The 57,671-nt window shown below is 38.3% G+C and carries 42 protein-coding genes, 4 pseudogenes and 3 riboswitches (2 of these 49 cut by a window edge); of the genes and pseudogenes, 23 read left to right on the forward strand and 23 right to left on the reverse strand.

The features are described 5' to 3' along the window. On the forward strand, positions 1 to 616 hold the 3' portion of the coding sequence (locus BLR62_RS01855; RefSeq protein WP_090792409.1) for an AraC family transcriptional regulator. It extends 248 nt beyond the left edge of the window; only the last 616 of its 864 coding nucleotides appear in the window; its start codon lies beyond the left edge, outside the window; its stop codon occupies positions 614 to 616. 158 nt (positions 617 to 774) lie between these two features. Here BLR62_RS01855 and BLR62_RS01865 read toward each other — a convergent pair whose 3' ends face one another. Continuing rightward, positions 775 to 1,941, reverse strand: coding sequence for a glycoside hydrolase family 27 protein (locus BLR62_RS01865; protein ID WP_090792414.1), 1,167 nt, complete (start codon positions 1,939 to 1,941; stop codon positions 775 to 777). A gap of 194 nt (positions 1,942 to 2,135) precedes the next feature. Here BLR62_RS01865 and BLR62_RS01870 point away from each other — a divergent pair, with 194 nt between their 5' ends. Further along, the gene (locus BLR62_RS01870; protein ID WP_090792417.1) at positions 2,136 to 3,932 is read left to right on the forward strand and encodes a family 43 glycosylhydrolase; all 1,797 of its coding nucleotides are present in this window, start codon (positions 2,136 to 2,138) and stop codon (positions 3,930 to 3,932) included. A 127-nt stretch (positions 3,933 to 4,059) separates the two neighbouring features. On the opposite strand, the gene BLR62_RS01875 is transcribed toward BLR62_RS01870, so the two are convergent. The 3 genes from BLR62_RS01875 to BLR62_RS01885 form a co-directional block, all read right to left on the reverse strand. Beyond that, positions 4,060 to 5,442 (reverse strand): LLM class flavin-dependent oxidoreductase, encoded by a 1,383-nt coding sequence (locus BLR62_RS01875; RefSeq protein WP_090792419.1) that lies wholly within the window; start codon positions 5,440 to 5,442, stop codon positions 4,060 to 4,062. A 31-nt stretch (positions 5,443 to 5,473) separates the two neighbouring features. Further along, the gene (ssuE, locus tag BLR62_RS01880; RefSeq protein WP_090792422.1) at positions 5,474 to 6,019 is read right to left on the reverse strand and encodes an NADPH-dependent FMN reductase; all 546 of its coding nucleotides are present in this window, start codon (positions 6,017 to 6,019) and stop codon (positions 5,474 to 5,476) included. Between the two features lie 119 nt (positions 6,020 to 6,138). Next, a complete protein-coding gene (locus BLR62_RS01885; protein ID WP_090792425.1) occupies positions 6,139 to 6,318 on the reverse strand; it encodes a YezD family protein in 180 nt (59 codons plus the stop codon). 130 nt (positions 6,319 to 6,448) lie between these two features. Beyond that, positions 6,449 to 6,549: riboswitch (SAM riboswitch) on the reverse strand. A gap of 279 nt (positions 6,550 to 6,828) precedes the next feature. Between BLR62_RS01885 and BLR62_RS12420 the strand changes: the two genes are divergently transcribed. The 3 genes from BLR62_RS12420 (at position 6,829) to BLR62_RS01895 (ending at position 8,789) form a co-directional block, all read left to right on the forward strand. After that, a complete protein-coding gene (locus tag BLR62_RS12420) occupies positions 6,829 to 7,107 on the forward strand; it encodes a hypothetical protein (protein ID WP_090792428.1) in 279 nt (92 codons plus the stop codon). A gap of 48 nt (positions 7,108 to 7,155) precedes the next feature. Next, positions 7,156 to 7,332, forward strand: coding sequence for a hypothetical protein (locus BLR62_RS12425; RefSeq protein WP_176759187.1), 177 nt, complete (start codon positions 7,156 to 7,158; stop codon positions 7,330 to 7,332). Positions 7,333 to 8,111: 779 nt separating this feature from the next. Continuing rightward, the gene (locus tag BLR62_RS01895; protein ID WP_090792430.1) at positions 8,112 to 8,789 is read left to right on the forward strand and encodes a hypothetical protein; all 678 of its coding nucleotides are present in this window, start codon (positions 8,112 to 8,114) and stop codon (positions 8,787 to 8,789) included. A 578-nt stretch (positions 8,790 to 9,367) separates the two neighbouring features. On the opposite strand, the pseudogene BLR62_RS01900 reads toward BLR62_RS01895, so the two are convergent. After that, positions 9,368 to 9,631, reverse strand: a pseudogene (locus BLR62_RS01900) (transposase); the annotation flags it as partial. Positions 9,632 to 9,782: 151 nt separating this feature from the next. On the opposite strand from BLR62_RS01900, the gene BLR62_RS12695 reads away from it, so the two are divergent. Further along, positions 9,783 to 10,037: a transposase gene (locus BLR62_RS12695; protein WP_090792436.1), complete on the forward strand. Its 255-nt coding sequence runs from the start codon at positions 9,783 to 9,785 to the stop codon at positions 10,035 to 10,037. Positions 10,038 to 10,426: 389 nt separating this feature from the next. Next, a pseudogene (locus BLR62_RS12700) lies at positions 10,427 to 10,570 on the forward strand (IS3-like element IS655 family transposase); the annotation flags it as partial. A gap of 451 nt (positions 10,571 to 11,021) precedes the next feature. On the opposite strand, the gene BLR62_RS12510 reads toward BLR62_RS12700, so the two are convergent. Next, positions 11,022 to 11,438: a hypothetical protein gene (locus BLR62_RS12510; protein ID WP_218119744.1), complete on the reverse strand. Its 417-nt coding sequence runs from the start codon at positions 11,436 to 11,438 to the stop codon at positions 11,022 to 11,024. Positions 11,439 to 11,446: 8 nt separating this feature from the next. On the opposite strand from BLR62_RS12510, the pseudogene BLR62_RS01915 reads away from it, so the two are divergent. Together BLR62_RS01915 and BLR62_RS01920 are read left to right on the forward strand one after the other, a co-directional pair. After that, positions 11,447 to 12,472, forward strand: a pseudogene (locus tag BLR62_RS01915) (DUF2075 domain-containing protein). 82 nt (positions 12,473 to 12,554) lie between these two features. Continuing rightward, positions 12,555 to 12,893 carry a nucleotide pyrophosphohydrolase gene (locus BLR62_RS01920; RefSeq protein ID WP_090792442.1) on the forward strand — a complete coding sequence of 113 codons (339 nt, stop codon included), beginning with the start codon at positions 12,555 to 12,557 and terminating at the stop codon, positions 12,891 to 12,893. Between the two features lie 559 nt (positions 12,894 to 13,452). On the opposite strand, the gene BLR62_RS01925 is transcribed toward BLR62_RS01920, so the two are convergent. The 11 genes and pseudogenes from BLR62_RS01925 to BLR62_RS01975 all read right to left on the reverse strand — a co-directional run bounded on the left by BLR62_RS01925 (position 13,453) and on the right by BLR62_RS01975 (position 25,972). Then, positions 13,453 to 14,898, reverse strand: coding sequence for an amidase family protein (locus BLR62_RS01925; RefSeq protein WP_090792445.1), 1,446 nt, complete (start codon positions 14,896 to 14,898; stop codon positions 13,453 to 13,455). Between the two features lie 133 nt (positions 14,899 to 15,031). Continuing rightward, a complete protein-coding gene (locus BLR62_RS01930; RefSeq protein ID WP_090792447.1) occupies positions 15,032 to 16,435 on the reverse strand; it encodes an NAD(P)(+) transhydrogenase (Re/Si-specific) subunit beta in 1,404 nt (467 codons plus the stop codon). Continuing rightward, positions 16,432 to 16,728, reverse strand: coding sequence for an NAD(P) transhydrogenase subunit alpha part 2 (locus BLR62_RS01935; protein WP_218119745.1), 297 nt, complete (start codon positions 16,726 to 16,728; stop codon positions 16,432 to 16,434). The genes BLR62_RS01930 and BLR62_RS01935 overlap by 4 nt, the downstream gene beginning before the upstream one ends. After that, on the reverse strand, positions 16,728 to 17,858 hold the full coding sequence (locus BLR62_RS01940) for an NAD(P) transhydrogenase subunit alpha (RefSeq protein WP_090792452.1): 1,131 nt from the start codon (positions 17,856 to 17,858) through the stop codon (positions 16,728 to 16,730). The genes BLR62_RS01935 and BLR62_RS01940 overlap by 1 nt, the downstream gene beginning before the upstream one ends. Positions 17,859 to 18,461: 603 nt before the next feature. Beyond that, positions 18,462 to 19,238: pseudogene (bglS, locus tag BLR62_RS01945) on the reverse strand (beta-glucanase); the annotation flags it as partial. 280 nt (positions 19,239 to 19,518) lie between these two features. Then, the gene (locus tag BLR62_RS01950) at positions 19,519 to 20,538 is read right to left on the reverse strand and encodes a LacI family DNA-binding transcriptional regulator (RefSeq protein WP_090792456.1); all 1,020 of its coding nucleotides are present in this window, start codon (positions 20,536 to 20,538) and stop codon (positions 19,519 to 19,521) included. Between the two features lie 38 nt (positions 20,539 to 20,576). Continuing rightward, a complete protein-coding gene (locus BLR62_RS01955; RefSeq protein ID WP_245719377.1) occupies positions 20,577 to 21,173 on the reverse strand; it encodes a YesL family protein in 597 nt (198 codons plus the stop codon). Between the two features lie 106 nt (positions 21,174 to 21,279). Continuing rightward, complete coding sequence (locus BLR62_RS01960) at positions 21,280 to 22,125, reverse strand: carbohydrate ABC transporter permease (RefSeq protein WP_090792462.1); 846 nt, start codon at positions 22,123 to 22,125, stop codon at positions 21,280 to 21,282. Between the two features lie 11 nt (positions 22,126 to 22,136). Beyond that, on the reverse strand, positions 22,137 to 23,057 hold the full coding sequence (locus BLR62_RS01965; protein ID WP_090792465.1) for a carbohydrate ABC transporter permease: 921 nt from the start codon (positions 23,055 to 23,057) through the stop codon (positions 22,137 to 22,139). A gap of 95 nt (positions 23,058 to 23,152) precedes the next feature. Beyond that, a complete protein-coding gene (locus tag BLR62_RS01970) occupies positions 23,153 to 24,469 on the reverse strand; it encodes an ABC transporter substrate-binding protein (RefSeq protein WP_090792466.1) in 1,317 nt (438 codons plus the stop codon). 153 nt (positions 24,470 to 24,622) lie between these two features. Then, positions 24,623 to 25,972: a GH1 family beta-glucosidase gene (locus BLR62_RS01975; RefSeq protein WP_090792469.1), complete on the reverse strand. Its 1,350-nt coding sequence runs from the start codon at positions 25,970 to 25,972 to the stop codon at positions 24,623 to 24,625. A 601-nt stretch (positions 25,973 to 26,573) separates the two neighbouring features. Between BLR62_RS01975 and BLR62_RS01980 the strand changes: the two genes are divergently transcribed. Further along, on the forward strand, positions 26,574 to 34,625 hold the full coding sequence (locus BLR62_RS01980; RefSeq protein ID WP_176759189.1) for a Cna B-type domain-containing protein: 8,052 nt from the start codon (positions 26,574 to 26,576) through the stop codon (positions 34,623 to 34,625). A 40-nt stretch (positions 34,626 to 34,665) separates the two neighbouring features. Here BLR62_RS01980 and BLR62_RS01985 read toward each other — a convergent pair whose 3' ends face one another. After that, positions 34,666 to 35,799, reverse strand: coding sequence for a response regulator (locus BLR62_RS01985; RefSeq protein ID WP_176759190.1), 1,134 nt, complete (start codon positions 35,797 to 35,799; stop codon positions 34,666 to 34,668). A gap of 143 nt (positions 35,800 to 35,942) precedes the next feature. On the opposite strand from BLR62_RS01985, the gene BLR62_RS01990 reads away from it, so the two are divergent. Continuing rightward, positions 35,943 to 36,500 carry a GGDEF domain-containing protein gene (locus BLR62_RS01990; RefSeq protein ID WP_090792476.1) on the forward strand — a complete coding sequence of 186 codons (558 nt, stop codon included), beginning with the start codon at positions 35,943 to 35,945 and terminating at the stop codon, positions 36,498 to 36,500. Between the two features lie 23 nt (positions 36,501 to 36,523). Then, complete coding sequence (locus BLR62_RS01995; RefSeq protein ID WP_090792479.1) at positions 36,524 to 39,577, forward strand: hybrid sensor histidine kinase/response regulator; 3,054 nt, start codon at positions 36,524 to 36,526, stop codon at positions 39,575 to 39,577. A 351-nt stretch (positions 39,578 to 39,928) separates the two neighbouring features. On the opposite strand, the gene BLR62_RS02000 is transcribed toward BLR62_RS01995, so the two are convergent. Then, positions 39,929 to 40,948, reverse strand: coding sequence for an NAD(P)/FAD-dependent oxidoreductase (locus BLR62_RS02000; RefSeq protein ID WP_090792482.1), 1,020 nt, complete (start codon positions 40,946 to 40,948; stop codon positions 39,929 to 39,931). 189 nt (positions 40,949 to 41,137) lie between these two features. On the opposite strand from BLR62_RS02000, the gene BLR62_RS02005 reads away from it, so the two are divergent. From BLR62_RS02005 to BLR62_RS02035, 7 genes are all read left to right on the forward strand, one after another. Continuing rightward, entirely contained in the window at positions 41,138 to 41,938 is an 801-nt protein-coding gene (locus BLR62_RS02005) for an ABC transporter ATP-binding protein (RefSeq protein ID WP_090792485.1), read from the forward strand. Beyond that, entirely contained in the window at positions 41,935 to 42,843 is a 909-nt protein-coding gene (locus BLR62_RS02010) for an iron-hydroxamate ABC transporter substrate-binding protein (RefSeq protein ID WP_090792487.1), read from the forward strand. Before BLR62_RS02005 ends, BLR62_RS02010 begins: the two co-directional genes overlap by 4 nt. Before the next feature lie 81 nt (positions 42,844 to 42,924). Continuing rightward, positions 42,925 to 43,935 carry a FecCD family ABC transporter permease gene (locus tag BLR62_RS02015; RefSeq protein ID WP_090792490.1) on the forward strand — a complete coding sequence of 337 codons (1,011 nt, stop codon included), beginning with the start codon at positions 42,925 to 42,927 and terminating at the stop codon, positions 43,933 to 43,935. After that, positions 43,932 to 44,939 carry a FecCD family ABC transporter permease gene (locus BLR62_RS02020; protein ID WP_090792493.1) on the forward strand — a complete coding sequence of 336 codons (1,008 nt, stop codon included), beginning with the start codon at positions 43,932 to 43,934 and terminating at the stop codon, positions 44,937 to 44,939. The genes BLR62_RS02015 and BLR62_RS02020 overlap by 4 nt, the downstream gene beginning before the upstream one ends. 207 nt (positions 44,940 to 45,146) lie before the next feature. Further along, on the forward strand, positions 45,147 to 45,869 hold the full coding sequence (locus BLR62_RS02025) for a DUF421 domain-containing protein (RefSeq protein WP_090792495.1): 723 nt from the start codon (positions 45,147 to 45,149) through the stop codon (positions 45,867 to 45,869). A 71-nt stretch (positions 45,870 to 45,940) separates the two neighbouring features. Continuing rightward, on the forward strand, positions 45,941 to 46,504 hold the full coding sequence (locus BLR62_RS02030; protein WP_090792498.1) for a DNA-3-methyladenine glycosylase I: 564 nt from the start codon (positions 45,941 to 45,943) through the stop codon (positions 46,502 to 46,504). Between the two features lie 32 nt (positions 46,505 to 46,536). Then, positions 46,537 to 46,821, forward strand: a complete 285-nt coding sequence (locus BLR62_RS02035) for an MGMT family protein (protein ID WP_090792501.1) — start codon at positions 46,537 to 46,539, stop codon at positions 46,819 to 46,821. A gap of 59 nt (positions 46,822 to 46,880) precedes the next feature. On the opposite strand, the gene BLR62_RS02040 is transcribed toward BLR62_RS02035, so the two are convergent. From BLR62_RS02040 to BLR62_RS02055, 4 genes are all read right to left on the reverse strand, one after another. Further along, positions 46,881 to 47,627 carry an HIRAN domain-containing protein gene (locus tag BLR62_RS02040; protein ID WP_090792505.1) on the reverse strand — a complete coding sequence of 249 codons (747 nt, stop codon included), beginning with the start codon at positions 47,625 to 47,627 and terminating at the stop codon, positions 46,881 to 46,883. 220 nt (positions 47,628 to 47,847) lie between these two features. Continuing rightward, positions 47,848 to 49,542, reverse strand: a complete 1,695-nt coding sequence (locus BLR62_RS02045; protein WP_090792508.1) for a DUF2207 family protein — start codon at positions 49,540 to 49,542, stop codon at positions 47,848 to 47,850. 4 nt (positions 49,543 to 49,546) lie between these two features. Then, positions 49,547 to 50,113 (reverse strand): LemA family protein, encoded by a 567-nt coding sequence (locus tag BLR62_RS02050; protein ID WP_090792511.1) that lies wholly within the window; start codon positions 50,111 to 50,113, stop codon positions 49,547 to 49,549. Positions 50,114 to 50,623: 510 nt separating this feature from the next. After that, positions 50,624 to 53,113 carry a sugar-binding protein gene (locus tag BLR62_RS02055; RefSeq protein ID WP_176759191.1) on the reverse strand — a complete coding sequence of 830 codons (2,490 nt, stop codon included), beginning with the start codon at positions 53,111 to 53,113 and terminating at the stop codon, positions 50,624 to 50,626. 722 nt (positions 53,114 to 53,835) lie between these two features. After that, positions 53,836 to 53,938, forward strand: a riboswitch (TPP riboswitch). A gap of 107 nt (positions 53,939 to 54,045) precedes the next feature. Here BLR62_RS02055 and tenA point away from each other — a divergent pair. From tenA to BLR62_RS02075, 4 genes are all read left to right on the forward strand, one after another. Then, positions 54,046 to 54,723 (forward strand): thiaminase II, encoded by a 678-nt coding sequence (gene tenA / locus BLR62_RS02060; RefSeq protein WP_090792513.1) that lies wholly within the window; start codon positions 54,046 to 54,048, stop codon positions 54,721 to 54,723. 71 nt (positions 54,724 to 54,794) lie between these two features. After that, positions 54,795 to 54,900, forward strand: a riboswitch (TPP riboswitch). Between the two features lie 86 nt (positions 54,901 to 54,986). After that, the gene (locus tag BLR62_RS02065) at positions 54,987 to 55,598 is read left to right on the forward strand and encodes a YkoF family thiamine/hydroxymethylpyrimidine-binding protein (RefSeq protein ID WP_090792516.1); all 612 of its coding nucleotides are present in this window, start codon (positions 54,987 to 54,989) and stop codon (positions 55,596 to 55,598) included. Then, positions 55,591 to 56,172 (forward strand): ECF transporter S component, encoded by a 582-nt coding sequence (locus BLR62_RS02070; RefSeq protein ID WP_090792520.1) that lies wholly within the window; start codon positions 55,591 to 55,593, stop codon positions 56,170 to 56,172. The genes BLR62_RS02065 and BLR62_RS02070 overlap by 8 nt, the downstream gene beginning before the upstream one ends. After that, positions 56,169 to 57,671 carry the 5' portion of an ABC transporter ATP-binding protein gene (locus BLR62_RS02075; RefSeq protein WP_090792523.1) on the forward strand. Its footprint extends 162 nt past the window's final position, so 1,503 of the gene's 1,665 nt are visible here — the first part of the coding sequence; it begins with the start codon at positions 56,169 to 56,171; its stop codon lies off the right edge, out of view. Before BLR62_RS02070 ends, BLR62_RS02075 begins: the two co-directional genes overlap by 4 nt.

Below are 57,671 nucleotides of genomic sequence, written 5' to 3' on the forward strand. Positions count from 1 at the left end.
TGAGGATCCTTGGGAGTATGTTTGGGTTGAGTTTAATGGTGAAGAAGCGATGCGGTTATTAGAACAAACCACGTTGTCGATTGACAGACCAATTGCTTTAAAAAGCCCTAAATGCTTAAAATCCTTATTTGAAATTACGGAGAACGATCCGATGAAACCTTTTGTTAAAGCACGTTGTGATGCTAAACTACGCATGTTATTGTCCTATTATATGGAGTATTATCCTAGAAAAACACACGCTTCTCAGATCGATTATGTCGAACAAGCCAAACAGTTTATTCATCATCATTATTGGAAAAACACGTTAAGAGTATCGGATATAGTGGATGCTGTGAACATCGAACGAAGTTATTTGTTTCGTTTGTTTAAAGACGCAACAGGGTTATCCATCTCGAGCTATTTAACTAGCTATAGAGTGGAACAAGCCTGTGAATTGCTGAGTTCATCTGACTTGTCTATCAAATCCGTTGCTTATTCTGTCGGGTATAAAGATCCGCTATATTTCTCACGCGTCTTTAAAAAGACAGTGTCACAAACACCTTCAGCGTATGTGACACAAGTCAGTCATGTTAACGAAACAACACACACATCCCAGAATCTCGATAATATTGAATGAGCCTCTCTATCGGTTCACGACCACATTCTAACTGAACACCGAGACAGTCTATGCATAAAAAATCTTTCGCAGATCTTGAAACGAGCTTTAAATAGATCGCAACATCATCTGTTTGGAGCGGCACACGACAGTTTCGACACGTGCGGTCACTCGGCATGTTATTGTACAACCTTTGCTCTTACGACTAAACAATCCCTCGCAGGGACGACTGGATTATAGCGTTCCTTAAATTGACCGATATGTTCATGCGCCCAGCAATCATATAATTCGAGTGAATGACCCGATGCATAAGATAGCCCTAAATCCCAAAATTGCAAAGATAGTTCTCTTTGAGAGTCGCTTAAGTTAAAGAAGCCAATCGCAAGGTCACCGTCTGCTAATACTTTGACAAGCATAAAAACATCATCTGAATGGAACCATTGGGGTTCTGGTTTAATCCGAAAAGCACCGCGCCCTTCAACATCTTGATTAATGTTCAGCAATTCTTTATTAAGCAAAATATCTTTTGTCACTTGATTGGCATTACGAATATCACAGCCGATCATAAGAGGAGACCCCATCATAGCCCACAGTGAAAAATGCGTTTTATATTCATTATCACTGCAACCACCGATTGTACTTCCAATAAAACCATCGTTGCTATCCCCGTACATACCAACAACAAGCATATCCATATCATTATGACAGAATGACCCTGTATAACACGCTTTATCCAGCTGTGAAAGGGCTAAATTTTTAATCGATTCCCAACTATCTTGGATGTCTCCTGTCGAACGATACATATGAGCACCAGATTCACGAATCCACTGGTAGACATTGTCTTCTCCCCAATTACACGCAGAGAATAAAATATCTCTTCCACAATTTTTGAGCGCAAGACTCATGCGCTTATATAATAATTCACCCGACACCTGTCTTGGCTTAAAGCAGTAATCATACTTTAAAAAGTCAACGCCCCATTCTGCCAATAATTTCGCATCTTGGAATTCATGTTCGAAGCTTCCGGGAAAACCGGCACATGTATGAGTTCCGACACATGAATACATACCAAACTTCAAACCTTTATCATGAATATAGTCGGCAAGTGCGCGCATGCCACCTGGAAATTTTTCTGGGTCAGGTACAAGATTTCCATCTTCGTCTCGTTCTTTTAAACTCCAACAATCATCGATGACGATGTACTCATAACCAGCATCTTTATACCCTTCTGACACAAAACGATCGGCAACATCACGAATGAGTTGTTCGTTAATATCCCATGTGAACGTATTCCAAGAGTTCCAACCTAACGCAGGCTTCAGTCCTAATAATTGATTATCTGTCATGATCATATTCCACCCTTTTCCATAAGATTTAAGGCTTTAATAGATTCAGTAAAACATAGTGGTTTCAACCATTCTATGGCTTAATGTTGCATATACATGGATCCATGTTGTTTTTAGCGAAAATAATATCAACGCTTTGTGAAAACCGTGGTATGATGATGGCAACATTTACCCGAAGGAGTGAAAGCGTTTAAATGAAGGCGACTGATCGTTATCAATTATTATCGTATACACGCAAACCAGTAGGGATTTACGAAGACAAGCTAGCCAACAGTATGCACCTCGCTTACCGAGTCAATGATCAACCATTTCAAGCATTGAATCACAATACAGGCGTACTTTTTGCCAGAGCGACTGAAAACGAAAATCGAACGCTAAACGCAAAGTGTTTAACCAGTCCTTATATTTTTGAATTAGACAACCAAGCAGGCTATGGGGTTGTTGCGATCAGAACGGAACCAGATGGTAGCCCTGATCCAGAATGTAAAGGACAGGTGCTACTCTATACAACAACTGATTTTCTTCAGTACAAAGAACATGGATTAATTGACTTAAAAACAGATAACCATGTTCGCTATGTAACGTGCGACTATTTAAAGAACGAACAGAAGTACTGTATCAAATGGTGTGACAAAACGAATCAAACCTACCAATCTTTATTTTCTAATATTGATGACATAGACATTACACCGACTTCAGCAGCACCCATTAGCTCAAGTTTTATCACGACACCCATTGAAGGGGCACAGCCGATCAATCAGATTGATATCCCAAAAACAATCTTTGATAAATTGTTTGAACGTTTAACCGTGCCAGAAAACATTGGCGTTGACGTACCTGAAGAGGCTGTCGTCCGTTCCATAGATGAGTTAAAGCAAGTGAAAGCAAACTATTTTTATAGTGATGACACGTCAGTAACTCGGTCAGTAGACTGGGATACGTCTAACATTGATTGGTCAAAAGAAGGCACGGTCACGATTACAGGTGAGGTCAAGCAACCGACGTTTTATTTTCCACTCTCGCTCCACCGTGCTGACCCTTGTATCTTTAAAGACCAAGACGCCTACTACTTTATTGCGACCAACGACGCAGATGGCAACAATAGTTTATCTGTTAGACGTGCAAAGACATTAGCTGGTGTAGCGACAGCGCCCGAATATGAAATCATTAATACGAGTATGTACCCACACATGGTCCAGTTTCTTTGGGCACCAGAGTTTCATATGGTAGGTGATGACCTTTATATCTTCTTAGCAAGCAGTCCGAACGGCTTTAATGAAATTAGAGCACACGTGATGAAATTGAAAAAAGGTGGAGACATCTGCAACAAAAATGATTGGGAAGAACCGATCCCATTTTTGAATCAACATGGAGAAGTTTTAAGCGAAATCGGTTTGACCTTGGATATGACGTACTTGACGACAAACGGCCGACACTATGTTGTATGGGCGCAGCGCGACCTCATACCAAACGATTTAGGCTCTTGGATTTACATTGGAGAAATCGATCCCGATAAGCCTTGGCAACTCATCAGTGATCAAGTCCTTTTATCCAAGCCTGATTTCAGTTGGGCCAATAACCATGTCTACGTTGAAGAGGGGCCTTACCCATTGTTTATAGGTGATCAATTAATGATCACAACCTCTAGTGCATTGGTTGACTACACGTATTGTGTCGGTATGTTATCGATTGATAAGCATGCAGATCTATTAGACGTTAGCAATTGGGAGAGAAGCAATTATCCATTATTAACGACAGCATCTGTAGAAGGTGAGTGCGGACCTGGACATAATGCTTATGTTCAAGATGATGAAGGGTTAATTTGGAATACGTATCACGCACGCGTCGAAAAAGACGGACCGAGAAGCAGCGGCATTCGTCGCGTTCATTTTCATAAAGACGGCTTCCCAGTTCTCGATTTAACAGATGATAAAGATATTCAAGAGAAGTACCGTCGATTGAACTTATCAGTGACAATTAAACCACATTAGTCTTAAAACTTTGCAGTCAGCATACTGACAACGACAACCCAAAAACCTCTAGGAACTTCGTCATCATTTAAAATGGACGATCCACCTAGAGGTTTTGTTTATCACATAGACCTTTTCGTAACCTTACTTATTTCGATACGACAGCATTAGAAAACGCATATTGCTTACCTGGATGGTGATCGGCTAATTGACTCCCCTCTCCAAACAAATTATCACGTAACGTTGAGTCTTCGTAACCTTCTCTAACAAGCCCACGTTCTTGCAATATAGGAACTACTAACTCTACAAAATCTTCAAACGTGCCTGGGGTAATCGCATAGGCAATATTAAAGCCGTCGACACCCGCTTCGTTAACCCATTCTTCCATCTTATCTGCGATTTGAATAGGATCACCGACTGCTGCGACACCCATACCACCAATACCTACATAATCCTTGATATCAGAGGCTGTCCACTCTCGGTCAGGGTCTATTTTGGTAAAGTTTTCAACAACGGATTGAATGGAATCATTCTCCACATATTCTAATTTTTCATCTGGTTCAAATCCAGATAAATCGATACCGGACCACCCACCAAATAGAGCTAAGGCACCTTCATGACTGACGTACTGCTTATAATCGTTATACTTCTCAAGTGCTTCTTGCTCTGTTTTACCGACAATAGGCGTAAACATCGTCAAAATTTTCACTTCATCCGGTGCTCTTCCTGCCTGCACGGCTTCCTCTCTTAGTTTTGTAACCGACTGTTTGGCTGCATGAACCGTTGGTGCGCCAATAAAGATACATTCAGCATTTCTACCCGCAAATGCTCGACCCTTTTTAGATGCCCCAGCTTGATAAAGGACTGGCGTTCTTTGCGGAGATGGTTCACTAAGATGAGCACCAGGCACTTTATAATAATGGCCTTCATGTTGAATATCATGCACCTTAGCCGGGTCTGTATAGACATCATTTTCCGCATCTAATTCAACGGCGTCATCTTCCCAACTGCCTTCCCAAAGTTTATAACAAACGTCTAAATATTCTTGAGCGATATCATAACGTTCATCATGCTTGATTTGATCATCCATGCCAATATTCACAGCGGCACTTTTTAAGTACGATGTGACAATGTTCCAACCTACCCGTCCTTTTGTTAGATGGTCCAATGTCGACATTCTACGGGCAAATGTGTATGGATGTTCATGCGTGACTGATGATGTCACACCAAAACCTAAATGCTTCGTCACAGCAGACATCAATGGCACCACAAGAAGTGGATCGTTAACAGGTGACTGCGCACCGTGGCGAACGGCCGCATCTCTTGAGCCCTCGTATACATCATACGTGCCTAGTACGTCTGCTAGAAAGACCGCATCAAATTGTCCTTTTTCTAAAGTTTTCGCGAGATCAATCCAATATTCGCTATCTTTATAACGATGAGATTGATCTTCAGGATGTTTCCAAAGTCCTGGTGATTGATGTCCTGAACAGTTCATATCAAATGCATTTAAATAGATTCGTTTTGTCATTGTTTACGTCATCTCCTTATGATTTTTTAAATTATATCGTAACGCTATGTTTTGCATTGACCTTCTCTACAAACAGCGCAAGCTGATGTTTGATCCGTTTTATAATCAACTCATCTGTAATCGGCTGTTCAATCTGTTGCTTATCAACTTGATCGTCTGATAAATAAACCCCTTGAATACTCTCTCCCTTAAGCGTAGCTAAGACAGGTTTTAATGTGTATTCAATCGCTAATACGTGCGAATGACTCCCCCCTGTCATGACCGGAAAAACAGGTGTGTCTTTTAATACGTCTTGAGGCAATATATCAAGTAAAGCTTTTAATACACCGGTATATGCCGCTTTATAAACGGGAGACCCTACTACAACGCCTTTTGCAGTTTGTAATAAAGAAGCGATCGATTGAATATCATCATGTTGATAATCACCATTAAACAGCACTTCCACTTGAACATCTTTTATCGAAATATGCTTAATCGTAAAACCTTCTTTCCTCAGCCAACTCCCCATATACCTTAAAACAGCATCAGACCTAGACGTCTCTGAAGGACTACCAGATAAAATCACAATTTCGCCCATGTTACTCATCCTTTCTTATTTTTTTATATACAAAAAAGACACCTTCTCTTAAAGAGCGCACAAACTTCTACCGCTACAATAAGTTCAAGATGCCTTTAGTTGTCTAATCAGCATGTTATTTATTTTTGGGTGTTACGATTCGCTGTTGGCGAACCTTTTGTTAATGCAAACCGCTTCTTTTCCGTTGTATCCACTTGCGTAATGTTGCCATCATGTACAGTAATGACTACTGAACCAAACGTTATGTTCTCCAAGGCAGACAAAATATGATTCACTTTTAATTCATCTAATTTCTCCATTTTGTAAGACCCCTCCTTGTTTTATTCTCACTTGCACATTCAGTTGTCCGCTCCATATGCTAGACATTAAAAAACCCCTCTTCAGATAAGAAGAGGGGTTAGTATACTAGAAAAATAGTAAATGGCTCTCTTCTTATCTTTCAAGCAAATGCTTGCTGGATTTGGCACAGTACCATTTGGTCTGTTGCCGAGGCTTCATTGGGCCAGTCCCTTCACCTCTCTGGATAAGAAAAATCATTGTCATTAAGTTGTAGTTAACAGAATAAATGATGTTCACAAAATTGTCAATATTTTTTCAGAATAATGGAAATATTGTTTAAATTATTAGCGAAGTAACTGTTTAGTAGTTAAAATTAAATAAAACTTACTTTATTATTTCCTTGAAGGTAAAATAGTATCATTATCACAAAAGAGAAGGTTACTAAATAAGGAGGAGAGCGCTATGTTTATTGGTGAAAATTTAACAAATCTTCGAATCATGCATGGGTATTCACGAAACAGCTCTCTGAAATGTTACAAGTAACAGAACAGGCCTTATGGCAGTATGAAAATAACTATACCTCACCAAAGATGCAAATTGTTAATAATTTTAAATCTATATTTAAAGTTAAAAGTAAATATATTTATGAGAAAGATATCTTGAAACGATATTACACACCTGAAAATATAACGATGATGAATATTGCATACCGTTCTAAAGTAATGAATATTGCTTCAAAAACACAAGCTGAGGCAAAGCATGTAGCATATTTAGATAGTGTTGTTAATTATATTACAGAGAATGTGTAGCTACCTTCACCAAAAATCGTACACATAAGAGATGAGATCATTCATTATTTGAATCATTCCACTGATGATCGAACAATTCAAATATATGAGGCAGCTCGAATAGCACGAGAAAGACTAGGGATAGGTGATCGCAGTAATCAAGATCTTATATTCTTGATTGAAAAAAATGGTGTATTTATATTCGAGAAATCACTCGATACTGAGTTTGATGCTTATAGCTTATAAACCAATAACGATCAAACTTTAGTTATATCCCCTAATTAACAACGTTCTGTTGCGAATTGTTAACTAGATGTTTTTTATGAGCTTGGATATTTACTACTCTATTATAAAGTTGAATTTAAAAATTCAGACCCGCAAAAACAAAAATTATAAACAAGTGTATTGATTTGAGAAGTAATAGAAATGAATTTAACAAATGCGATAACTTTGATACGTTTGATAGAACTTTTTGGGGAATCGAGAGTGTATGTTAACACTGGCTTTGATTATCATATAAAATTATAAATAAGAAATCGAAAATCATATAACGGATTGATAAGATTAGATAACACTTCTCCACCTGTAAATGTAGCTTCACTTTCTTTCATGTTCTTTCATGGAAAGTGTCAGACTTAATATCTCAATATTATCAATTCAATCTTCATAGTAAGTGTTTGCGTGTGCATAATCGCCTTTGATGCCATGTACTTTAATAATTCATTTTTTAACCTCTTAGCTAAATTTTGTGCTGATTAATCTAAATCGTATTTTACTATCTTCCATGTACTACTAATCAGCATGAAATTACTGTAATTTATTGTTTTATACATAAAGCTCGATGTAATAACCCTATTTTGTTTTTAAATACATAGCGAGAACAGAAATGCTTAATCATATGAAAAAGTTAAAAATTAATAATAATATTTTCCCAAAACCTTGACTTTATTAATTTCATAATTTATCCTTTCATTTACATAATTAATCAATTATGTAACTTATTTACAAAATTTAGAGGAGGATTTATGTTATTAAGTATGTTTTTTAAAAAGTCATTTATCTCGTTTTTAGTTGTTATTCTATTTATTGGAGCAAGTTCACCATCGCATGTAAGTGCAGAAATTAATGAATCTAATCCAACAGAAAGCGAACTATCACAGGAAACCATTAGCTTAGCCGATAATTATATAACAGTGACAAATAATCAATTTGTAATAGATAATGGGGATAAATTGGAAAATGAAATTGGTGAAAAAGAGTTTAATATTGTAAAAAATCTAGTAAAAGAAAATAATCAATTACTAAAAGAAAATTGGAGTAACAATATAGAAAAAAAAGGAGATAAATTTACTGAATCGGTTCAAAATAAACAAAGTGGTCAATTTACTACTCAAGCTGTAGATACTTCTAAGTATATAGATATTGATTACACTTGGTGGGGAATGCAAATTTATTTTTCTTCATCAGCTGTTACTCATTTGAATGATTATCTTGCAATTCAAGGTTTTGTTGGTGGTTTAGGTGCTGCTAATGGAATACAAAGTTTTCTAGCTAGAAATGGACTAAGAGTAACTTCAAAAGCATTAGGACCTGTGGCACTTTACTCAGGCGCTATCAGTTGGGCTATGGGGAAAGTTGATAATGGCAATGGAGTTAAACTGAATTGCGTACTTTATGTGCCAGCTACTATTACAGCGGCATAGTTGATTTTTAAAATAAGTTGTAACTACCAATTAACCTTTGCTAAAATTATATAAATAATCAAAACAAACATTCAAAAAGATTGAATGTTTGTTTTGATCTGTATAGAGTTAGCGAAGCTTAATTTAAAGGGATCTATAGGACAAAGTGGGACCACAGGTATCGAAACCAGTCGATTCAAGAGACAAGACCCTCAGGGAAAAGTGACGATCCAGCTTCGCAAATGACGGTATTTATGCTCTGATTGTAGCAAGACGTTCTATGAACGTTTACAAACGATCAACCGTTACCAAATAGCGCTGGCCACTGTACAAAATGAGGCACTTATGTATGTGGTCAAAAGCTCATTTACGAGAGCAGCCCGCTGGACTGGTATAACAGTGACAAGACTCATACGCTCCTTTGATCGTTGATGTGGATACGATCAAAAATATCTGAACGCCTATGATACGAGTGGGGTCGATATCGTCATGATAGATCTTTCAAAGTGGTTTAAGAAAGCGGTGCGTGACGTAATGGGAGACATTAATAAAAGGCTCTAAGTCAAATGTTGAAGTGAGCTAACGCTCAGTCCTTATTTTTATACAATTCGGATATTCACATCTTTATATTGATGATGCAATAGAACTTTTAATCGAAACCGAGCAAACCGCCCAAAACCAAAGGCATTACGCTTAATAACTTTAGTTTGGTTGTTAATGTCGTCGACATAGCCATTATGTAGGTCAAAAGCGAAGCTATTTAAAATCTCTTTTTGCCAATTTTGAAAGGTTGAAATAGCTCTTTCAAATTCAACAACCCCTGACGCTTTGACAAGATCATAAAACCTATCAAGACGTGCCCGCGGCAAGCGAGTAGTCGATCACTCATCACTTTACTATAAAAGCAACATGTTGGATTGTATCTTTACCCCAACATATATTTTAGAGCCGGATAAAAAGAGCCGGAGCCAGGTGAAACGGAGTAACAAACTGTTGTGGTAGTCTCATTACGACCTGAACGAAGAACAGAGGGAGAAGGTCGAAAGGCTTCTTCAGATTGATCCAAGGTCAAGAGAGGGATACCAGCTAAAAAACTGGGTGAAACGTTGGTTCAGAGAAAGTGATCATAAAACCGCAACGAAACAGATCGACCAATGTCTGAAAGAATTGAGGGCTTCCAAAATAGAAGGATTTAACAGGGTTCACAGAACCTTTACGTATTGGCGCCAAGAGATTCTTCAAGCCTTGAGGTTTAATCAAGGATTTTAGAGCCTAATTAGTTCAACTTCACGCCACTGGGAAGCCGAGAGCAAACGTCATCAAGGTATATGAATTAACCTCGTTCACTTCTGATAAATGGTTAAAACAACACAGCGAAAGTGGTTCCTTTGAAGAGAAAGATAAATGAACACCTGAACAAGAAGAGTTAATCAAACTCAGAAAAGATAATCAAAATCTTGCGACTGAAAACGATACCTTAAAGCAAGTCACACTGATCATGGGACGAAAGTAGATGTGATTCGTCAAAAGCGTCACAAATATTAGGTATCAGCAATGTGCTATTGTCTCAAACCCCAAAGAATACATACTATTATGAAGCTAAGAATAACGATGATAAACTTAATGAGCTTATCTTTGATACCTAGCAGAAAAGTCGTAAGATTTTTGGCCTACCGAAAATTTATGTTAAGCTCACAAAGAAAAATTGGAACGTCTCGCGACGGCGTATTGAACATATCATGAAAGAACAAGTCTTAGTATCAAAATACATTGTTGATCGATTTAAACCTATGAAACCATAAGTCAACGAATCTGAGATTGGAAATCTATTACGCTATGAGTTTTATCAATCAGAAACACATAAAATAATGTTCAGTGACTTAGCCTGTATTCGTGTTGGGCATAGATGGCATTATATTTGAATTTAGGTCGATTTATATAACCGTGAAATCATCGGCCATAGGATTTGATCATATAAGAATGCAACATTAGTTCATCGTGCGTTTGCATATGTCCAAGAAAATTTATATGAATTTGAAATGTTCCAAACAAATAGTGAAAGTGAATTTAAAATCATATTAATTGATGTAGCTCTTCACACATTCAATATAAAATGCCCTATGAGCTATAAAGGATCCCCCCTCAATATCGCCGTAGCAGAAGATACATTCAACGTGACTAAGATTGAGTTTGTTGGGACTGTCCATTTTAATGATATGAAAAGTGTTTTGTTTTACAGTTTTAATAGAAACTTTATTTTTCATCAACACTTACTCCTATTGAAAGACCAGAACTTATTGCTAACACAAACATGTATCCTGAACTAACATTATAACTAAATTGTAAAACAACAAGTAAAAGGAATAAAATTAAACCAAAAATAAATAGAGGTCTTTTAATAATACCCAACACTATCACTCCTTTGTTCCAAAAAGCATTTGTATTTATTCTCATTTTACAGAATATAGTAGTTTTTTTCAAATGATTCTTTTTTAAAAAATGTCCTTGACAAAGGCTACAATTCACCCCAAACATATGAAGATTTTGTTTTAATATTAAAGAATTATGAAAAAAGTATAAGCACATTAAACTATGGTGTTTGGCTCGATGATGACAACGCCATCTCACTTCCTTCAAGTTCTTATAGTGACAAGGTTCTTGATTACGCAAGTAAACATATTAAAAAAGACAGTCAGCAAGTCTTTCTTATACAAGTCGAAGCCGGTACAGGGAAAAGTGTTGTCTTAAGTTCACTATTTAATACGCTACAAGACTATGATAAAGACAGAAGTTCAACGCTACATAACACGAATAACTATCTGTTAGTTAATTATGGTGAAATGATCAAAACTTATGAAAGTATTGCGAGTAGTTTACCTAACTTAAAGAAGAAAAACTTTTTAAAGCCTACATCATTTATAAACCAAATAGACAGCGGAAAAATTGAGAAAGCTGATGTTTTGTTAATTGATGAAGCGCACTTATTATTAAGTAAAGAAGATGCTTATAACAATTTCAATTACAAAAACTAATTAGAAGAGATCATTAAACGGAGTAAAATAACGATTGTCATATTTGACCCTAAACAAGTCCTTAAGTTAAAAAGCTATTGGGATGAAAATATGATCAAAGACATTACCAGTCAATATCAAACGACTGACTTCTATTTAGATGATCAATTTCGGATACAAGCTGATGACCGAGTCCCAAACTGGATCGATGCCTTTATTGATAATCATTTATTGCCGATTCCTAACAATTTAGAGAACTTTGAGTTTAAGATATTTAATAACAGTCAAGACATCAAACAGGCTATATTCAAGAAAAATGAAACTGTTGGCCTATCAAGGCTAGTCTCAACATTTGATTACACTCATAAAAAAGACGGGAATAGTTACATTGTAGATGAAGGTGGGATTGATCTACCTTGGAACCATACGGATGCTAAAAAAACGTGGGCAGAGGAAGCCTCTACTGTTAATGAGGTTGGATCGATCTATACAGTTCAAGGCTTCGACTTAAACTATGTAGGGGTCATCATTGGCCCTTCGATTAGCTATGATGATGAAAGAGATCAACTCATCATCAGGCCTGAAGAATATAAAGATACAGAAGCCTACAGAAAAAGAAAAGATTTAACCGAAGATGAAAATGAGCAATTAAAATTAAACATTATCTTAAATTCTCTCAATGTTTTAATGTAACGTGGAATTCATGGATTATATATCTACGCAACAGATCCTAAACTCAGATCTAAATTACTAGAGTTACAAGAGGAGGGACGACATGAGCGAATTTGAAACGCTAATGGATCAGATTAATCAGTTCAGAGAAGAAAGGGATTGGCTACAATTTCATAACCCTAAAGATCTTGCTCTCTCTCTAAATTTAGAGGCAGCCGAACTCTTAGAAAACTTCCAATGGAAATCGAGTGAAGAAGCCATTGATACCCAATTACCTGAAATTAAGGATGAACTTGCTGATGTCATGGTCTATGCATTAATGTTTTGTTCAGATTTAGATATAGACCCCGAACAAATTATTAAGGCTAAGCTTGAAAAAAATCAAGAAAAATATCCTATTGAAAAAGCCAAGGGTAATAAAAAGAAATATCATCACCTATAAGCTTGATCAATGACAATTCTTATATACAACGTTTTAAATGACACAACCAGTATCTTTTGTATGGATAATAAAGATACCGGTTGTGTCATTCTTTTGATCTTAAAATGTTTTATAGTCAAAATCACAGATATAAAAAGGGTTTTTTGCTTTTTTGTTTAATATTAAAAATATAGCAAGGAAAGTTTTTATGAGATAAATAATTGTATGGTTATGGATTTTTGATCAGTATTTACACTCGTTCAGTAACATGATAATCTTTCAAGGCTCCATTATTATACTGATTAATAATTTTTAAAAAGGAAGGCTAGAGATGCCAAAACAAATAATGTACGTATTTATTTTGACTTTCCTAATTATTCTTTTTATCTTTTTCTACAATGTAATTACGTTAGATTTCTACATTATATTAAGGACTCTAATGACTTCACTTTTACTTTCTATAATTATTTCAACAGTCCTATTCCTGCTGTTAAGATTACTACAGAAGTAGCATTAGAAGACAAGTCATGACATTGTAAAATCATAATTTAAGAGTCACTATTTTATTAAATCCTACTAATTACCACCCTACACCTAATTGCTCAATCAATTGCCCTACATGCAACAATTCAACGTCTTGATAAGCTTTACCAATAATCGTCACACCTATTGGCTCACCTGTTTCACGTTTAAACCCAGGTAATGTTAGGGCTGGATAGCCGGATGTCGCATACAGTGACGTGGCGTAATTGCTCAACGTGATGAGAAAATCAACCGATTGAAAGGCTTCGTCAAGCGCATCCTTGGTGATGGATCGGTTTTTTTCAATCAACTGCTGAATCGTTTCTTCTGAAAAATCATGTCGTATCGATTTTTCAATTAAATCTTGTCCATAAGGAACACGATCTTTAGGGTCTTGTTCATTAAATTTGAACACGTCTTCTAGTGTGATCGGTTGATCCGTTCGTTTGAAAAACTCACGCACACCTTCACCGAACTGATAAATAAGCACATCGAAAAAGTTGACGTTGTGCGCTTCTTCATTTAACGTGACGTGTTCACAGCTTGCCCCCGCTTCTTTTAACCCATCAGTAAACGTGCGAATGACGGAAGCATCTTCTTCTCGATAGGTACCCGTAATCGCTTGATCTGTCAGTTCACCAAATGTATACGCATCTAACGGCTTGCTAAAATCATCTAAACGCCCCTCAATCGGTGCCATCGCTTTAAATAAGTAATAGCAATCCTTAACTGTATTCGCCATAGGCCCTGCTGTGTCATGCGCTTTTGCGATTGGAATAATTCCATCTTGAGACACGGTCGTTAACGTCGGCTTTAAACCAACGACGCCATTTTGGCTGGCGGGATAAATAATTGAACCGGCTGTTTCTGTCCCAATCGCGACAGGACTCATGTGTTCAGCGACAGCTACTGCACTACCAGAGCTTGATCCTCCCACATCAAATGGCCCAAAGGGATTTTTCGTTTGACCACCTATTGCTGAATAACCATTAGCACTGTCTGTCGTCATAAAGTTTGCCCATTCAGACAGGTTCGTTTTCCCTAAAATGAGGGCACCCTTTTCTTTTAACGCTTGAATAATTTCAGCATCTTCTTTACTATAAAAATCTTTTAAAATAGCAGCCCCTGCTGTTGTCGGCATATTCACGGTTTGAATATTATCTTTAATCAGGACAGGAAGACCGTACAACGGATCATGCTTTTCGTTATAAACACAAGCGGCCGCTTCTTCAATGATTGATTCATTTAATGTGATCACGGCTTGAGTGCCTCTCGTGTCGAGCACACGATTATAAAAAGCTTTCGCAATATCTGCATAGGTCGCTTGATTCGTTTTCACAAGGGCTTGTAATCCTTCACTATCACTCGATAGAATCCGGTCCATAAGTTCAGAGTCAACCTCTTGTCTTTCCGCTTTTAAACGTACTTTATAACTTGATGTCGGTGGCTTTTTAAATTGTTTCATTTTTTGATTCTTTAAATAAGCATCACTATTAAATGTCATACGGTCACATCCTTCGTCAGTTATTATAGATAAGCATAACACGTCCAGTTAAGAATGGGGATCATTTCGTTTTAACGCAAAAAAGAACCACCAATGACGCATCACTGGCGGTTCTGATCCATTTACATAATCATTAATCTTTAAATTCTGCGACCAATCCTTGTGTCGATTGTTTCGCATCCCCAAAAAGCATGCGCGTATTGTCATTAAAGAATAACGGGTTATCAATACCAGCAAAGCCTGGATTGAGTGAACGTTTCATGACAATGACCGTTTGCGCTTTATCAACATCAATCACGGGCATCCCGTAGATTGGCGATGTTTCATCTGTTCGCGCTGCCGGATTAACAACATCATTCGCCCCGATCACGATCACGACATCCACCGTTTCGATCGTTGGATTGACATCATCCATCTCTTTCAATTGTTCATACGGCACATTCGCCTCAGCTAATAACACGTTCATATGACCTGGCATACGACCCGCGACTGGGTGGACAGCAAAGTTAACCTCTGTTCCATTTGCTTCAAGTTGATCGGCCAACTCTTGAATCGCGTGCTGAGCTTGAGCAACAGCCATTCCGTAGCCAGGTACAATTAACACATTGCTCGCCGCTTCTAACATTAAATAAGCATCATCAACAGCGACAGGATTGGCTTCACCTTGGAAACCACCACCTGACTGTGATTTACCGGATCCAAACCCACTAAAGAGGACATTCGATAATTTCCGGTTCATCGATTTACACATAATATTCGTCAAAATAATACCACTTGAACCAACAAGTGCACCGGCAACGATCAACACATTGTTCGTTATAACAAAACCAGCAGCACAAGCTGCCATCCCACTAAATGAGTTTAATAATGAAATGACAACGGGCATGTCGCCTCCACCAATTGGAATGACGAAAGAGATCCCTAATAGACAAGCCAGTATAATCGTTGCAATCACTAACGTATAGGAATCAATGTTCACCGTTTCACGTAACGGTGCAAATAAAATGGCTGCACCGACCAGTAGCGCAACTAATAAAAGGTTAACAAATTGTTGTCCTGGATATTGAATCGGTTTACTCGGTAGCTTCTCAGACAACTTACCCCAAGCAACGATCGAACCGGTAAATGTCGCCCCACCAATTAAGATCGTCACAATCACAATCAAAAGCGATAAAACGGAAACATCCATAAATTCACCTGTTGTCGTGTAGCGATGATACTCAGACCACGCGACGAGCAAACTTGCCGCACCACCAAACCCATTAAATAGAGCTACCATCTCTGGCATAGCGGTCATCGCGACTAAACGTGCTGCCATAGCACCAACAAGTGCACCAGCGATCATCCCAAGTGCGATCCATTGCCATTCTAAAACGTCATGACTGACAAGGGCTGAGACAATCGCAATCAGCATCCCTAAAGCCGAAAGCATATTACCTTGTCTTGCTTGTTTAGCATTCCCTAACATTTTTAAACCAAAAATAAATAAGATTGCGGATAACACATATAACATTTGAACAGCTGTTTCTTCAATCATTGCGAGTCCTCCTTACTTCCGAACATGGATAACATACGATCTGTTACCATATAGCCTCCAACGACATTTATCGTCGCAAAGAACACCGCAAGTGTACCGAGTACAATTCTTACGCCTTCACCACCTGCAACAAACGTACCTGCCAAGCTCAAAATTGCACCGACCACGGTAATACCAGAAATGGCATTTGAACCTGACATAAGTGGTGTATGTAACTGTGCCGGCACTTTAGAAATTAATTCAAATCCTAAAAACGAAGCTAAAATTAATACAAATACTAACATCATGCCCATCATTTACCTCCATATATGTCTTTTAGTTGGTCATTTTCGACTTGACCATCTTTTGTGACTAAACAACCTGCCATAATCTCATCTTCACGATCTAAAACAATCGTTTTTTCCTCTGGATTATAAAAATGACTAATGAGATTCGTTAAGTTGCTTGCATACATCTCAGATGCATCATAAGCGACTTCACCGGTTAAATTATCAATTCCGACGAGTTCAACACCTTCACGTATAACGGTTTCATTTAAGACCGTGCCTTCGACATTTCCACCGAAACATGCTGCCATATCAATAATGACCGATCCGTCACGCATGTCTTTCAACATATCATTTGTGATAATCACTGGCGCTTTCTTACCAAAAAGACGTGCCGTTGTAATGACCAAATCAGCCTTCGCACAGCTTTTAGCCATTTCTTGTTGTTGGATCTTCAGTTGTTCTTCTGTTAAGGCTTTTGCATAACCATCTTTACTTTGCCCGGTTTCACCTAAATCAACTTTCACAAACTTTGCACCTAAAGAGGTCACTTGTTCTTCAACGACTGACCTTGTATCAAACGCCTCAACACGCGCACCTAGACGCTTAGCAGTCGCAATCGCCTGCAACCCTGCAACACCTGCACCAATGACAAATACTTTCGCTGGTGCGATCGTACCTGATGGTGTCATCATCATCGGGAAAATCCGGTCGAGTCGATTCGCGCCTAAAATAACAGCGACATAGCCGGCAAGTGATGCTTGTGAACTAATCGCATCCATCTTTTGAGCAAGCGTCGTCCGTGGCACCATATCCATACTAATCGCGTTCACATTGTGCGTGACGAACGCTTCAACGACAGGCTTTTGATGGAAAGGATCTAAGAAACTAATGTTTAGAGCCCCTTCTTTCATTTGACCAATCATCTCAACTGATGGTGCATTGACCCATAAAAAGACGTCCCCGGTCTCTAAAAGAGAGGATCGATCCGTCTCCACTTGAGCACCAACCTTTTCATACGCCTCGTCCTTAATCATCGGTGTGAATCCCGCTTCAACGCTAACCTCAACGCCATCAAGTTGAAGCAATTTCTTAACCGCATTCGGAACTAAGGCCGCACGTGGTTCATTTGTTTCTTTTAATGCTACAATTTTCATAACTCACGTTTCCTTTCTTTAGTTTCTCCCAAAAACCCTGCATAGACAGACTTATTAAACCTTTTAGTATAAAATATACAGAATTTTCAGTTAATTTAAGATGAATCTATCACTGTTTTTAAACCTTGTCAATTGAACAAACAATAGAAAAAACTTTGATAGATTAAGTTTTCATTCTCTCGTGTTGTTTAATCATATGATAAAAACGCAACCCTAATGCGAGTAAGGGTTACGTTTTTATAGATTTGAATCTTAATGCATAGACTGTCGGCGGTATACCATAACGAAATAAGAAGCACCAGCGATCAGTAATGAAAGGCCGATTAACAACATCGTATACATGTTCGTTGCTGTATCTGGAAGTCTTTCTCCTTCTTCATTTGTAGCGTTAGCTTCTCCACTACCTGATTGATCTTCGTCATCATCAGACGTCGTTGCTACAACCTCATCTTCATCTTGCTCCTCATCGTCGTCTAAGTTTGTGACGGGGGATTCACCCTCATCTTGATCTATCTCTTCTGCAAGATCTTCATCTATGACTGGATCTTCATCGTTCTCATCCTCTTCAACCGGATCTGTAACCGGTTCTTCATCTAATTCAGAAAGCGGTGTAAATCGAACCCAATCATATTCAGCAACAAGTGGAATATCCTCATCATCAAATGCACCCGTCCAATCATCTACACCCACGCCAGGCCACAAATTCATCATAATTTTCTGGGGTGTTTGTGGAATGTTTTCAGTTGCTGTATGAACAGCTTCACCATTTACATACCACGTAATGGCATCTTCTCTCCAATCAAACGCATATGTGTTAAATGACTCTGATGCATCAAATCCTAAGTCATGATAATACTCATTACCGCCTACCCCATCAGTGAAGTAGTTAAATTGTATCCTTGTTGTGTCTTTACCTAAAAACTCTATATCAATCTCGTCCCAAGGATCGTTATCCCAATCCCATTCACCTGTATAAGTAAAAAATGAAGATACCGTTCCTTCTGATTTGACAGGCTTCATACTGACTTCATACAATCCATAATGATAAAAATCATTTGTACGTAGTTCACCAGATTTATAAGGTATACCTGTTTCGGAGGCTTCTTCATCATGATCAAGCGTTAGCAACATATACCCATCTTCAAACGTCACCTGCTCTGGATACCACGTTGTATTAAACATATCACCATTAGTCCAAACACCTGCCATTGACCATCGCTCTTGGTCATGACCATCAAACGCTTCATAAAATGAGCTGCCCATAGGTCTTTCTTCCGGTGTATCCTCAGACTCATCAGCTGAAACAGTACCTATGAAACTAAAATGAGAAACAGTTAAGAATAACGCCAATAAAACCATAAAACTTTTTTTGAAATTCATCCTACATAACCTCCATTTTTTTAATAAAGCATCTTACAGGACGTTCGGAGCCACCACCTCCTTAAAAGGTTTGAATTACAAGTACGTTAAATTAAGTTCATTATCCTATTTACGAAAGTGCTTTCGTAAATGGTTAAAAGGAAAAATCTATCTATTTAACATTGATTTTTTGGTAAAAGTCGGTGAGTCATTTGCGTAGCGTTCTAATCATATATAAGAGGTATCGATCACAGTCGTGTCACGTTCTATAAAAAGCAGATTAAATAACAATCTAGCAACGTTACACTTGATTAATTTTTGAAATAGATTGACAAGATGCTCTCTCCACTAATCGAACAGGCACTTTTACAGACATCAGCTGTCTTTCCATTGAATTAATTTGTTCAAACAGCAGATTGGCTGCTGTTTTTCCTATAAGCGTGGTTTCCTGTCTAATGGTCGTTAACCCAGGGGTCATGAATCTTCCAATCTTAATGTCATCAAAACCAACGACGGAAAAATCATCGGGAACACTTAAACCGGCCTCTTGAATAGCCGTGATCGCACCAATTGCCATCATATCTCCCGCTGCATAAATGGCCGTCGGTAAATCTGTTAACTTCAAAATCTGTTCCATAGCAGCTTTTCCACCCTCATATGTGAAGAGCCCACCATCAACGACATACTCATCATGTACCGTTAAGCCATGCTTTTTCATCACACTATAAAAGCCTTCTAATCGCTGTTGTCCAGCAAATTGTGTCGTGCTTCCGTGAAGATGTGCAATTTTCGTATGCCCTAATGAATGTAAATGATCAATCGCCAATTCACTACCATGGATATTGTCACTATAGACAACATTCGCTCCTCTCATATCAAGATCGACGACAACAGATGGCAAATCTGATTCAATTAACTTTTTTAATTCAGGCGAATCCATTTCGGAACAAACAACCACAACACCATCAACACCTCGGTAAAGAAAGTGATCAACATACGATTTAGGCTCACTTCCGATATTATTTGAGGCGAAAAGAAGATCATAGCCTTCCTTCTCAGCAGATTTTTTAAAACTTTCAATCGTTGCATTAAAAAACGGATGCTCGATCCCTGAATCCTCATCAAAAACAACGCCAATTGTCCAAGACCGTTTCGTTGATAAGGTTCTAGCACTTGAGCTAGGATAATATCCCAGTTCATCAACTGCTTCACTAATTTTTCGTTTCGTCTTTTCCCCCACATCGGAGTAATTATTAAGCACCTTCGAGACGGTACTAATTGAATACCCCGTTTTTTTCGCAATATCATAAATCGTGACCATAACGTATGTCTCCTCTTGAGTTTCGGTAATTCTTTCAATTATACTGCATGATATTTTTTAAATATCGAGTAGTTCAAACTCATCAGCACGTAAGCAAATACACTAATCCCAATTGACATAAACAGCTTCGGATAATTTATGGCAATAAGGATGTACGCAACAAGCCATATCAACTGTAACAAAGACATAGCTGGACGTGCAAAAACAAGACCGATTGCTGACTTAAAATAACGAATTGTCTTTTGGTGCTTGAAGTGTGCCATAACTGAGAATGTATTTAAAAAGCTTAACACAATAATCGTCCCAATACTAAAGATGGCTATGTAGATGTATAAATGAACCGCTTGATCGTAAAAGTACGAAACGAAGGAAGCGTTCACATAAATAATATAAAACAAAATCATAAATAATGCACCTATTAGATTAGATGATATAAAGTCTGTCTTATAATAAATTAAAAAACTTCGGAATAATGGTAGATCTGTCTCACCCTTTATCCATTCTCGAACCGAACGAAATAAAGCAACTGTTGCTGGCATAAATCCAAAAATGCCTAAGCCAACTACTAAAAAGACCAACCACAAAATATTAAGTACGATGAAGCGATAGATGACATCTGTAACCGCAAATATCATTCTGTTCACCTTGACCACCCCATTCTATTCCTTATTATGAGAGATAATACAGGTGATTTCTATAAGTAGTAGAAATCACCATTAAAACCTCTATCTTTCATCTATCTTATTTTACTGCGCCTTCAGATAAACTTTGAATGAACAAACGATTAAATAGTAAGAATACAAAGATCAATGGAACCGTTGCCCAAAACGTCCCTGACATGATCATTCCATAATCCATTTCTCTTGCATCGTTTAAAGCACGAAGGGCAACTTGCAATGTGTGCACAGATGGGTCACGTAATACGACAAGTGGCCACAAGAAATCATTCCACACATGCATAAAGACAATAATACCGAGTGTCGCAAAAGCAGGTAAAATCATCGGGACCACAACGTTCCAGTACACACGGAAGTTAGAACATCCATCCATTTTCGCTGCTTCTACAATCTCATAAGGCACACCATCTTCTATATATTGCCTCATCCAAAATATACCGAATGCATTAATTAAACCCGGTACAATGATCGCCCGAAAATCATTCAACCAACCTAAGGTCGTAATAATATAATATTGTGGTATTAAGCCGAGTTGAGGCGGAACCATCATGGTGACAAGAATCAATGCGAATAAAACTTTTTTCCCTTTAAAAGGTAACTTTGCAAATGCATACCCTGCTAGTGAACATAAGAATAACGTACCAAACGTAATCGTTGAGGACACGATCACTGAGTTCCACATGGATCCAAAGAAATCAATACTGTCCGTTACTTTTTGAAAATTTTCAACTAGATTATTCCCGGGTGTAAACGGTGGTGGCACTGAATTGATTTCACGATTTAAACGCGTTGACATGACAAACATATAATAAAATGGAAACAGAGAGATTAACCCGGCTCCAACTAATACTAAATAAACAAAGAATTTTTTAATTGAAAATTTCCCTTCTCCTACTTCTTTCGTTGACATATTCGCCCCTCCTAACTCACTCTTCTTTTTGAGCGACCGATTAGATTTGATAACGCTAAATTAATAGCAGTCAATGTGATAATAATGACAAATAGAACAATGGCCGCTGCTGATGCCGTACCGAATGTATTGTATACAAAGGCATCTCGCCACAAGTACGCCACGACCGTAATCCCTTCTTCACGCAAACCTCGCCCTAAAAAGATTAAGGGTTCTGTGAATAGTTGAAGACTACCAATCGTTGCCGTAAATACAACAAACATAACAATACGTTTTAACATCGGAAGTGTAATCAGTCGAAGTTGCTGCCCAATACTAGCACCATCAATCTTGGCAGCTTCATATAACTCTCTTGGAATACTTTGCATACCCGCTAAGAAAATAATTGTATTGTAACCAACCCAACGCCAGAACACCATCGTCGCAATGGCAAATTTCACTGGCCAATACTCAGCAGCCCAACGTATAGGGCCTCCATCAAAAAGGCTGAGTATGTAATTGGCAAAACCAAAAGGCTGGTTGTTAAATACCAATCCGAATATAATCGCCACAGCAACTATGGATGTAATATAAGGTAAAAAAATGAGTGTTCTGAACGTATTACGAAAGCGAATCAATGATGAATTTAGTGCAAACGCAATCAAAAGTGATACCACAATTTGGGGTAATGTTCCTAACAACCCTATAATAAAAGTGTTTTGTATCGATGAATAAAAGATGGGATCCGAAAAGATAAATCTAAAGTTATCCAACCCATTGAACGTCATGGGGTCTAAACCATCCCAACGAAAAAACGACAAGTAAAAACTAAACAACATTGGGAACAACCCAAAAATTGCAAATAAAATAAAAAATGGTGAAATAAATAAGTAAGCGGCTATGGCAGAACGTCTATTTTCCGTTAGCCAACTGTTCTTCTTTGTTGCTTCCAACTTTACTACCCCCTTGCCAAAATAGAGTAACGATTAAAACAATGAGTATGTCCGAAAAGGCGCTTCTTTTCCTTTTCGGACACGTATTCATTAAACTATCGTCGTAAAATACCTTCAATCCGCTGTAATGCAGCTTCCCACTCATCATCTGGATCATCACCAGCAGACATGTTATCAATCGCTTGCTTTAACTCTTCATCAACCGGATAGTACAAGCGACCTTTGTAAACAGGGATAACTTGTTGAGCAGCTTCTGAGAATACTTGTGCTGTCGCAATACCACCGAAATAATCATCTTCATAATCCATAAATTCTGGCATCTCATATACCTGTGGAGATGATGGGAATAAGCCATAACCTAAAAATGCCTCTAGTTGCTGTTCTGGTGCTGTTAACCACTCAATAAATGCATACGCTTCTTCTGGGTGCTCACTTTCTTCTGGAACTGTTAAGTAAGAACCACCCCAGTTTCCAGCACCTTCAGGCATAGTTGTAATTGACCAAATACCTTCTTCTGGACTATTATCTTTAATCTGTCCTTGCATCCAAGCCGGCGCTAACATCGTTGCATATGTGCCTTCTTCCATTCCAGCAAACCATTCAGGTGTCCACAGTGGAATGTCGCCCACCAACTCATCTTCAAATAAATTCGCCACATAATCATATGCTTCTCGAATTTGAGGATGCTCATCAATAATCAATTCATCATCTTCATCGAAGTACTGTTGTGTCGCTTGATCACGACGCGCATTAAATACAAGCTCGCCCGCGTCTGTCATTAACTTACCTGTCTCATCATTAATTTCTCTAGCCACTGCTTCATAATCTTCCCACGTCTCAATTAATTCAGAGACAGCTTCTGGAGACGAATCGAATCCTGCTTCTTCAAAAACATCTGTACGATAAAACATAACAGTTGGGCCAATATCTGTAGGTAAACCAAATAAGAAATCGCCGTCTGCACTTTCACCGTTTTGGAAAACCCAATCAAGGTAATTATCAACGACTGATTCAGCGCCTAGGTCGTATAGGTTGTTAAATGCATCCTCCGCATTACGATAACGTTCGATTTGTGCCTCTTCGACCATCGCAATATCCGGTGCACCACTCCCAGCCGATACAGATGTAAATAAATTATCATGCACATCATTCATGTCACTATTTTGAAGATTAATGGTGATATTCGGATTCTCTTCCACGTACTCTTCAATCAATCGATCATAGCCGGTGTTACCAAACTCCCAAAATACTAATTCAATTTCACCATCACCAATTGTTTCAGTCGTTGTTTCTGGATCTTCCCCGTTTTCTTCATCATCCGCCGCTGCACTATCATCACTTCCACCATTACAAGCAGTTAAAAAAAGCATAGCTAAAAGCATAAACGAAACGAATTTAAATAATTTTGACATTTTGTTTCCCCCTCGGAAATTTAAATTTGAGTGACTCCTTCAAACTAAGTGACAGAACCCATAACTAGACGACTGACGATCACCTCCTTAATGAATTAAAATTAACACTTTACGAAAGCGCTTTCTTATTTTGCATAGTCAAATAAACTTTTTTCAAGAAAGTCTTTCAAAGAAGCCGTTGCTAATCATTTGCTTATACCAATAAAAACTATCTTTTTTCGTACGTTCTAACGTCCGATAATTCACATGAACAATACCAAAACGCATCGTATAACCCTCTGCCCACTCAAAGTTATCCATGAGCGACCAGGTTAAATAGCCTTTTATATTCACACCTGACTTCATCGCCCGATCCAAGGCAATTAAATGTTGCTGCAAATAGTCAATACGTTTAGAATCTCTTACTCTTCCATTTTCCGGTTCTTCATTGTAACAAGAGCCGTTTTCTGTAATGTAAATCGGTACATCGCCATAGGTTTTATGAATATGGGTTAGAACATTATAAAAGCCTTCCGGATATATATTCCAGCCGATATCCGTTTTTTGAAAGCCTGTATCAATACGTTCATGCTCAAATAATCCTTCATTTTCTTTATAACGCGCCACCGAGCCTGAATAATAATTAATACCTAAGAAATCGATCGGTTGGCTAATGATCTCCATGTCCCCTGGCTCAACATGTAATTGAGCCCCGTTCTTTTCAAATAAATCGACTAAGAACTTAGGATACTCACCCTTAAAAACTGGATCAAAGAACCAATCAAGATGAAAGGCATTTGCGCGTTTACAAGCATCGATATCTTCTTGTCGATTGCTGTATGGTTCATTCCACTCAACATTTGGCGCATATCCGATTTGACCTTCTATACCAAGTTTTCGAAAATCGCTGACCGCTTTACCATGTGCCACATTCATATGATGGGCAACATCTACTGCCAGCTGAAGGTCTTGGTTCCCTGGTGCATGAACGCCCATATAATTTGATAAAAACGATGCACACCAAGGCTCATTAAATGTAATCCAATGCTTAATTTTCCCCTCGAAGGCTTCAAACATTGTATTCGCATAATTGACAAAAGCATCAATGGTTTGTCGGTTTCCCCATCCACCTTGGTCCTGCAATGCTTGTGGCAGGTCCCAATGATACAGTGTACACATCGGTTGTATCCCTTTTTCGAGCAATTCATCTACCAAACGGTGATAATAATCTAAACCGGCTTGATTGACTTCTCCAGTGCCATCTGGGAAAATCCTTGGCCACGCAACTGAGAACCTGTAGAAATCGACACCTAAATCATCCATCATCTCAACATCTTCTTTATAACGATGATAACTACCACACGCCACATCACCATTATCGCCATTCTTCACTTTTCCAGGTGTTTTAGAAAACGTATCCCAGATCGATAAGCCTCGACCGCCCTCATTAACGGCTCCTTCAATTTGGTATGACGCTGTCGCGACACCCCATTTCATTTCTTTTGGAAATTGTACAATCGACATTACGAAACCCCTTTCGAAAAAACATTTAAAAAATAAGAAATTGATAGAAATATATAGAAATAATGGCTATTTATATGCTAAATAAGGCAATTTAAAGATTGATATCTACCATTTATCGCTATATTTTACCAGAAACCGCTTTCTTAATTTGTATTATAGATGGGCTTCAATAAAAAATCAACAGTTTTTCAATATTTTTTGAAAGCGGTTTAGTTCTTCTTTATATACTTATTGATTAAAAGGAATCCAAATCGTTCACCTTTTTCGGAAAAGCTATTTATTAAAAATATATGCTATTGAAACTTATATATTCAATGAGACATAACTTTTCAAAGCACTTTATTAAGTATGATGTCTTTCTGAATCCGTATATCCTCTCCCTACCTATAATTATTATTGATACTTTATACCTATTTATCCTATAACAAATGTTTATTGTTTTTAAGAAAATGTTCAGGTCGACTTTCTACACTAAATTAGGATGGGGATATTTAGATTAAACATTAATTAAGGGGCGTGATGCTATGAATTCACACTACACAAATCTATGAATCATATAAATGCAACTAAAAAGAACAGACTTAATTTGGGAGGAATTGAAATGAAGCGCAATGTAAGTATATTACTTTTGTTAGTACTTCTTATGAATACATTCACGAATAGTTTAATGATACCCACTACTACTGCTGAATCAGACACTTCAGCAATTGACAAGATTGGGTTCGTAGGTGATGAGGGTACAGTCACATTAGAGGAAGCGGAAGGCGAAGGGGAATTAATTGTATCCTGGATAACAAATACCATCGATACATCTAATGAATTTAACGAGACAATTGATTTGCCAGACCATATACAAGTGGATGATGAATCTGGAGAATTGATCAATAAAGATGGTGAAACGAGCGTTGGGTCATTTGAATTAGAAAACAGAACATTATCACTCTTATTTGATCAAGATATCACATCGGATGCGAGGGGACAGCTTCGATTTTCAGCTGCAGTCGATCAAGAAGATCTTGAAGAAACAGAAAACACAACAGCTGATGACGAAACGTCTTTAACAGAAGATGAGGACTCAGATTCAGACAAATCGAATGATGATACAAGCGAAGACTCTGATCTTGATAATACTTCTGAAAATGAAGCAGCATTTAGTATCACTAACTATGAGGACGATGCTAACATCACCGATGATTTTTTCATTGAAACAACTGTCAAAAAAGACGGGGACGTATTAGATGATGGAACAGAAATCATTGTTGAAGCTCCTTTTAGTAATACTTCATTGGAATTAATATATGATTTTGAATTAACAAATGGCCATAGCTACGGGAATGGTTCAACTTATACAATTGAAGTGCCTTCTATGTTCACAATACCGAATATTCCAGAGTCAGATCCACAGCCATTAGAGCGCGCCGATGGTGTGAAATTCGGTTCTTACTACACTAACGGTAATGACATTGTGATCACTTTTAATGAAACAATTACACAAGAATCGAATATAGCAGGGAATATTACACTGGATGCGATATTTGATGATGACTACGATGGACCGGCAACAGGGGATCCGGTTGTTTTTCCTTATGGTGAAAATGATACGATTGAGTTTCCAATCTCATTTCAGCCTGATGAAAACGGTCTAGACAAACAAGGAATTGGAAATAGAGGTTACAATACCGAGTTCATCACTTGGACGATCGATGTTAATAAAAACTTACAATTGATGGAGAACGTCATCCTAAACGATTTCGCCGCACAAGGCGATCACCAAATCATTGATGACTCATTTAAAGTATATGAACTATCTATGAATGCTGATGGATCATATGATGAGTCGATGAATGACGTAACCGACAGTGTCTTAGGGGATCGATTTACACTAGATGTTGATGAATTTGGTGAATCGTTTGAGCTAGACATGGGTGACCTCAATCAAGAAGCTTACCAAATTCAATACCAAACAAGCGTTAATGATCGTGTCGGTACAGAGTATAAAAATAATGCCTCATTAAACTATGCTGATGGTGATGATTTAACGACAGAATCAACCGTTTCTGTTACAAGAGGAAACCCTCTAGCAAAGGAAGCTGTTGATTATGACGATGTCAATCAAACCATTGATTGGGAAGTTCTATATAACTATGACGAGAAAGAGATTGAACAAGATCGAGCATTTTTAAATGACACATTTGAAGATCAAAACCAACGTTTAATCGAAGAGTCGATGGAGGTCTATCTTGTGTCCATCGATCCTGATACAGGTGATGAAACAGGCGAAGAACTTTTTGAGAATTATACATTAACAACAGATGGCACTAATGGTTATCACATTCAATTTGATGAATCCATTAATGAGCCATTCAAAATACGCTATCAAACCGAAACGCTTGATCGTGTATCTGAAGATGGTGTTGTAACCAATACGATTGAAGATGATTTTGACAATGAGTCTGAAGGCTCTCAGGATATTGGGCAAGGGATTTTAATTAAAGCCAACACCGATACTGATTACAAAGAAAAAACAACGGATTGGTCCGTTACCATGAACCGAGATTTAGCAGTCATGGAGGATGTGACCTTTAATGACACGTTACCAGATGGCTTTACATTTGACCAAGACTCCTTTGCCATTAACGGTTACATCGGGGATTATAATGTGAATTATAACGATGATAACAATGAAGTTACCATTGAGTTTTTAGATGATATAACCGAACAAGTCACCCTATCTTATTCAACAGCGGTTGATTTTGATGTTGCTGGTCGTGAAGACAGTTATACAAACAGCGCACGTGTTGATTGGATTCCTGAAGGGGAAGAAGAGTCCGTCTCTAAAACTGGCACAGCAAGTTTCAACCCAGATGACTCTACTAAAAACAACGGATTTAAGTTTGGAAGCTATAACATTCAAGATAAAGAAATCACTTGGACCATTGGGGTCAACTATAATAATGAGACACTAAATGGCGTCATCGTAGAAGATCCCATATTAGGTGATCAAAACTTTGATATTGATGATGTGAATATTTATGAAATGGAATTAACAGGTGAAGAAGATGGTTTTGAATACGGGAATGACGTCACGGATCAATATACCATCGATACGTTACCAAATGATCCTGGGTTTTCTGTTGATTTCGGTGATATACAGAACGGATTTATTATTGAATTCACAACAGACTTAGAAGATACCGTTATAGAGAGCACATACGATAATACAGCAACAATCGAAAGCTCTAATCGTGATGATGCAACTCTAGACGCATCACTTAGTCCTCGATTTGGTGGTGAATATACAACGAAAAGTGCTTCTCAAAGTTCAGAAAATGGACGAATCGTTAACTGGGAAGTCAATATTAACCGTAGTCAATCAACACTTAATAATATCGAGATTACGGACACACCGAGTATCAACCAAACGATTTTACAAGATACACTCACCATCTATGAAACAACAGCGACTGACGAAGCCATTGAGAAAAATCCAGACCAAGTACTGGAACAAGGAACCGATTATACGATCGATTTCACGCAAGATGAAGATGGACAAGAATCCTTTGTAATTGAATTTATAGGTGACAAAGAAATGATTGACCGTGCCTATGTACTCGAATATGATACCTATATTCTTTACAGCGGAGATACAGGATCCATTTCAAACGATCTATCAATTGAAGGTCAACAGGTTGAAGACGACGATGGCGATTCAAGTGTTGATCAGGCCATTAACTTCAGCAACATATCTGGATCCATTAGTGGTGAAGTAGGTTCACTCAACATTTCAAAGTTAGATGCTGAAGATAACGATGTAACTTTAGAAGGGGCAGAATTTCATCTTTATGACGAAGACGGCGTTCTATTGAGGACAGGTGAGACAGACAGTGACGGCGAATTAAGATTTGTTAACTTGCTATTTGGGGATTACCAATTAGAAGAAGTCACAGCTCCTGATGGCTACACGATCGACCCTACAACAGATAACCCAAGAGAGGTTACGGTTGGAAGTGGAAGTGATGGGAACAACGTCACCGACATAGATGTTGAAAACTATGAAATTAAGCGTGATGTTGAGTTAACGAAGGTCGATGGAACAACGGATGAACCATTAGCTGATGCAGGGTTTACATTATACGATTCAGACGATAACGAAATAGAAAGTGAAACAACAACTGATGAGAACGGCATCATCTATTTAGAAGGTTTAGAACCTGGTGATTATTATTTTGTAGAAACAACACCACCAGAGCATTATCAAGATAATAGTAATGAGTACCACTTTACAATTAATGAAAATCACACGATTCTCGATATTGAAGAGGATGCGATCACTGTTGAAAATGAGTTAATTCCAGGTAGCGCGTTTATGAAAAAAATTGATGCTGATACGACCGATGATGAAATTGGTTTAGAAGGCGCAACTTTCCTTATCACAAATATTGACGAAGATCCGGAAATTGACTTCGATCGAACTGTGACGTCTGATGAAGACGGACAGATTGAAACAAGTAACTTACGTCCTGGAACATACACAATTGAAGAAGTCTCAGCACCAAATGGATTTAAACTCTCAGGGCAAGATCCTATAGAATTTGAGATCGAACGAAGCCAAGATGATCCAATTGAAATCAGTTCAGATCCGTTCGAAAACAATGTAAGAACGACATCTGTGGAAATAACGAAGACAGACAGTGTGAATGAACAGCTTCTAGCAGATGCTGAATTTGAGCTAACTTACGCTGAAGGTGATTACGAACTTGAATCATCACCTCAGACAGCCACAACAGATGAAAATGGAATTGCAACATTTGATGATTTGAAGCCGGGCACATATGAGGTCGTAGAAACTCAATCACCTGAAGGCTACATTGCAGATGATACACCGATAGAAGTCACAGTTACATTGGGAGACGTTCACAATGAACGAACAGTCGGTGTGGATTTTAATAATGATCCCTATGCAAACATCACATTGATAAAAGTCGATTCAGAAACTGGTGTATCACTCGAGGGAGCTATCTTTGCCCTTGAAGATACCGATGGTAATGAAATTGACGGATTCCAAGAACTCGAAACAGATAGTGAAGGCAAAATTAGTATTTCTGGTTTACCTGATGGTGAGTATCAAGTGAGGGAAATAGAGGCACCTGATGGTTATACGATTCAGGATGGTAGTTATACATCAGAAAGCTTTACTGTTGATTCAGATGTTGATGAGACAGAACAGATCGAACTAGAAGATGTTGATAATGATATTATCAGAGGTTCTGTCAGCCTGGTGAAAACAGATGGTGAGACAGAAGAGCCATTAGAAGGTGTTGAATTTGAGCTTACAGCGATCGATCTTGTGAATGGTGGGACATACACTGAAACAACTTACACGACAGATGAAAATGGGGAGGTTGTCGTCGAAGATCTTCGCCCCGGTGAATATGAATTCATCGAGACATCACCATTAGAAGGATATCAAGACCATGTAGGTGACATAACGTTCGAACTTGAATTCCCTCATGATCAAGAGCAAATCGAGATTGAAATTGCGAACTATCAACTCGTCAATATACCAGTAGAGAAAACATGGAACGACGATGATCAAGAAGAAGAACGTCCAGAAGAGATTACTGTGCAATTATTACGTAATGGAGTAAACACAGATGAAACACTTGATTTATCGAGTGACAATGACTGGGAAGATAGCTTTGAAGACCTAGAAGCAATTGATGAAAATAGCGAGTTCTATACGTATTCAGTCGAAGAGCTAGATCCTGGCACAGACTATCAACTTCAAGCTATTTCTGGTGATCAGGAAAATGGATTTGAAATCCAGAACGTGATCACACAATCCTTATCAGTAGAAAAAGAATGGTTAGATGCATCAGAAGATGATCGTCCTGATGACATTACGATCACGCTTTATCAAAATGATACTGAATTTGATTCATTAACACTTAACGCGGATGATCAATGGGAAGCGACATTTGATGATTTACCCATTTATGACACAGATGGAATTGTCTACGACTACCATGTAGAAGAAGAAAGTGTAGACCAATATGACTTAGTCGGTATTACTGAAGCAGAGGCAGGTTTCGCGATTGAAAACGTTCGTGTTGGCGAAACTGAGGTAACGGGTGATAAAACATGGCTCGATGATGATGCGTCAGATCGACCTGAATCCATCACCGTGAACCTCTTACAAAACGAGGAAGAAATCGATAGCCAACAAGTGACCTCAGACGACGAGTGGTCATACAGCTTTGATGAACTTGATGCTTTTGATGACGAAGGACACCCTTATGACTATAAAGTTGAAGAAGAAGCTATTGACGGTTATGAAACGAGTATTGATGGCTATGATATTACCAATCTTCGTATCGGAGAAATCGAAGTAGCTGGTGAGAAAACATGGCTCGATGATGATACGTCAGATCGACCTGAATCTATTACCGTTAACCTCTTACAAAACGGGGAAGAAATCGATACCCAACAAGTGACTTCAGATGACGGATGGACTTTTAGCTTTACTGAGTTAGATGAATTTGATGAGGAAGGTGCTCGCTTCGAATATTCAATCAATGAAGAGCCTGTCGACGGTTACGAAACAACGATTGAAGAGTTTGATATCACAAACATTCGTGTCGATGAAACCGAAGTAAGTGGTGAAAAAACGTGGTTAGATGACGATTCATCTGATCGACCAGACGAGATCACCGTTAACCTTTTACAGAACGGAGAGCACATTGATAATCAACAAGTATCTTCAGGTGATGATTGGACCTTTAGCTTTACAGAATTGGATCAATTTGATCAAGATGGTCAATCATACAACTATACAGTTGAAGAAGAAGCTCTAGATGGTTATGAGACCATTATCAATGGATATAACATTACAAACGTTCGCAGTGGCCAAACAGAAGTATCCGGAGAGAAAACATGGCTCGATGATAATAGTTCAGACCGACCTGAATCTATCAGCGTTCACCTCTTACAAAACGGCGAACCAATCGATACCCAACAAGTGACTTCTGATGATGACTGGTCATATAGCTTTACCGGGTTGGATGAATTCGACAACGAAGGTGTACGTTATGATTACTCAATTGATGAAGAATCTGTTGATGGATACGAAACGTTAATTGACGGCTATGACTTAGAAAATTTACGTGTCGGCACACTTGAAATTGAAGGTGAAAAAACATGGCTTGATGACGATACATCCGATCGTCCAGACGAGATCACCGTCAATTTACTACAAGATGGTGTCGTCATTGAAACACTAGACGTCGCAGCAGAAGATGACTGGGCTTATCAATTCAGTGATGTGCCTGAATTTGATGAAGAAGGCGTCCGCTATGAATACACGGTAACTGAACATGGTGTTCCAGGCTACGAAACATTAATTGATGGCTATGATGTCATTAACACTCGAACGGGTTTAACAAACGCCAACGTCACAAAATCATGGCTTGATGATGACACACCAGATCGACCAGATGATATAACCATCCATTTATTACGCAATGGAGAGGTTTTAGATACGGTTGAATTGTCAGATGCAACAGAATGGAACTATACGTTTGAAGATCTTGAAGCTTTTGATGATGAGGGTCAACCGTATGAATATACAGTCGAAGAAGAAGCTGTTGACGGTTATGAAACAATGATTGATGGCTATGACATTACCAACGTCCGAAGTGGTGACACTGAGGTAAGTGGTGAGAAGATATGGCTTGATGATGACCCTTCTGATCGCCCAGAATCAATCACTGTCAACCTCTTACAAAACGGGGAAGAAATCGATAGCCAACAAGTGACTTCAGGTGATGATTGGAACTTTAGCTTTACCGACTTAGATGAATTTGATGAAGAGGGTACACGCTTCGAGTATTCTATAGAAGAAGAGCCTGTCGATGGTTATGATACAACGATTGAAGGATTTAACATCACAAATCTTCGTGTCGGCGAAACCGACGTAACGGGTGAGAAGACGTGGCTAGACGACGATAACCCTGATCGTCCGGAGTCAATCACTGTTCATCTCTTACAAAATGGCGAACAGATTGATGAGCAAGAAGTAACCGCTGATGATGATTGGAACTTCAGCTTCACAGACTTAGACGAATTTGATGACGAAGGTGCTCGCTTCGACTATACCATTGAAGAAGAGCCTATTGATGGTTATGAAGCAATGATGGATGGCTACAACATCACCAATCGTCGCATAGGGGAAACTAGCGTGACTGGTGAAAAAATATGGGTGGATGATGACGCATCTGACCGACCGGCATCTATTACTGTTCACCTCTTACAAAATGGTGAGTTGATAAGTAGTAAAGAAGTTAGTGCAAATGATGACTGGATCTTTAGTTTTGATCATCTGGCTAAATATGATGAACACGGTGCACTATTTAATTATACAATTGAAGAAGAGCCAGTCGATGGTTATCAAGCTTCAATTGATGGTTATGAGATTACCAATACGAAAGAAGACAGTCCCGCAGTAGATGAATCTGATGATGAATCGTCTACTGACGGAACTTTACCAGATACAGCTTCAAATCTTTATCATTATTTATTAATGGGAGCTGCATTCCTTTTAATAGGATCAGCTGGTTTGGTGCATAACCATCTCAAAAAAGGAAAAAATCAATAATAAAAGAAGCGATTACCAAAAACAGGTAATCGCTTCTTTCTTATATTTTATAATTAGTCTGCCACTTTAAGAACCATGATTGAATATCCGGGTCTACCTCAACGTCCAACTCGTTTAGGTGTTGTTTTAAATCCTTGTATTGATGTTCAACCAGCATACGATAATTAAATCTAGCGTAGAGTTTCATCAAGCGAAACGCAATTTGTTCATTATCTGGTCGACATTTAATAATTGATGTATAAAATCGTGAGGCTTGTTCTACATTCCCTTCTTGATAATGAAAGTCAGCTAACGCTTTTGCATGCTTTAACCATATTTCCTCCATCTCAAAGCGAACACTTTCTGCCCAAATGTAGTCGTAACCCTCTAGGTAACGACCTTTATAAAGATTTAAAAAGGTCGTATAACGAGAAAGTGTTTCCTGATTTAACGCTTCAGCATTTTTAAAATAATCATACCATGTTTGTTTGTCTACATTTGCTTTTGATAGCTTTAGGACATAACCATCTTCTGTACTAGCTATAAATATAAATTCATCCAGATGTTTCAGTGATTTTCTAATATTATAAATATTGACATAGAGATTGGCAAAACCTTTCTCAGGTGTTGCATCAGGCCAAATCGTATCAACGATTTTATCTTTCGATATGACATTTCCTGAATGATGCAGTAAGAATAAAAATACTTCCTTTGATTTGTTTGTTCGCCATTGAATCGTATCTGTAATATCTTCCTCATCTAGCCAGAACTTAAGCTGTCCAAACGTACAAATATGAAGAGCTTTCTTAGTATTGATTGGTTTTTCAGGCCTCAAGGTAAGCTTTTGTTTAATCCTATGAATGGTTTTTTCTAACCGTTCGCGTTTGACCGGTTTTAAAAGATAGTCCAAAGCACTGAGCTCAAATGCTTCAACAGCATACCCTTTATATGCAGATACAAAAACAATATGTAAATGCGGATGCTTCTCATTCAACTGTTCCGCCAAAGCTAAGCCATCTACTTCAGGCATCTCAATATCTAAAAAGACGACATCTACCTCTTCGAGCACCTTCATATAATCACCTATATAGGGTGTCGTTGATGTAAAACGTATCTTAACATCATCAATTTTTTTAAGTTGATGACTAAGAAAGTTAATCGCCATGGATTCATCATCAAATATACAAACATTCATGATTATTGCCCCCATTTTTCAATTAAGACTTAATACCTATAACATATAGAATTTTGTTTAGAAATCGTATAAGTCCAGAGTATATAGTTATTTTTGTAAAACCTTCGATATAAATGACTATGATAAACTAGGAGTGGTTTATTATGAACGTAATACACAGTTTATTAATAATAATTGTTACATTAATTGCCATCATATCACAAATATATCTGAACAGAAATAAATATAAACAAATGGCTTTAACCGATGCTCTAACGGGACTTCCGAATCGATATGCATTGAGAGACTATTTAAAAACAACATCAAATAAGACAGAGGTTGTTTACTATATTGACCTTGATAATTTTAAATCAATTAATGATGAGTATGGTCATCATTATGGTGATGATGTTTTAAAAACAATTGCTTCTCGATTAGCACTAATCCAAAGTAAACAAGTTTATCGAGTTGGAGGTGATGAATTTATCATTATATTTAGCTCTACAAATGAGCAAGCACGTAAAAAAATGACACTAAAACTACTAGAGTGTATTCAAAAACCGATCTATTTAGACGACCATCAGCTAAAAATCACAGCGACAATTGGCGTTTCAAATGTTCATCTATTAAAAGAAGACAATATAAAAGAAGCAGATCGAGCTTTATTATCCGCAAAGAAACACGCAAAGGGAACAGCATTTTATCATTCAAATAGTAGCTAATCCGTCACAATTGAGGTGAATACATGATACCATTTTGCACTTTAACTAAAAAACGTTACATCGGTTTGATCGCACTTTTGTTTGTTCTGTTGATCACAGGAGTCCGTTTGATTTGGATTAATGTTCACGAGCCAACTGATCAACCTACTGTCAATAATGGTCAATTAAATCTATCAAATTGGACTTTTACAGAGGATTTACTATCATTAAATGGCGAGTGGTCTTTTTATCCTAATACTTTTATTGAAACAGGCGATACCGATTCAAATCAAGAAGTACAGCATATAGAAGTACCTGGTGACTGGACCTCTGTTTTACAAGGTGAAGACCTGGAGTCAGCATCTTATGGCTATGGAAGTTACAAATTAACGATTCGTTTGCCAGAGGATCGACCGAGCGTATATGGTGTCCGTATTAAAAACTTACATAACAGTGCCAGAATTGTTGCAAATGGTCAGGTTGTTAAAACAGTAAATCAACCGAGTACAACACCAGAGGGGACTCCAACATTTCGCGGACCATTTTACGCCCTATTTCCAATTGGTGAGGAAACACAAGAGCTTAACTTAGTCATCGAAGTTTCCAACTATCACACTCCTTATATGGGCGGTATTAATAAATCTATATCTTTCGGAACCGATCAAACTATCACACAGGAAGTAAATATGCAAGAAACATTGCAATTAACTGTGATCATTGTTTTATTACTGCACGCACTTTATGCATTTTTGCTATTTATAACTCGAAAAGAACTTAACCAAAAGGAATTACTACTCTTTGGGGTCATGCTTATTTTCATGGCACTTGGGAGCGCTCTAGACGATGAGACGTTCATTCAATTACCCATTTTAAGAGAATATAGCTTTAGAATCATGACTTTCTTTTATGTCTGTCTACTAATCTTGATGATGCAATTCATCCACCGATTGTACCCGACGAGTAAATGGTTTGTAAGAATTGTAACCGTACTTGTTAGTGTGATGGCGATCTTAACATTAGGTATTGTCCCGTTTGAACATCTATCAATTTTATTAGGGCTTTATTACGCCTTGTATTTCGTCGCCATTAGTTACATGATGTATACAACCATTCAGCATATTAGGCACGGTAGCATAGATGGCTATTTCATTTTATTCTTTATTATCAGTTACACATCGAACCTAGTTTGGGGTTTTTTGATATTAAGTGATGTCATCGATTTTCCTTTTTATCCATTTGATTTCTTTTTTGCTATTCTGTCAATTGCACTTCTATTATTTAGACGCCATCATCAGTTATTCGTTGTCTCTGAACAACAACGTAAGAAATTAATCGAAGAAGACCAAAAGAAGGATCAATTCCTAGCCAACACATCTCATGAGATCAGAAACCCGCTACACGCCATGATTAATATCTCACAATTGTTATTAAATAATCATGACGAATTAGGCGATGAGGCCAAGTATAATCTAGCGTTAATTATTAGAACCGGGCATCAATTAACCTATACACTTAATGATATTTTGGACATCACAAAAATAAAGGAGAATGGTATCCAGCTGGATAAAACAGATGTTAACTTACATGTATTGACAAATGAAGTGATCGAAATTGTTACATTTATGTCTAGTAAACCTGCTGTTCATATTGAGAATCACATACCTCAAAGTCTGCCGCTAATACATGTGGATCATCACCGGATGAACAGAGTATTATTTAACTTATTGCATAATGCACTTAAATACACAGACGAAGGCACCATTATTGTCGATGCGCATCAAAAAGGAAATACTGTTCAAGTATCCGTAACCGATCCTGGTATTGGCATGTCAAAGAGTGATGTGGATAAAATTTTCTTACCATATGAAAAATTAACCACTCATGATCATGATAGTGGTGGTATTGGTTTAGGCTTAAGTATTACTAGGCAGCTCATTGAAAAACACGGCGGTAAACTTCAGGTTATGTCTAAAAAAGGGGAAGGGTCTGAATTTAGCTTCATTTTACCTTTAACCACTTCTAAAACGAAAGAACTGGCCATTCAAGACACAGCCGCTTCACCTTTAGTACAACATGAACCTTTATCCCGTGATTCTCAAGAGAGCAAAAGCCATGCGAAGATTTTGGTTATTGATGATGATCGAGTTAACCTAAATATTTTAAAACGCACATTAGAACCGACTTATCAAGTGACAACAACATCCAATCCTGAAGGTGTACTTGATATGCTTGATAAAGAAGCATTTGATTTAATCATATCAGATGTTATGATGCCCAAATTATCAGGCTATCAACTAACTGAAATGATCCGAGAACATTTTTCAATATCAGAATTACCAATCTTGTTACTCACAGCCAGAAGTCAACCTGAAGATATTTATACAGGGTTTTTAGCAGGTGCTAACGATTATATTGTTAAACCGGTTGACTCACTAGAATTACAGGCGCGCGTTCAAGCCTTAACACAGTTAAAACAAGCCATTAATAAACAATTACAACTAGAAGCGGCTTGGCTACAGGCTCAAATTAAACCACACTTTATCTTTAATACATTAAACAGTATTGCATCACTTAGCACCTCAGATATTGATAAAATGATTGATTTATTGCATGTATTTGGTCAGTATTTGACTAATAGTTTTAGTATGAGTAATACGAAGACACTCGTGCCACTATCTGAAGAGTTGGAGCTCGTGGAATCCTATCTTTATATTAATCAAATCAGGTTTGATCCCCGCATTGATTATGAGATAGATGTAGAAGAGGGTGACGATATTAAAACACCACCTCTTATCGTTCAAACATTAGTAGAGAACGCATTGAAACACGGTATTTTAAAACAAGCAAGTGGTGGTCGCATTAAAATTCTCGGAAGACGTTTAACTTCTTATTATGAACTGCAAGTGATTGATAATGGCGTAGGTATGAATGACTCAATACGACAAGACATTTTACGCAACAATATTGATGATCAGCATATCGGCTTAGCCAATACAAACAAACGCTTGAAAAAGCTATTTAATCAACAACTCATCATTACATCTACAGAAGGTGAAGGAACAACCATTACGATTCAGTTTCCATTACATGATGAGTGAACTCTTAGTTAGAGAACTGAAAATAGAGTAAATCCTACCCCGCAGAATGTGATGTAATATAGCGAAGCGTTTAGTAATATTTCGCGTCATTATTTTCTCTCATATTGTTTTTCCAGAGTACTGTATTAGGATTTGGTATAAGTATAAAATTAATCACAGAAATCGAAGACATGAATCAAGCAGAAGCACAAAATATTGTTAAAAAGGCACATAGAACTTTTCCATACCCAACTGCCATTCAAGAATATGAAAAATTATAATAAACATCATTAAAAACTCACACATGACTTATTGTGTCACATATGTGTGAGTTCTTTTTACTCCTCTTGCTACTGTATATCTACTTTCACTTCAAAATTTATTCTGTAATTTAGCGTGATGACTCGAGACCGTCCCAAACGAATCTGCTTCTGGATCCACTTGTTTTTTTGCTTGATTTACTGCGTTTACCGCATCTTGGAAACAACCTGCGATAAGATTCACTTTACCTGGATAACTTATAATATCACCAGCTGCATAAATCCCTGATAAACTAGTTGTGCATTCGGCTGTACCCGCTAAATAAAAATCATTCTTACGCTCAAGATCCAAATCACTCTCATCGAGTAACGACGTGTCTTGTTCGTAGCCGTGATTGATAATCACAGCATCAACTGACAGTTCTATCTCATCCTGTGTGTCAATACTGGTTAAAGTCGTGGTATGAACCGTATTCGTCTTGGGATCTGTTACTAAATCTGTGACGATATGCTTTGAATAGATATTGATAGATGATGTCATCAACTCATTTACTGAACGTTCATGTGCTGTAGGTGTTTCTTTTCGGAAAGTGATACCCACTTCACTTGCGATGGGTTCAAGCAAGAGTGCCCAGTCAATAGCTGAATTACCTCCACCTGAAATCAATACACGCTTATCCTTAAACTGCTTTAATTGTGGCATTGTATAGTGAATATTTTTAACCGGTGTATTCAGCGTCTTTTCAACTTCTAATCTTTTGGGGTATAAAATGCCACTACCTACCGCTATAATAACTGTCTGACTCCAGTGACGTTCACCACTATTTGTGGTGAGAATAAAATGATCATTCTCTCCTCGCGTAATGGACACTACTTTTTCATTTAAAACAACTGTGGGATCAAAGGTTAAGGCTTGATCGGACAGTTGCCTGATTAGGTCCTGTCCTTTAATTGGAGCAACTCCACCAACATCCCATATCATTTTCTCGGGATAAACGTGCATTTTCCCCCCTAAAGTTGAGTGAGCATCAATCAACTTTGTCTTCATATTCCGCAAGCCACTATAGAACGCACTATATAAACCGGCAGGACCTCCACCAATAATCGTGACATCAAAAAGTTCAACTGACATATGATCGACTCCTCTATCATTTAATAACATGACATATAATTTTATAATTGATAATCATTATCAATTATAAATGGGTACTTGTCAATGTGAAATCTAACACAATTTATCATTGACATAAAACGGGATCACAGCTATATTAGATTTACATCATCGATATCGATAATCATTCTCAATACGGAGGTTTTACAGATGGATCGTCTGTCGACAGCGGATGTGAGTTTCGGCTATGACGACACGCTCGTCATCAAAGATTTAAACATTACTATCCCTAATAAAAAAATCACAACCATTATCGGATCCAATGGTTGTGGCAAATCAACTTTATTAAAAGCTATGACACGAATTCTGCCTTATCAAACAGGCGGCATCTTTCTTGATGGTAAAGAAATTTCGACAGAACATACAAAAGCACTTGCTAAAAAGATGGCGATTTTACCACAAGCACCAGAAGGCGCTCATGGTTTAACTGTCGGAGAGCTTGTCTCTTATGGGCGCTTTCCTTATCAAAGTATGCTTGGCCATTTAAGTAAAAAGGATCATGACGTGATTAACTGGGCGCTTGAGGTGACTGGGACATCTCGTTTTAAATATAAAGCAGCTGATGCCTTATCCGGTGGACAGCGTCAGCGCGTTTGGATTGCGATGGCTTTAGCGCAAGAAACGGATATTATATTTCTCGATGAACCGACCACTTATTTAGATATGGCTCATCAGCTAGAAGTCCTTGAGTTATTAGAACGTTTAAATAAAGAAGAAGGGCGTACGATTGTCATGGTTCTGCACGACTTAAATCATGCGGCACGTTTTGCTGACCATATTATTGCCTTAAAAGAAGGAACTATCGTAAGAGCTGGGTCACCAGAGACTATTATTCATTCGGATATATTAAAAGAAGTCTTCCAAATTGATGCCGTTATCGGTAAGGACCCTTTATCAAATAAACCAATGTGCATAACTTACCAATTACTAAAGGGAGGAACACAAACATGATAAAACGATTAGTCGCGATAACTTTTGTACTACTTGTACTTGTCGCTTGTGATATGAACAATGAATCCACAGAAACTGAAACAGAAGAAACAAATACCTTTACTTACGAATCAGAAACAGGTCCAATTGAGGTGCCTACTGAACCAGAACGTGTCGTTGTTTTATCTGGTTATACAGGCGATGTGATCAAACTTGACGTTAACATTGTTGGGGTTGATACGTGGTCAAAAAATAACCCAAACTTTTCCGATGAATTAGCGGATGTAGAAGAAGTATCGGAAGATAATTTAGAAAAAATTATTGATCTTGAACCCGATTTAATTATAACGCTTGCATCAACTAATAATTTAGATGATCTACAAGAAATTGCGCCTACCGTTTCCTACACATGGGGAGCTGTAGATTATCTTGAACAACACATTGAAATTGGTAAACTACTAAACAAAGAAGAGGAAGCAACCGCTTGGGTAGAAGATTTCCGTTCACGAGCTGAATCATTGGGTGAAGAGATTAAAGATGAAATAGGAGAAGATACCACTGTTTCAGTTTTAGAAGCCTTTGACAAAACAGTTTATGTATATGGTAACGATTGGGCGCGTGGAACCGAAATTCTTTACCAAACAATGGATCTTGGCATGCCTGAAGCGATAGAAGAAGATGTTGTAGCAGATGGTTACTTGGCATTATCACTAGAGGTCATCCCTGATTATGTTGGGGATTATCTCGTTTTAAGTAAATACGAAGGGGCAGATACTGCCTTTGAAGAAACTGAAACATTTCAAAATATTCCAGCCGTTCAAGATGACAATGTAATTGAAATGCAAGGTGAAGGAGCAAGTTTTACAGACCCGATCACCTCAGAAATACAACTTGCTTTCTTTGAAGATGCTTTTTTAGGTGAATAATCTATTTAAAAGGACGATGTGGCTACTTTCTGTCACATCATCCTTTTATGTTTATCCTGTTTACAAGTGAGGTGAATCACGATGCCACAACAACTTAATCAAACCAAACGCTTTAGTATAACCTTAATCTTAAGTCTTTTGATCTTACTTATCACATTTACAATAGCCATGATTTTTGGGGCAGCTGACATTGCCATTAGAGATGTTTTATCAGCACTCTTTACCACGCATACGAATGATCAGATTCTTATTATTCGTGAAATTCGTTTACCTCGAGAAATTGCCGCCATCTTTGTTGGCGCAGCACTTGGTGTTGCAGGTGCGATGATGCAGGGAATGACACGTAATCCTCTGGCTGATCCAGGGTTACTCGGTCTATCCGCTGGTGCATACGCAGCCTTAGCCATCACTTCTGCGATCTTTCCTTTTCTCAATTACTATATGGTGATGGTCACAAGTTTTATCGGCGCCGCTATTGGTGGAGGATTAGTATTCGGATTGGGCGCGATAAAACGAACCCAACTCTCTCCTGTACGAATGGTAATTGCAGGAGCCGCTATCTCTTCTTTCTTATATGCTATCGCTGAAGGAATAGGGCTTTACTTTAAACAAACAAAGGACATGGCAATGTGGACAGCTGGCGGTCTGAGTGGCACGACCTGGTCACAGCTTGAAATCGTGATTCCTTTTACTATCATAGGCATTATCGGTGCTTTATTACTTTCATCTCGCTTAACCATCCTAAGTTTAAGTGAAGAAGTTGCAGTGGGATTAGGTCAAAATATTAAGCAAACGCGAAGACTTTTATTTCTCTTTATTATTATATTAACTGGATCAGCTGTTGCCTTAATCGGAAACATGACCTTCATCGGTTTAATGATCCCTCATATTGTTAGGCGCTTTGTCGGGAATGATTACCGATTTATAATCCCATTATCCGCTAGTTACGGTGCTATTTTTATGGTCTTTGCTGATACAGTCAGTCGCTTAATTTATGCACCTTTTGAAACACCCGTTGTTGCCATTGTATCGATCTTTGGACTCCCATTCTTTCTCTGGGTCGTTAAAATAAAGCGAGGAGCATTTCTATGATTCATCCTTCTATCATCAAAAAACAACGTCTATACTTGGGAATCATGATCATGATCATACTAACAACATTATTGATTGCGATGTCTTCCGGTCAAGCTAGTTTACCAGTCAGTCGTTTAATTCCAACGCTGACCGGGGCAGGAACATTCAGAGAATCCTTTATTTTATTTTCTTTAAGGATGCCACGTATCGTTATTACCTTACTGGCAGGAATGGCACTCAGCTTATCCGGGGCAATTTTACAGAGCGTGACCCGTAATGATCTAGCTGATCCAGGAATCATTGGAATTAATGCCGGTGCTGGGGTTTCGGTAAGTATCTTCTTCATATTCTTTTCTGTCGAAGCAGGGGCTTTTGTCTACATGATTCCCTTTGTTGGGTTTATCGGTGCTCTAGTGACAGCGGCACTAATTTATTTATTCAGTTATAGTCGCACAGAAGGAATCAAACCGATGCATTTAATTCTGGTTGGGGTCGGCTTTTCAACTGCACTATCTGGTTTAATGGTCGTCATTATTTCCTCTCAAGAAGCAGAGAAAGTTGATTTTATTGCAAGATGGTTAGCAGGGAATATTTGGGGTGATGATTGGCCGTTTGTATTTGCCTTGCTCCCTTGGCTAATTGTCTGTATTCCATTTACCTTACTAAAAGCCAATCGATTAAATTTAATCAGTATGAGTGAATCGGTCGCCATTGGCGTTGGGGTGTCTATTCAAAAAGAAAGGCTCCAACTGATCGTCTCCGCCGTTGCTTTAGCAGCTGTCAGTGTGTCGATAACGGGCGGAATTGCTTTTATCGGGTTAATGGCGCCCCATATTGCTAAACGTTTAATTGGATCACGACATCAGCTCTTTTTACCGTTAGCTATTCTCATTGGTGGGTGGTTACTGCTCGTCGCTGATACACTTGGACGAAGCTTAACTGACACCATGATTCCTGCCGGGATTGTGGTATCACTTATTGGCGCTCCCTACTTTATTTATTTATTGCTGACGAGTGATTAAGTGGAGATTACAAATAATGTTAAACAAGGACGAACTCGAACTAAACGCTTTAAAAAGATGATCTCGATATCGATTCGAGGTCATCTTTTTAAATGTAAACATACAAAACAAAGAACAACTTTACCAAATGTGTATGCGCCTATTAGATCTTGGAAAAAATGATAAGACAATTTTTAGTGTGCAATGCTATAGAAAAGTGGTGTCACGATAATGGAGTTCATAACAGAAATACTGTTGATTTTAGGAAGAATTGTATCAATTTTACCGTTACTGTTACTCATAACGATCTTTATGGGTAAAAGAGCGATTGGTGAATTGCCAGTCTTTGATTTTTTAATTATCGTTGTATTAGGCGCAGTTGTTGGTGCGGACATTGCAGACCCTGAAATTGATCATCTCCCAACAGCGATAACGATCGTTGCTATTGGCATCATCCAGAGAGTGGTCGCGAATTGGAAGATTTCAAATCGAAGGATAGCAAAACGGATTACATTTGAACCGACCGTCGTGATCCAAAACGGGCAATTGATTCATCAGAATCTTAAGGCTATTCGTTTTTCAATTGATAATATTCTTCAAATGCTGAGAGAAAAAGATGTGTTTGATATAAGTGAAGTCGAAACTGCCATCGTTGAGGCAAACGGCGCATTAAGCGTGTTGAAAAAGCCGGATAAAGCACCCATCACATTAGAAGATATGAACATCAAAAAGACAACAAGCATATCTTTTCCTGTTATTTTAGATGGCAACATTGACTCAACAGTTTTAAAGAAACTAGAGTTGAATGAAGCATGGTTACAAAAACAATTAACGAACCAAGAGATTCACGACATTAACACGGTTTTCTTTGCCTCAGTCAATCACCAGCATGAATTACACGTTTCTTTAAAAGATGAGTGTGATGTAACGATCCCACCTTTAAAGCACTGATTAATAGATACAATCGATTCGCATTTTCAAGATCGATCTTGTACAATATGTTAAAAAAGGAGGGGTTATACATGACGAATCGGTGCAGCTGGGTGACAAATGATTCCCTCTATATCGATTATCACGATCATGAGTGGGGCGTGCCTGTTTTTGATGATCAATTATTGTTCGAAATGCTTTGTTTAGAAGGGGCACAGGCAGGTTTAAGCTGGTGGACGATCTTACAAAAGAGAGACCATTATCGTGAAATCTTTGATCACTTTGATCCCTATAAAATCGCTAAGTATGATGAAGAAAAACTAAATACAATTATTAATGATAAACGAATCGTTCGAAACAAATTAAAGATTAAAAGCGTCGTCACAAACGCTCAGTGCTACATAAATATCACCGAAAATGGTCAGTCCTTTTCTGATTACCTTTGGGGATTCGTCGATCACGAGCCCATCATTAACCATTGGCAATCAGACCGGGATGTCCCAACCTCGACAGACATAAGCAAAGCCATGAGTAAGCAACTGAAAAAAAACGGCTTCAAATTTGTTGGTCCAACTATTTGTTATGCCTTTATGCAAGCTGTTGGCATGGTGAATGGTCACACGACGAATTGTTTTCGTCACCCTGATGCGATATAACAAGGAAGTTTTTTCAGAAAGGAAGAGATGCTATGACCCCTTTTACAGAAAACGTTATTGCGATTATTAAATCGATTCCCTATGGTGACGTAAGAAGTTATGGAAGCATTGCTAAAGAAGCCGGTCATCCTAGAGCAGCTAGACAAGTTTCCCGCATCTTACATAGTATGAGCGCATCACACGATTTACCGTGGCATCGTGTGGTCAATAAAAACCATCAAGTCACGATAAAGGACAAAGAAGCACGATTCATGCAAATCCATTACTTAAGAGAAGAAGGGGTAGAAGTGACGGATCAAGGAAGTGTGATTCAATGAAAACCAATTAATAAAATAAAGACAAAAAAATAGACCCTCGAGTCATTTCGACAGGTCTATCATTCACTATCCCTAATATGAATTAAGTAACTTAATTCCTTATCATTAAGATCCTCCATGGTAATTTCTTTTTTTATAGAGAGTGTCGGTCTACCATCATATGGATCAAGAGATTTTATAAATCCCTGAAGATAGTACCCTTCTTTCAACAAATTAAAAAACACTTTGTTGAAGGGCTTTTGAACATACCCCACTCTTTCATTATCATTATTTGGGTCAATTATTTCAACAGCTTCTTTATCTTTAGAATTTGATACATCCCTACGTAAAATAACCTTATCATTTATCTTTAAAGAGTCATTATTTTTTTGAGTGTAAGACCAACCCGCGATTTCTCCACTGTACGTTAAGTTATTATGATCAAAATAAACTGGCTCTAGAAATGATAAATTATCAGTTGCAGTCCTTCCTTTCGTAATTTTTAAATACTCCCATTTAACAGTATCACTATTGCTAAGCTGATAATCATTGATGAATTTTTTGAAAATATGACGATTTTCGCTAGGTAACCGCCTTTCAAAAACAGAAAATAACTTATCACTATAATAAACTTTATTCAAATCCCTCAATCCAACAAAAGGAACAAACCCCTCTTCTTTTGCTTGTTGAACAATCTCTTTATTATAAATAAATTTGTAATTTAACCCTTCTGAATCATAATTTTTAGATAATAGTCCAACAAAGAAATTCTGTTTAGACTTGGGTCCCTTCCATGACACTAATAACTTTTCATCATTCCTGGGCATATTTAATCCCCCTATTTAGTCAAATAATCTCTTCTTGTTTTTAAAATCTTTATTACTAGTTCTTTCTTTGGTACAGAAATCACTGCTGGTGGCACTTTATTCACTATACTAAGCATTATACTTTTAATTTGAGAATACATTTAATCATATTTAACTAATATAAGTTATTAAATTTAAAAAGCAGGGCATCAACCACATGCCCTGCTTAACTTTATAGTATTTAGCGTGATCCACCGCCTCCACCGCCGAAGGATCCACCACCTCCACCGAAGCTCGTTGCACCGCCGCCACCACTTGATGCATTAACGCCTGCGCTGTAGCCGGTTGACATATTTCTAGAAAAGATGTGCATCATGTATAGATTAGTATAGGAGATGTTTGATTCCTCAAAATAGGTTGGATGAAAGTCTTTTAATTGTTCAGCAACTTGCTCTGCAATACCGTATAGACTAGCCCAAATCAATAGATCATCCCATAGCGCCACTTCTTTAGCTCTTCTTTCGTCTATGAGTGAAAAATCCTTCAAGTAATTTTCAAATTGTACAATATGATTAAAAAGTTCTTCGCCTTTTTCAGTTCCTTTCGTCACTTGTGCTTTTAGGTTGCCTAAATATGAGACCTCGACTTCTTCTAGATAAAAGTTATCAATTAATTTTTCCTTTGACTTTACAGGTAAATCGACATCAATGTCTTGAATTTTTTTATAGTTTTTCTGTGCCCATTCATTGAGCTCACTATCTGTCACGACACCCTGAATATTGGCCGAAGACTCAAGAATTTCCCAGAAACGCTTCTCAAATTCATCGGTAAAAGGCGGCGTTTCTTCAAGTTGAATCGATGTTTTTTCACTTTTAAACAGTCGCCCTGTTTCTTCATGTGAAAGTGTTATATGACCTTCTTTTAACCACTTCAACATAAACGCATTAAAATACGGCTCCATACCACCCTTACCTAATTCCTTGAGTAGGTAAGCAATATCTGTCACAGAACCCTCTTTATACGGCTCGTCACGATAATACTGATCCTCGTTCAGTTTCTGACGCTCTCTGCCTTTGATGAGTGGATTAGCCCGTTTAACAGCACGCTTGTATGATCCACCAAAAATAGTGATGATCAGCACACCGACAAGGACTAAACCAATAATGACAATAGCTAAAGTTATACCTGTCCCGTCAGAAGTGTTATAAGTACTCCCTTCTGTTGCTAAATCCTCTTGTTCACTTAGTGTTTGATCGAGCGATAAAATCGGTTGAAACGGCTCATTTAAAAACTGCATCAAAATCGTTATATGATTTGAATCAGATAACGATTCGTTTGACCAACCGACAAGCTCACCATCTTCTAAATAAACCTCACCATCAAAACCAAACCCCCAAATACGTGTATCACCTGTAGTAAATGATTCTGGACCGGTGATGGTCATCGTCACTTCTTCTGGATTAATATTATCTCGCCCGTCAAAAAGCTGCCAGCTCATGCCTTGACCATCTTCAAGCTGACGTACCATATCCGTGATCGTATAGGTGATCGTGTACTCATGCTCACCATATTCACCGATTCCCCAAGCTAGTTCTTGTCCGTCGCTCGTCTCAACAACACCGTATTTACCAGCCTTCTCTTCGCGACTCGCGTTAATATCCCAGTCCGGTTCATAGGTTAACGGTTCGCCAAAATCACTAACATGGAAGTCGGTTACCTCTGAACCACCCAAGTTTTCCATCACAATATAAATTTCGGTATCTTCTGTTAAGTACATGTCCCTCGTTTCGGTAATGACACCCGAACCATCCTCTTGCAATTCAATATGATAATCCAGTGAGGACATGGAGTTGGCAAAGGCTTGCGCTGTGAATGTTACACTCAGCGTTAGTGTAACGGCTAATGCTATAAAAATTTTTCGAAAATTATTCTTCATATAATCAACTCCAGCTTGGCATTTCAGTTTTTGTCTCTGTGTTTTCAAAATACGATTCTTTTGTAAAGTTAAAGAGTGACGCAATGATATTTGAAGGCACAGATTGAATAATCCGATTATACTTTGTGACTGTATCATTAAAGATCATCCGCGATTGACGGACTTGTTGCTCATAGCGATCAACATTTTTTAAGGTTTCTTGATAAACGGAACTCGCTTTTAAATCTGGATAACTCTCACCGACCGCCATTAAGCGCCCCATCGCTTGGTTAAACAACTGATCGTCCTTGTTCACCTCAGATACAGACGCATTTTGTCCGAGTGATGCACGTTGTGACGTAATCGATTCCAATGTTTCCGCTTCATATTCAGCATATTGCTTTGTTCCTTCAATCATATTTTGCAGCGCATCCCAACGCGACTCAACCTGAGCAGCAATTTGTCCCATTGAATTACGGACAAACTCTCTTGCGCGAATCAGCTGATTGTATGTAGAAATCGCCCAAAACACCAATACCACAGCCAATAATATGAATAAAATAAGTCCAATGTTGCCTATTAAAAAGTCCATTTTTTCTCCTCCTATAAAAAGTTACTTCTTTACATAATTATGCTCTATGAATGGTTCAAAGTCATCCTTTTATGTTGATTAAATTTTTCATACAATTGTATAGCTAATATAATTGGAAGATCAACATTAAGATCTGCCTTTATGACAAATTCCAAATCAACACTCCCACACCCTCACTTCTATTGTTTTATTAAGCACACTAGAGACCTTTCCGATCATAATATGTATCTTTATTCATTGATCTAATGTCTCTTAAAAGACTCTCAAAATTTTCCTGAATCACCTTGGATTTTATCATATTCTTGATATTACCTCACCCTTGATTAGTATATCTTATCGGACTAATACCTTTGTATTAAAAGGATATAAGCTTACCTCTATATTCACAGCTTACATATCAAACTACATATCCACTAATATGAAACAGAGTACTGTCTCCAGTTTCACTACTATACACCTTATCTACCAAAAAATGAAGCAGAGGACCGTCCCTGCTTCATTTCAGTATTATTAAGATTTTTGCGTCTTTTTACGTATTACAATAGTCGAAAAGAGTCCAACTATTAAAAATGCCAATCCTATTAACATCATATTAAAGTGATTTGTAGCAGTAGCAGGAAGCTCTTCTGAACTGTCAGACTCTGTTGATTCAGGTTCTTCTGGTTCTGGATCCGTTTGCTCTGGATCTTCTGGCTCCGGATCTGTTGTTTCAGGTTCTTCAGGCTCTGGATCCGTTTGCTTTGGATCTTCTGGCTCTGGGTCTGTTGTTTCAGGTTCTTCATGCTCCGGTTCTGTCGGTTCTGGATCTGACTCTCCCTCATCCTCACCTTCTAAATTTTGCGCGAACATCCAGTCAAAAACATTTTCATATCTACTATCTAAAGTGCCAGCAGTAGGTGCCATGTCCCAACCTGCCTCATATACATTATTATAAAGAACAGCTGCTTCAACTTCATGCGCTATATAATCCGGCAAGGGCGGATTCTGATCCGGCTGATCAAATTGATTATAGGGCCAGACAAAGGATTCGTTGCTGTTAAATAATGAAGCCCTCGCGTTAGTCATTTCCGGTAAATTTTCGTTTATAAAGTTTTCGAGATTAGTTTGGTATGACCCACCGTCATAAGAATTTACAAACATCCAATAAGCTAAGTCAGCGTGCACTTCATTATTAGCCGCATCTGGAGAACCACCTACCGGAGACATAGGAGCGCCAGCCGCGAAAAAGCCAGTGTAAGCGTTAAGTAACGTGTTCGTATACATACCGCCCCATGAAAAGCCCGCCACATAAATACGGTTCGAATCGACCGCACCACTGGCAACTAAATCGTCTATGACAACTTTAACATCCGCTATATCAGGAGTACTAATTCCATTATAAGAAATATTCAGTACATGGCTGGCATATTTCTCAGGATTTTCTCCCATTCTTTGCATAAGTGCGACTGCGCCATTGGCAGATTTCATGGCCGCTTTTTGGTCTGTCTCAGCACTTGTGCCGCCACGTCCCATTCCGTGAATATAAACATACAACGGCAATTCTTGTACTACCTCATCATTTGCATTTGAATGAAGGTAAAGCGCTCGATTAACCGAATTATCCGCATGTGTTGTAAACTTGTCAAGAATAGGGTTCACAACTCTGCTTTGCTCAAAAACAACATTCTCAAGTGTACTTCCTTCCGTCAGAGTAATTTCTTCGGTTTGAGTGACATCGTAAACCTGTAGTGTCGAGTTACTACTACCATCCAACGTTGTCACACCACCGGTCTCCGTATAAAACTCCAGTTCAACGACGATATAACGGCCACTGTCTAATCCGTCTTGATAATCTAACGAATTTGCTACCATCCCCAGGTAACCGCGAACTTCTGGTTCATCATTGGCATATACCCTTGAGATATTGCGCATCCCTGTAAATGTCTCTGCAGTACCATCCAAGGTTGTGTCCCTGGCCGATACAGTAAACATTTCTGGGGTCAGTTCCGAACTATTCACCGCATTGCCTTCACCCAAGTCAATAATAACCGCCGTTGTATACTCCCCTTTTGCAAAGTTGTCATTCCATACGATAAAGTCAAGCAACTCTGCACCCGGATCATTTTTGAATGTGGCGTGCACACGATGGTTAGCGCTTACATTTTCAATGGTATAAGTATTGTCCTCCGTTACACTCACATCAACATCGTCTACCATTACCGTATCTATAACCTGCCCACTATTAGGGATAAACTCAAAAGTTATGTCTTCTCCCTCTTCTACTCTTTGGACATGACCAGGCACATTCGGATATAGTGTACCACCTGAACCTGATGTGGCGGTGATTGAAAATCTCTTATCCTCCTCGTCGGCGCCAATAAGCGTTAAAGAGTCACTAAATGAAGCATCGCTACTAAAACCCACATCAGGGTCTCCAAAACTGGAAACAACCTCGTAACGGTCATTGTCCTTTGATGATGAGTTGTTGATATAAATCTCAAAAGTCAACGGGCCTTCCTCCAACGTCAAGTTTCTTTTGGGTATTCTCATCTCCACGATATACCCAGTTTCCGTAAGTTCAGTCCACGCCGCTCTACCTTGAGCATTCTGTCCAGACAACACACCTGTAGCGCTAACACGCCACTGATTAGATCCACTGCTACCTGGTCCAACATAAAACTCCACACTGTCATACATGTGATCTGATCCATTTCCCGTATATACATCGCTATCCTCCACGACTACACGGGAATACAGATAGTCCTCATCCCAAAGAATCCTGGCTGTACCCGTAGCATTGGGTCTGGGATCATCAGGTGCAGTGCTTTGGTCAATGCTATGTTCGATTGTTTTCTCCCACAGCGGATCGTTCGACCCAAGTTCGGGAGTCCCGTAAACGGCTGTCTCTGCTTCGTCTCCCAATAAGTCAGCATCAGCGAAGCCGACAGATACAGGTACCAATATTGCTAAGCAACAGGGTAACGCGATCATGGCAAGCAATCTTTTAAAAGCCTTTGACATCGTTAAAATCCTCCTCATTTTTTCGTTCTTTTGTGAATTAAAACCAAGCGTTGCTACGAACGAGAAACAATACAGAATAACCCAATTAACGTATTCTGAATCTACCTCCTTATATAATATTTTTGTGAGGCTTAGGTTGAATGATTTCCAGCTATCAACCTCAGATTTAATAGACACTTAGCCATAAATTAACTGGTTAGTGCTTGCTGTTCTTTGACATATCTGTAGTGTTCATAACTGCTATATACAGCCAATTCGATTGGCTCAGGGAGTCAGGTAGAGACTGAACTCCAACTGACCATGTAAGGTAATTAAATCCATCTTCATTCACGTGTATTTACTTCGGTGACCGCTACCATTTATCCTTTATTTTTCCAGAACATCTTTTGTGTTCTAATGAATTAGATAATCTGAAAAACTATTTAGGTTTATAAAGGCAATTCCACAAAAAAAGCCCCCACTAAGGGAGAACAAAAGAATATCAATTTGAGCCAAAACTGTTTAATATTTTCGAGCGATGGAGAGTTGTTTTTCGCTTAAAAGTGTTCATTTTTATTGAGCAATAATAAAGTTTAATAGTTAAATAATACTATACTCGTGATTGTGTCTGTGCCGCTATTGATATGATGATGTAGTTTTTTTCAACAAAACGCAACCAATATCTACCCAATAGTTGACAAGTTCGCTCTATAGTGATTAAGTAGAGAGGTAAATGATTATAGGAAGTCCACTAGGGGCGCTTTTTGCTGAGATAAGGATTAAATCCTTGGTCCCTTAGAACCTGAACTGGTTAATACCAGCGTAGGAAAGTGGAGACGGGATAGTTATGTCTACAAAACCGCTCCAGTTTAATGGGTGGTTTTTTTATTTTTTTAACATATCGATCTCGACGATACTTAGGGCTTTCTTCAAATTAATGAGGAGGCGTTCATATGTCATTTTCACAGGAACTAAGAAAAGAATCAGAGGTTATTTTTCAGGGGATTTTCGAGCATCCGTATGTCGATGGTTTAGGTAAAGGGGATGTACCAAAAGAAGCACTCATTCATTATGTGAAAGCTGATTTTGAGTATTTGAATGCATTTATCAACATTTACGGATTAGCGATTGCAAAGAGCTCTACAAGAGAAGATATGGCTTATTTTTATGAAAAAATTGGTTTTGTATTAAACAGTGAAATTCATCCGCACAATAATCTATGTCAGGTAGCTGGTGTAGATTATGATGACTTGCAAGGCTATGCCCTTCCGCCTACAGCCGATCATTATGTCAGTCATATGAAAAGCGCTGCACAACAAGGGAGTATGGGTGAGTTACTAGCTGCATTATTACCATGTCCTTGGACATATCTAGAAATTGGGCATTATTTAATCGATAAATATAAACCAGAACCGAATCACCCTTTCTATGATTGGATCACCTTTTACGCCAGGGAAGAAACGGCATCTATCACAACAGAGCTTCGTGAAAAACTAGACCACTGGGCACAAAACGTTGGAGAAACGGAAAAAGAAAAGGCAAGACAAGCATTTATAAAAAGTTGTCAATTAGAATATGGATTTTGGGAAATGGCCTATACCCAAGAAGAATGGCCGTTTAAGATAAGCTAAGCACTAGTTGTGGATAGCTATCTCATTTTCAGTCGTCATCCACGACGATAAGTGAACATAATTAAATAGCAAAGTTGCACTAGGGGAGCCGGAAAATGGCTGAGAAGAACGATATTGTTCTGACCCTTTGGACTCGATCTAGATCATACTAGCGTGGGGAAGTGCAGTCGAATAGTTTATGCATTTTTATTTTAATGCATAAACTCCGGCTGCATTCCTACGGGAGTGCAGCTTTTTTATATTTTTCAAGGAGGAGAATATTTATGGGGAATTTTGTTTGTCTAAGTAATCGAATAGCTGGGTGTCGTTTTTCTATTCATCCAATGCGAGATGATTTTATTGATATCATTACAACAGCACTAAAAGAAGTGGATACGTCAAAGGTGTGGGTGCAAACGGATGATGTGAGCACCTTAGTGAGAGGAAGAATCGCTCACATTTTTGATGTAACAAAAGCCCTTTATCTTCATGCTGCTAAGACTGGTGCTCACGTTGCCTTTGAAGCGACTTACTCAGTTGGTTGTCCAGGAGATACAGCCGGTGATGTTTTTATGGCGGAAGATGACGTTGTACTGAATAAAGAAACAGTTGATTCAATCAAACAAGAGACGTCTACTAAATTTGCTTTATATCCATTAGGTGGTGGCCAGTACATGGACCAAATCTATGCTCAAATTGAAGCAATGAAAGATCACGGGGTTGAAGTTAGCGGTACCCATTACGCCACTCGGTTAGATGGAGAAGCAGTCAATATATTTAACGGATTAGAAAAAGTATTTATTGATATGGAAGAGAGCGGTTCTTCTCATACTGTCATGACTGTATCTATGTCAGCAAATAGCCCCTCAACGAAAGGTGGAAAAGCAAATGAGTAAATGGACATTAAAAGAAGTTATTGTAATGGCAGCATTATCTGTTGTCTTTGGTGTGATCTATCTAGCCTTTATACCCATTGGCGGCATATTAGTCGGTTTTATGGGACCCATTGGATATGAGCCAATCTTTGGCATTTGGTTTATCGTTTCCATTATTGCAGCCTACATTTTTCAAAAACCTGGAGCAGCCTTCATATCAGAGACCATTGCCGCTACTATTGAAGTTATGCTAGGAAATGCACTGGGACCTCTTATTATCGTTGTTGGCATCATTCAAGGGATTGGAGCAGAGGCAGTATTTGCTGCTACAAGGTGGAAAAATTATAGTTTGTGGGTACTCATGTTAGCAGGTATGGGATCCGCAGTTACTAGCTTTATTTGGGGAATGTTCCAAAACGGTTATATTGCTTTTGCTCCTAGTTATATTCTAGCCATGTTTGTCATCCGCTTAATCAGTGGTGCTCTTATTGGTGGGTGGCTTGGCAAAGTAATAAGTGATGCTTTAGCTAAAACTGGCGTGCTAGCAAGTTTTGCACTTGGCAAGCAATATAAGAAAAGGAAAAAGGCCGCATGATTCAAACAGCCGTCATTAAAGTTGATCAGTTAACGTTATTTTTCGAAGATTATCCAGAAAAACCGGTATTAGATGCTATTAACTTTGAATCAATGGCTAAGGAGAACCTGTTAATCCTTGGTCCAAGTGGCTGTGGCAAAAGCACCTTAACGCACTGCCTAAATGGCCTCTATCCCAGAGAGTTAGACGGAAAATTGACAGGTGATGTTTTTATTAATTCGAAAAGCATTGTTGAATTTGCTCATGGTGAAGTTTCTCATACTGTAGGCGTTGTCTTTCAAGATCCCGAAACACAATTCTGTATGTTTACAGTTGAGGATGAGATTGCCTTTGGTCTCGAAAATAAAGGGATCTTGCCCTCTGAGATGGGAAAAATGATCGATCACGTATTAGAGTTAGTCAATATGACGCCATTCAAAAACAGAAGTATTACCACACTCTCAGGTGGACAAAAACAAAAATTAGCCTTAGCTTGTATTCTTGCCATGGAACCAGACATTCTCGTATTGGATGAGCCAACAGCAAATTTAGATCCTGTCGCAACGCTTGAATTCATTGACACGCTCGATCAACTACAACAGCAAAAAGAATTTTCATTTATCATTATTGAACACCAATTAGACGGTTGGGTATCACTCATTGACCGTTGCATGATGTTAAACAACAAAGGACAGCTATTTTACAATGGTAACTTAAGAGATGGAATTAATGCACATCGTCACACATTAGAACAGCAAGGTATTTGGATCCCAACCCCTACTAGGCTGGCATTGAACATCGAGCACCAGTCGGATTACACCTTTGATCATTTGCCGATAACTGTTGATGAGCTGGCCGCTTATCCATTGCCTACACCTGTCAGTTCAACCCGTATTACTAAAAGCAACCCGTTAGCTTTAAAAGCAGAGAAACTAACATGGACCAAAAAAAGTACACCGATTATAAATGAGGTAGATCTCAGCCTATATGAAGGTGAATTTATCACGATTTTAGGAGCAAATGGCAGTGGGAAATCATCGCTTTCGAAACTGATTGCCGGAATAGAGAAACCTACCAAAGGATCTACCTATCTCTATGAAAAAAAACTAAACGAATGGAAAGAAAGAGATTTAAGAACAAAAATCGGCTATGTCTTTCAGAATCCAGAACATCAATTTATTACGGATTCGGTATACGACGAGGTTTCATTAAGTTTACGCATACGAGGATTAAATGAAGCAGATATCAAAGAACGGGTCAGCCTCATTCTGCATCAGTGCCAATTAACGGGATTTGAGGAGAGTCATCCTTATACACTTAGTCAAGGTCAAAAAAGAAGATTAAGCGTGGCAACGATGATTGTTGATAACCAATCCTTACTGATACTTGATGAACCTACATTTGGTCAAGATGCTAATTCTACAAAACAACTGTTATCTCTATTACAGGAACGTAATGAAACGGGCACATCGATTGTCATGATTACGCATGATATGGAAATTGTCCATCAATATGCAGAT

It is taken from the genome of Pelagirhabdus alkalitolerans (assembly GCF_900096905.1).
Classification (GTDB): Bacteria; Bacillota; Bacilli; order Bacillales; family Amphibacillaceae; genus Pelagirhabdus; species Pelagirhabdus alkalitolerans.

What these genes read in the sequence shown, in the direction of transcription:
- BLR62_RS01865 (WP_090792414.1), bottom strand. Translation starts at nt 1,941, where the DNA reads ATGACAGATAATCAATTATTAGGACTGAAGCCTGCGTTAGGTTGGAAC.
- BLR62_RS01870 (WP_090792417.1), top strand. Translation starts at nt 2,136, where the DNA reads ATGAAGGCGACTGATCGTTATCAATTATTATCGTATACACGCAAACCA.
- BLR62_RS01875 (WP_090792419.1), bottom strand. Translation starts at nt 5,442, where the DNA reads ATGACAAAACGAATCTATTTAAATGCATTTGATATGAACTGTTCAGGA.
- ssuE (WP_090792422.1), bottom strand. Translation starts at nt 6,019, where the DNA reads ATGGGCGAAATTGTGATTTTATCTGGTAGTCCTTCAGAGACGTCTAGG.
- BLR62_RS01885 (WP_090792425.1), bottom strand. Translation starts at nt 6,318, where the DNA reads ATGGAGAAATTAGATGAATTAAAAGTGAATCATATTTTGTCTGCCTTG.
- BLR62_RS12420 (WP_090792428.1), top strand. Translation starts at nt 6,829, where the DNA reads ATGTTACAAGTAACAGAACAGGCCTTATGGCAGTATGAAAATAACTAT.
- BLR62_RS01895 (WP_090792430.1), top strand. Translation starts at nt 8,112, where the DNA reads ATGTTATTAAGTATGTTTTTTAAAAAGTCATTTATCTCGTTTTTAGTT.
- BLR62_RS01920 (WP_090792442.1), top strand. Translation starts at nt 12,555, where the DNA reads ATGAGCGAATTTGAAACGCTAATGGATCAGATTAATCAGTTCAGAGAA.
- BLR62_RS01925 (WP_090792445.1), bottom strand. Translation starts at nt 14,898, where the DNA reads ATGACATTTAATAGTGATGCTTATTTAAAGAATCAAAAAATGAAACAA.
- BLR62_RS01930 (WP_090792447.1), bottom strand. Translation starts at nt 16,435, where the DNA reads ATGATTGAAGAAACAGCTGTTCAAATGTTATATGTGTTATCCGCAATC.
- BLR62_RS01935 (WP_218119745.1), bottom strand. Translation starts at nt 16,728, where the DNA reads ATGGGCATGATGTTAGTATTTGTATTAATTTTAGCTTCGTTTTTAGGA.
- BLR62_RS01940 (WP_090792452.1), bottom strand. Translation starts at nt 17,858, where the DNA reads ATGAAAATTGTAGCATTAAAAGAAACAAATGAACCACGTGCGGCCTTA.
- BLR62_RS01950 (WP_090792456.1), bottom strand. Translation starts at nt 20,538, where the DNA reads ATGGTCACGATTTATGATATTGCGAAAAAAACGGGGTATTCAATTAGT.
- BLR62_RS01955 (WP_245719377.1), bottom strand. Translation starts at nt 21,173, where the DNA reads ATGATATTTGCGGTTACAGATGTCATCTATCGCTTCATCGTACTTAAT.
- BLR62_RS01960 (WP_090792462.1), bottom strand. Translation starts at nt 22,125, where the DNA reads ATGTCAACGAAAGAAGTAGGAGAAGGGAAATTTTCAATTAAAAAATTC.
- BLR62_RS01970 (WP_090792466.1), bottom strand. Translation starts at nt 24,469, where the DNA reads ATGTCAAAATTATTTAAATTCGTTTCGTTTATGCTTTTAGCTATGCTT.
- BLR62_RS01975 (WP_090792469.1), bottom strand. Translation starts at nt 25,972, where the DNA reads ATGTCGATTGTACAATTTCCAAAAGAAATGAAATGGGGTGTCGCGACA.
- BLR62_RS01980 (WP_176759189.1), top strand. Translation starts at nt 26,574, where the DNA reads ATGAAGCGCAATGTAAGTATATTACTTTTGTTAGTACTTCTTATGAAT.
- BLR62_RS01985 (WP_176759190.1), bottom strand. Translation starts at nt 35,799, where the DNA reads ATGAATGTTTGTATATTTGATGATGAATCCATGGCGATTAACTTTCTT.
- BLR62_RS01990 (WP_090792476.1), top strand. Translation starts at nt 35,943, where the DNA reads ATGAACGTAATACACAGTTTATTAATAATAATTGTTACATTAATTGCC.
- BLR62_RS01995 (WP_090792479.1), top strand. Translation starts at nt 36,524, where the DNA reads ATGATACCATTTTGCACTTTAACTAAAAAACGTTACATCGGTTTGATC.
- BLR62_RS02000 (WP_090792482.1), bottom strand. Translation starts at nt 40,948, where the DNA reads ATGTCAGTTGAACTTTTTGATGTCACGATTATTGGTGGAGGTCCTGCC.
- BLR62_RS02005 (WP_090792485.1), top strand. Translation starts at nt 41,138, where the DNA reads ATGGATCGTCTGTCGACAGCGGATGTGAGTTTCGGCTATGACGACACG.
- BLR62_RS02010 (WP_090792487.1), top strand. Translation starts at nt 41,935, where the DNA reads ATGATAAAACGATTAGTCGCGATAACTTTTGTACTACTTGTACTTGTC.
- BLR62_RS02015 (WP_090792490.1), top strand. Translation starts at nt 42,925, where the DNA reads ATGCCACAACAACTTAATCAAACCAAACGCTTTAGTATAACCTTAATC.
- BLR62_RS02020 (WP_090792493.1), top strand. Translation starts at nt 43,932, where the DNA reads ATGATTCATCCTTCTATCATCAAAAAACAACGTCTATACTTGGGAATC.
- BLR62_RS02030 (WP_090792498.1), top strand. Translation starts at nt 45,941, where the DNA reads ATGACGAATCGGTGCAGCTGGGTGACAAATGATTCCCTCTATATCGAT.
- BLR62_RS02035 (WP_090792501.1), top strand. Translation starts at nt 46,537, where the DNA reads ATGACCCCTTTTACAGAAAACGTTATTGCGATTATTAAATCGATTCCC.
- BLR62_RS02040 (WP_090792505.1), bottom strand. Translation starts at nt 47,627, where the DNA reads ATGCCCAGGAATGATGAAAAGTTATTAGTGTCATGGAAGGGACCCAAG.
- BLR62_RS02045 (WP_090792508.1), bottom strand. Translation starts at nt 49,542, where the DNA reads ATGAAGAATAATTTTCGAAAAATTTTTATAGCATTAGCCGTTACACTA.
- BLR62_RS02050 (WP_090792511.1), bottom strand. Translation starts at nt 50,113, where the DNA reads ATGGACTTTTTAATAGGCAACATTGGACTTATTTTATTCATATTATTG.
- BLR62_RS02055 (WP_176759191.1), bottom strand. Translation starts at nt 53,113, where the DNA reads ATGTCAAAGGCTTTTAAAAGATTGCTTGCCATGATCGCGTTACCCTGT.
- tenA (WP_090792513.1), top strand. Translation starts at nt 54,046, where the DNA reads ATGTCATTTTCACAGGAACTAAGAAAAGAATCAGAGGTTATTTTTCAG.
- BLR62_RS02065 (WP_090792516.1), top strand. Translation starts at nt 54,987, where the DNA reads ATGGGGAATTTTGTTTGTCTAAGTAATCGAATAGCTGGGTGTCGTTTT.
- BLR62_RS02070 (WP_090792520.1), top strand. Translation starts at nt 55,591, where the DNA reads ATGAGTAAATGGACATTAAAAGAAGTTATTGTAATGGCAGCATTATCT.